The organism is Cobetia sp. cqz5-12 (assembly GCF_016495405.1).
In the GTDB taxonomy this organism is placed as follows: Bacteria; Pseudomonadota; Gammaproteobacteria; order Pseudomonadales; family Halomonadaceae; genus Cobetia.
Genome location: NZ_CP044522.1, coordinates 286324 through 343994, shown reverse-complemented (window position 1 = coordinate 343994; position 57671 = coordinate 286324). Strand labels below are relative to the sequence as shown.

Here is a 57671-nt window from a genome sequence, read left to right as displayed (position 1 = left end):
AGCGGCCCATGAAAGACAGCCAACCCCATTCCGCAGGCCGCTTCTCTCTCGCCTTTCTCTTGCCTCTACTTTGCCCTTCCCTTGACTATCCCCTGCCGACAATTGCCTCAGCCGCGACGCTGACGCACGGCCTCGAACAGGCAGATGCCCGCCGCAACCGAGACATTGAGACTGGAGACGCTGCCCGCCATCGGCAGCTTGATCAGGCTGTCGCAGTGCTCGCGGGTCAGGCGACGCATGCCCTTGCCCTCGGCACCCATCACGATGGCGACCGGGCCGGTAAAGTCGGCTTCGAAGGCCATGGATTCGGCTTCCCCCGCCGTGCCCAGCACCCAGACACCGGCTTCCTTCATGGCGTCCAGCGTGCGGACCAGGTTGGTGACCTGATAGACCGGCACCACTTCCGCAGCACCACAGGCCACCTTGCGCACGGTTGCGTTCAGTGAGGCCGACTTGTCCTTGGGCACGATGACGCCATGGGCGCCCGCGGCATCGGCACTGCGCAGGCAGGCGCCGAGGTTGTGCGGATCCGTGACCGAATCCAGCACCAGAAACAGCGGAGCTTCTTCGCGGGACCAGCCATCGAGACGCAGCTTGAGGCCGGTCTCGTTCTCGGTGGCCAGCGGTGCACACAGCGCGACCAGTCCCTGATGGGCACCACCGCCGACGGCCAGTGCATCCAGCTCCTCGCGTGCCTTCAAGGTGACGCGCGAGCCGGCGGCACGTGCCTGCTCGATGATCTCGCTCAGGCGCAGCTCGGCCTCGCCCGCCTGCACCCACAGCTCACTGGGCGCACGATCTCTTGCCAGCAAGGCTTCCACCGCGTGCACGCCATAGACGGCTTCCAGCCCACCAGGGATCTTCGGCGCGGTGGCGCGTGCGCCGCCCTTGCGTGCCCCGCCACGCTCGTGACGCTGAGCACCGCTGCGCTCACCTCGGGAATGCTCACTTCTGGCGTGGCTAGCACGCTCGCCGGCGGGCTTGCCGCGGCCGGGCTTGCGCCCCTTGTCCTGACTCATTGTGCCTTCCTGACTGATGACCCGATGGGCCCTGTCACATTGACGGAAACTGAGCTGCCGCCGAGGCGACAGCCTTGAAATCGTGCAGCCTGACGACTGCCCAACGCATCAGCCCCGACCGGAGCCGGGGCTGATGCAATGACGCGCGAGGAGCCGAGCAGAAATCAGCTACGGCCGTTACCGCGCCGCCCGCGCGAGCGCGAACCCCGCTTGCGCGACGGATCGTCCTTGCCAGCAGCGCCCATCGGCGCGACCGGCGCGAATGGGCTGTCGGCAGATTCCGGGCCACTCGGCACAGCTGGACGCGCTGCCGCCGGCGCTTCAGGCGCAGACTGACGCTCATTGCTGGCGGACGGTTTGCGCTCACCACGACCTGAACGATCATTGCGCTCGCCACGCTCACTGCGCGGCTTGCGCGGCGGACGCTCGCCTGCCGGCTTTTCCGCCGCAGCCGCGTTGCCATTGCCTTCCTGACTGACTTCCTCGGTCAGGGACTTGAGGCGTTCGCGCTCACGCTTGCCGGGACGCCCCTTGGCGGCGGACTCCTTGCTGGCGGAACCACCCTTGCCGGCTGCCGGCTTGTCGCCCTCGCTGCTGCGTGCCTTGCGCGGCTTGCGCTTGGGACGCGGCGTCGGATCGCTGAGCATGAAGTCGATCTTGCGCTCATCCATGTCGACACGGGCCACCTGGACGGTGACACCATCACCGAGACCATAGCTGACGCCGGCACGCTCACCCTTGAGGCGATGCTTCTCGGCCTCGTAGTGGTAGTAGTCGGACGGCAGCGAGGAGATGTGCAGCAGGCCTTCGACGTAGTAGGCATCCAGCCGCACGAACAGGCCGAACTGGGTGACCGCCGCGACGGTACCTTCCAGCACTTCCCCGACCTTGTCCTTCATGAACTCGCACTTGAGCCAGTCATTGACGTCACGCGTCGCCTCATCGGCGCGGCGCTCGGTCATCGAGCAGTGCTCACCCAGCTCGAGCATCTGCTCGAAGGTGTACGGGCACCACTTGGTCGGGCGCTCGGTCACGGCATCTTCGGCGCGCAGCACGGTGTCAGTCTTGCGCGGACCACGGATGACGGAACGAATTGCACGGTGTACCAGCAGATCCGGATAACGACGGATCGGCGAGGTGAAGTGCGCGTAGGCATCGTAGGCCAGACCGAAGTGACCTTCGTTCTGCGGCGAGTAGACCGCCTGGGTCATGCTGCGCAGCATCACGGTCTGGATGATGTCGAGGTCCGGACGTTCGGCGATCGAGGCACGCAGTGCCTGGAAGTCCTTGGGTGCCGGTTCGTCACCGCCTTCCAGCGTCAGGCCCAGCTCACCCAGGAAGGCGCGCAGGTTGTTCAGGCGCTCCGGTGCCGGCTGCTTGTGGACACGATAGAGGGCCGGGAGATCGTGCTCATCCAGGAAGCGTGCCGTCGCGACGTTGGCCGCCAGCATGCATTCCTCGATCAGCTTGTGCGCGTCATTGCGGGTACGCGGCACGATCTGCTCGATCTTGCGCTCATCGTTGAACAGGATCTGCGTTTCGGTGGTCTCGAAGTCGATGGCACCACGCTTGTCACGCGCCTTGCGCAGCACGCCGTACAGCGCGTGCAGGTTGTGCAGCGACGGCAGCAGTTCATTGTACTGCTGGCACAGTGCCTGACCTTCCTCACTTTCCGGGTCGGTCAGCATGGTGCCGACCTTCTCGTAGGTCAGGCGTGCATGCGAGCGAATCACGGCTTCGAAGAAGCGGTAGTCGAGCATCTCGCCACTGCTGGCAGAGATGGTCAGCTCACAGACCAGCGTCAGACGATCGACATGCGGGTTGAGCGAGCACAGACCGTTGGAGAGCAGCTCCGGCAGCATCGGCACGACCTGACCCGGGAAATACACCGAGTTGCCGCGCACGTAGGCTTCCTGATCCAGCGGACTGCCACCACGCACGTAGTGGGAGACGTCGGCGATGGCGACCAGCAGCTTCCAGTTGCCGTTGTCGTCCTGCCAGGCACAGACGGCGTCATCGAAGTCCTTCGCGTCTTCGCCATCGATGGTGACCAGCGGCGTCTCGCGCAGGTCGATGCGGCCCTTCTTGTCTTCTTCCAACACCTCGGCGGAGATGGTCGAGATCTGGTCTTCGACTTCCGGCGGGAATTCGCTGGGAATATCGTGGGAGCGGATCGCGATATCGATTTCCATGCCCGGGTCCATGCGCTCACCAAGCACCTCGACCACTTCACCCACTGGCTGTACGCGCGTGGCGGGCTGCTGAGTGATGCGCACGGACACCACCTGACCGTCCTTGGCACCATTGGCCACACGGTTGGGGATGATGACTTCCTGCGCGATGCGCGAGTTCTCGGGAATCAGCACACCGAAATCCGGCTCAGACTGACGATAGATGCCGACCAGGGTCTGGGTGTTGCGCGCCAGCACCTCGACGATGGTGATCTCGTCGCGGCCACGACGATCACGGCCGCTGACGCGAGCCAGCACCTGATCACCATGGAAGACACGACGCATCTGGCGCGGCGGCACGGCGAGGTCCGGCTTGACGCCATCTTCGCGCGCCAGGAAGCCGAAGCCATCGCGGTGACCGACGACGCGGCCACGGATCAGGTCCAGCTTGTCGATCAGGGCATAGGCACCGCGTCGATTGCGCAGCACCTGACCATCACGCTCCATGGCATTGAGACGACGGCGAACAGCTTCCTGTTGCTCCTCGTCCTCGAAACCAAGCATGCGGCTCATGTTCTCGTGGGTAATGGGCTTGCCATACTCTTCCAGCTTGTCGAGCAAGAACTCTCGGCTGGGGATGGGCTTGTCGTACTTATGGGCTTCGCGTTCCGCGTGCGGGTCGTCGCTGAGCGTCCATTGGGTCATTAATCAGGATTCCTTGACGATGAATTCGAGACGGGCAGCGATCGCGGCACGGAATGACAGGTTGTCTCTCATCCGCGCATTATAGCCTCTACCCTTGGGCCGACCCAACCATTCCCCGCCACTCATCACGGCGGAGGGGCCATTCAATGCTCTCAATGGCGCTTCGGAGCCAGACTCTCAAGCCTGAAGACTCGCCATTTGATGAGCTTCATCTGTCTATCTCTCTCTACCCTCTGTCTATCCTCATGAAGCGAGAGAGGCTTCCTGCGGCTCGCTCAACAGGACATGAAAGAAAAAGCTTGCATTCCCGCAGTACATCCGTATTATTCGGCACCACTTGCCCAGATGGCGGAATTGGTAGACGCGCTAGCTTCAGGTGCTAGTGTCCGTATGGACGTGGAGGTTCAAGTCCTCTTCTGGGCACCAATTTCAGGTTTCATGTTGGCGTGACACACGCTAAGATGGATACCAGAAAACGGGTAAAGCATTTAAGTTTCAACGACTTGACTGCTGATCCGGGTCTGCGGACCGAAACGAGTTCTGATGTCTGCCCAGGTGGCGGAATTGGTAGACGCGCTAGCTTCAGGTGCTAGTATCCGTAAGGATGTGGAGGTTCAAGTCCTCTCCTGGGCACCACGGACGTCAGACTCACAACGAACGACCCCTGTATCGCGCTTCGCCCAGATGGCGGAATTGGTAGACGCGCTAGCTTCAGGTGCTAGTATCCGTAAGGATGTGGAGGTTCAAGTCCTCTTCTGGGCACCACGATGCGCACTCGAACAGGGAACATGGCATCCACTACCAAGGATTTCATGCTCGTTCAGCTGCAAGACTCAGCTCTTGAGACTTCAGCACACAACTTGATGCCCAGATGGCGGAATTGGTAGACGCGCTAGCTTCAGGTGCTAGTGTCCGTATGGACGTGGAGGTTCAAGTCCTCTTCTGGGCACCATCAAGTTGATATCCGATGCATCCTCGCAGCGCCTGCTGCTCACATCGCGATACTCTCCCTCGCTATATCCTGACTGACTCACCCTCTTGTTTTGCTCAGACCCACAGCGCCCTGCGTTGTCTTTCGCATGTCGCGAAGAAAATACCGCCCTCCTCATGCGCAACTTGTCCACACCCATTACTACGGCTGGCGCTGTGGATAACTCTTTTCAGCTGCACCCCTTCAGTCGGCACCTGTCCGCCGAACTCCTTCAGTACGTTCCTGTCAGTCGGACCTTGGCAGCGCGCTCAGTAACGTGATGGCATACGACTGAAACTGTCGACCTGCCAGCCATCGCGCACGACTTGCGCCTCGAGGCGCTGCTCGACGTCATCGGGAAGCTCATGGAAGAAGTCCAACCCTGTCAGAGACTCGATGCGATCGATGCTGACCAGAAAACGGTCCAGCGGCTCATCGCCCCTGACCTGCTGTGGGAAGAGAAATGCCAGCGCACGCGGCGCCTGCCGACCCGTGCCGGGCGAGATGATGATCTTGTAGAAGGCATCGGGAATCTCGATCAGATTGGGCAGCCGCTCGATACTGCCGCTGAAGACCGGCCCTGCCGTGATCCACAATGCGCCTTCGCGCGGCAGGATGCTGTCCATGATGGCGGCTTCCAGACGCTGCCAGAGCTTGCGATTCAGCGCCGGTGTCTGTGGCGAGATATTCGTCATGCGGAAAGTCTGATGCTGCGCCTTGACGCCGTAGATCTTGCCGATGGCGTAATTGGGCGCCAGGTGTCCACGGTCGTAGCCACTGTTGCGGTAGCTATCCGGCGTAACGGGCCACAGTGAGCGCCAGTCGCGCTCGAACTCGTCAGGACGCTCTCCCAGCCGCGACCCTTGAATATTCTCGAGTCGCCATGTCACCCATAACGGGTTGGCGCGCAGATCAGACCAGCCCACCAGATAGGCATCGCTGCGCAAGCCGCGCGCCAGCGTCTTCCAATCCAGCGCACGCGCCTGCGGCACACCCTGCCAGACGTAGAACTGCTGGTAGTCGCGCTCCTGCCACCACCAGAGCCCACCCCCTACCAGCGCAAACACCACGCTGACCCCGAAGCCCCGCCACAGCTTGCGACCGGCCGAGCGTATATCATCCATCACATCCAGCATCCCGCCATTTCCTTCTTGTCGTTGCAGTTACCTCGGCAAGGCATGCATTCATCATTTCGCCATGGCTCGCGGGCCACAACGGCGCCATTCACGCCCCTAGATCGATTCCATCATGCCAGAGTTCTGCCAGCGAGGCTGACGGTTGCCCCAACTCAAGCCACAATAAGCAGGCAGCACCCGCTTGATGCACCATCGGCGAGCAGAGACCTCCTGACAAATCTGCCAGAACACTGATGGCGCAGAACCTGACCACATGTTCAGCATCTGGCATGCCACCTGCATTCATGAATGCCAGCAAGCGGTCAGCAACGCCACACAGAGCTCCCTCAAGGCGCCGGTGGCCCCCGCGACACTGCAACGACTGACATGCAAGCGCCTCCTGACAGGCGAGCCGTGACCGCAGCACATCCCGACGGTTGTGCTCCATTGATGAGAAGGAATCCGACCATGGCCAATCAGAGCCGCCGTAACTTCATGCGCAACAGCCTGCTGGGGCTCGCTGCCCTGCCACTGGGCGCTGCCATACTTTCACCCCGCGCCCTTGCTGCCGACCTGCCGCGACTGGACACCTCCAATCCACAAGCCAAGGCGCTCAACTACGTGGAAGTCGCCAGTGAAGCCAAGGACCACCCCGCCTTCAAGCCGGGTTCGGACTGCGCCAACTGCATGTTCTACAAGCCCGAGAACGAAGGTTGCCAACTTTTCCCCAGCAATAGCGTCGAGCCGAAGGGCTGGTGCCAGTCCTGGACCAAGCGTCCGGCCTGAGGCGCTAAATCGAAGCTCTCCGGCTGAGAGCACGAGAGCCGATTGAGACAAGAAAACCGCCGCGAGGATGCCCTCACGGCGGTTTTTTCATGCCTGCCTCTTGCCGATCGCGCGCAGGTCAGGTCAGGCATCCCTCGACATCACCTTGATCCACCATGAGCTTCACCTCAAGCCCTGTCAGCCGGGATTGGCGTCCTCCGGCAGTGGCCACTGGTAGCGCCTTGCCACCTCATCGTTCTCCATCGACTCCAGATGGACAGGGAAGCCCCACAGCTGATGCAGATAGCGCATCACGGGGTAGACGCTGCGGGCCAGCGGGCGCCGGTCATCCTGCACATGGCGCAGGGTCAGCGAGCGATCACCGCGAATATTGGCGGCCCACACCTGGATATTCGGCTCACGATGGCTCAGTGCGTACTGCACGCAAAGCGCCTCACGAATGCGCTTGTAGCCACGACTGTCATGAATGGCATCGATGACGAGATGCTCATCGCTGTCATCATCGACCAGCGAGAACAGCTTGAGATTCCGGATCACCTTGGGCGACAGGAATTGCTGGATGAAGGACTCATCCTTGAAGTTGCGCATCGCGAAGTGCACCGTTTCCAGCCAGTCGCTGCCGGCGATATCCGGGAACCACTCACGATCCTCATCGTCAGGATTCTCACAGATACGCTTGATATCGGTGAACATCGCGAAGCCCAGCGCATAGGGATTGATGCCGTTGTAATGCGGGTGATCGAAGCCGGGCTGCTGCACCACCGAGGTATGCGACTGCAGGAACTCGAGAATCACGCCCTCACTGATCAACCCCTCATCGTAGAGCTGATTCATGATGGTGTAGTGCCAGAAGCACGCCCAGCCCTCATTCATCACCTGCGTCTGGCGCTGCGGATAGAAATATTGTGCCAGCTTGCGCACGATGCGTACCAGCTCGCGCTGCCAGGGTTCCAGCAACGGGGCATTCTTCTCGATGAAATAGAGCAGGTTCTCCTGAGGCTCTGGCGGATAGCGGCCGCGACGATGCAGACCGAGAGGGTCATTCACCTCATCGACCACCTCATCCTCTTCGCCCGCCTGGGGAATCGTGGTCCACAGCGCATTCACCTGGGCCTGCAGGTAGGCCTCACGCTCCTGCTGACGCTGGACCTCCTCTTCCGGCGAGATGGCCGAAGGACGCTTGTAGCGATCCACGCCATAGTTCTGCAGTGCATGGCAGGCATCGAGCAGCTGCTCGACGGCGTCCACGCCATGACGCTCCTCGCACTCGGACACGTATTTCCGCGCGAAGACGAGGTAGTCGATGATCGCCGAGGCATCCGTCCAGGTGCGGAACAGATAATTGCCCTTGAAGAAGCTGTTGTGGCCATAGCAGGCATGCGCCATGACCAGAATCTGCATCATCAGGGTGTTCTCTTCCATCAGATAGGCGATGCACGGGTCGGAATTGATCACCAGTTCATAGGCCAGCCCCATCTGCCCTCGCCGATACGCCTGCTCCACCGACAGGAACTGCTTGCCGAACGACCAATGATGATAGCCGACCGGCATGCCGATGCTGGCGTAGGCATCCATCATCTGCTCGGATGTGATCACCTCGATCTGGTTGGGGTAGATATCCAGCTTGTACTGCGCGGCGATGCGCGCGATCTCGCCTTCGAAGTGCTCGAGCAGTTCGAAGGTCCAATCCGACCCGCTGGCCGGCTGGGTATCTTCCAGCCGGCTATCAATGCGCTTGTTCATTCGGTCATCAAGACCGCCATCAAGACCATGACTCATGAGGCCTCCTGACCCGGCGCGACTGCCGGGCACGTCGCATGATGTGATCAGGCGCTGATGCGGCGCTTGAACAGCTCGCGGAACACCGGGTAGATATCACCTGCCTCGACGATCTGCTGCATGGCAAAGCGTTCCGGAAATTCCGCCTCGACCCGCTCGTACTCCTCCCATAGCGCCTGATGGGCATGCGGCGTGATCTCCACATAGGCGTAGTACTGCAGGCGCGGCATCAGCTTCTTGATCATCAGTTCGCGACAGTTGGTGGAATCGTCGTCCCAGTTGTCGCCATCCGAGGCCTGTGCCACGTAGAGATTCCACTCACCGGCCGGATAGCGCGATTCAATCACCTCATCGAGCAGCGTGAGGGCACTGGACACGATGGTGCCGCCGGTCTCGCGGGAGTAGAAGAACTCCTCCTCGTCAACCTCCTTGGCAGCGGTGTGGTGACGGATGAAGACAAGCTCGACCTTCTCGTAGTTGCGCTCCAGAAACAGATACAGCAACAGGAAGAAGCGCTTGCCGATGTCCTTGTGCGCCTGGGTCATCGACCCCGAGACATCCATCACGCAGAACATCACTGCCTTGTTGGACGGCATCGGCTGATTGATGAGGTGGTTGTAGCGCAGATCATAGGTATCGAGGAACGGCACCGCCTTGAGGCGCGCCTCGAGCCGCTCGATTTCCGCCTTGAGCTCACTGATGCGCACCTTGTTGCGCAGCACCGGGTCCTTGCGCTCCTCCTGCTCCAGCGCTTCGACAGCCTCCTTCAGCGCCCGCTTGATCGGGGAACGCATCGCGATGCGCCGCGCCTGCGCCGAGCGCATCGAGCGCACGATGTTGATACGTGCCGGTGTGCCGTCACGCGCGATCCCCGCGCGCACCGGGCGCACCTCTTCCATGTCCGCGATCTGCTTGCGTTCCAGATGCGGCAGTTCCAGCCCGTCGAAGACGAACTCGAGAAATTCCTCACGCGACAGGGTGAAGGCAAAGTCATCTTCCCCCTCGCCCTGGTTGGAGGCCTGACCCTCGCCACTGCCGCCTCCTCCACCACCGCCGCCGGGACGGCGCATGCGGTCTCCTTCGACAAATTCCTTGTTGCCGGGATTGATCACACGCCGCTTGCCACCCTGACCGTGCTGGAAGACCGGCTCGGAAATGTCACGCGTCGGGATGGAGACTTCCTCGCCGCGCTCCATGTCGGTGATGGAGCGCCGATTGACGGCATCCTCCACTGCCCGCTTGATATGACTGCGATAGCGCCGAATGAAGCGCTGTCGATTCACTGCACTCTTGTTGCGTGCATTGCTGCGTCGATCAATGAAATAACTCATTCGCCCTCCTTGCCGGCCCCGCCCTCAGCGGATGACCGGATGGCAAGTGCCGGCGGCAATCTTGCCCGCCGGCAGGCCTGTCGTCAGTCGGCAGGGCTTACTGCGACTTGCGTACGCGCAGGTACCATTCGGACAACAGGCGCACCTGCTTCTCGGTGTAGCCACGATCCACCATGCGCGCCACGAAGTCCTCGTGCTTGCGCTGGTCGGATGCAGAGGCCTTGGCATTGAAGGAGATGACCGGCAGCAGCTCTTCGGTATTGGCGAACATCTTCTTCTCGATCACCGCACGCAGCTTCTCGTAGGACTGCCAGCTCGGGTTGGTACCGTTGTTCTGCGCCCGTGCGCGCAGCACGAAGTTGACCACCTCGTGACGGAAATCCTTCGGGTTGGAGATGCCCGCCGGCTTCTCGATCTTCTCCAGCTCCTCGTTGAGTGACTGACGGTCCAGCAGCTCGCCGGTCTCGGGATCACGATACTCCTGCTCCTGGATCCAGAAGTCGGCATAGGTCACATAGCGATCGAAGATGTTCTGCCCATACTCGGAGTAGGACTCGAGGTAGGCGGTCTGGATCTCCTTGCCGATGAAGTCGACGTAGCGGGGCGCCAGGTATTCCTTGATATAGCGCAGGTAGCGCTCGTGGGTTTCCTTGGGCAGCTGCTCCTGATCGAGGCGCTGCTCCAGCACGTAGAGCAGATGGACCGGGTTGGCCGCGACCTCACTGGCATCGAAGTTGAAGACCTTGGAGAGAATCTTGAAGGCGAAGCGCGTCGAGAGCCCATCCATCCCCTCGTCGACACCGGCGCTGTCGCGGTATTCCTGAATCGACTTGGCGCGCGGATCGGTATCCTTGAGGTTCTCGCCATCATAGATGCGCATCTTCGAGTAGACGCTGGAGTTCTCCGGCTCACGCAACCGCGACAGCACGATGAACTGGGACAGCATGCGCAGCGTATCCGGGGCACAGGGTGCCTGGTTCAGCGACGAATGCTCCAGCAGCTTGGCGTAGATCTTAACCTCCTCGGAGGCGCGCAGACAGTAAGGCACCTTGACGATATAGACGCGATCGAGGAAGGCCTCGTTGTTGCGATTGTTGCGAAAGGCCTGCCACTCGCTCTCGTTGGAGTGCGCCAGCACCACGCCATCGAAGGGAATCGCCCCCATGCCTTCCGTCGGGTTGTAATTGCCCTCCTGGGTCGCGGTCAGCAGCGGGTGCAGCACCTTGATCGGCGCCTTGAACATCTCGACGAATTCCATCAGCCCCTGGTTGGCCTTGCACAGCCCGCCGGAGAAGCTGTAGGCATCCGGGTCATCCTGGGCATAGAGCTCCAGCTGACGGATATCGACCTTGCCGACCAGCGCGGAAATGTCCTGGTTGTTGTCATCGCCCGGCTCGGTCTTGGAGATACCGATCTGATTGAGGCGCGAGGGGTAGAGTTTGACGACGCGGAACTTGCTGATATCACCGCCATACTCCTTGAGACGCTTGGCGGCCCACGGCGACATGGCACTGCGCATGCAGCGCTGGGGGATGCCGTACTCCTTCTCGATCAGCTCGCCATCTTCCTCCGGCGAGAACAGCCCCAGCGGAGACTCGAAGACAGGCGAGCCCTTGATGGCATAGAAGGGAATCTGCTCCATCAGCAGCTTGAGACGCTCCGCCAGAGACGACTTGCCGCCGCCCACGGGACCGAGCAGATACAGGATCTGCTTGCGCTCTTCCAATCCCTGCGCCGCATGCCGGAAGTAGGAAACGATCTGCTCGATAGCCTCTTCCATGCCATAGAACTCGGCAAAGCTTGGATAACGGCGGATCAGCTTGTTGGAAAAGATACGGGAAAGACTGGGGTCCTTGGCGGTATCGATGACCTCCGGTTCACCGATGGCCGCCAGCATGCGCTCGGCAGCGCTGGCGTAGGCAGTAGTGTCCTGCCGGCACAACTCCAGGTACTCCTGGAGACTCATCTCTTCTTGCTGAATCCGCTCATAGCGGCTCTGCACGTGATCGAAGATGCTCATGGAAGCCTCCTTGTCGCGACATCAATCGCTGGGACCATCGCCGGGCCCACTCAAATAAGACCGCAATATTCGCTCGCCCGCTCAGCCGGTATAGCGTACGCAGGACGACTGCCTCGGCGTGTTTATCAGCATAGGTCGATATAGGGTGCTGATGTCCAATACAGTGAATGAATGCATTCAACGAACTTTCCGCCAGCGGAGCCAGTTCTGCCAAGCACCACAGGATCTACGGCAGCCAGTGGGTCAGCAGGCACTACGATGGCGCCTGAACACCCCTGGCAACGCGTTGAAGAAAGCTTCAAAAGACGCGAAAACTCGACCAATGCTTCTGCTGTCGCGGATGATTCACTCATGCCATGTTGCACCGCAGCACACCTTGAGCATAGGAACAGACTGACGGTTGACGCCAGTCACTCTCACGCCCAAGCGACGCTGCACACCAGCCCGCCAAGCAATAATGGCCGCGCCCACACCTCGCATCCGACCACCTCCGTCACTCTTCATGCAGTCTCCTGACTCATCACAGAGGCCATGAAAACAACGACTGGCGACGGAGTGGCTACCAACCTGATCAGTCTCTTGCCTCAGTCACGCATGACGGTGATCAGACCGGACAGCAGGCCACAAAAAAATCCCCACCGCCGGGGCGATGGGGATCTCGAGGGAGGCGCTCACGCCTTCGGCACTGCCTGTATCAAGGAACTCACAGCACGTCGCGAATATCCTTGAGCAAGGCGTCGAGCAGCTCAGTGGTGGTATTCCAGGAGCACACGAAGCGCGCACCACCCGCACCGATGAAAGTATAGAAGGTCCAGCCACGCTCACGCAGTGCCGACAGCACGTGCTCCGGGAAGCTGGCGAACACGCTGTTGGCTTCACTGGGGAACAGCAACTCGATGCCCTCCAGCGCCTCGAGACGCTCAGCCAGATACTGCGCCATGCCATTCGCATGGCGGGCGTTGTTCAGCCAGACATCATTTTCCAGCAGCCCCATCCAGGGTGCCGCGATGAAGCGCATCTTGGAGGCCAGTTGTCCGGCCTGCTTGCAGCGATAATCGAAATCGCGTGCCAGCTTGCGATCGAAGAAGATCACCGCCTCCCCCATGGCCAGACCATTCTTGGTGCCGGAGAAGCACAGCACGTCCACACCCGCCTTCCAGGTCAGCTCTGCCGGCGAGACGCCCAGCGCGGCGCAGGCATTGGCGAAGCGAGCGCCATCCATATGGATCTGCAGATCATGACGGTCCGCCACCTCACGAATCGCCTGCAGTTCCTCCAGGCTGTAGACGGTGCCGACCTCGGTACACTGGGTCAGGGAGATCACGCGCGGACGCGGATAGTGGATATCACTGCGCTTGGTGACCAGCTGCTCGATGCCTTCGGGCGTCAGCTTGCCGTCGGGGCCCGGCGCATTGAGCAACTTGGAGCCGTTGGAGAAGAACTCCGGCCCACCGCATTCATCGGTCTCGATATGGGCCAGTTCGTGGCAGATGACACTGTGGTAGGACTGGCACAGATGGGCCAGCGACAGGGAGTTGGCGGCGGTGCCATTGAAGACGAAGAATACCTCGCACTCGGTCTCGAACAGCTGACGAAAGCTGTCGGTAACCTGCTGCGTCCAGCGGTCATTGCCGTAGGCGAGATCGTCATCACGATTGGCCTGCATCATGTACGCCATCGCCTCGGGACAGATACCGGACGTGTTGTCACTGGCCAGAAAGCGTGAAGTGCACGTTTCATCGGCAGCAGAGGTCGCAGCGGGGGTCGGGGCAATGGCGTCAGTCGTCATGGGGATTTCCAGAGCGAGACAGGGGATCACCCTGTCCGGTGAAACAGACACGGCTCCCGGATGGCAGGAGCCGCTGCAGAAACCCCATCATAACAGCGCTGCACGCCGTCGCCAGTGGCAGGTGAATGCTGCACGCAAGCCACCGGCTGGCGCCTCGCAGGATGAGACGCGCCAGATGACGCTCACCTAGCCAGCCCCCTCAGATGGCCTGCAACGCCGGATACCCTCGCCGCCCCTGCAAGCCCCCGCTATGCAGCACGCGAATGCGCGTACCGCGTGCGATCAGACCATTGGCAAGATGATGTGCCAGCGCCGCAAACAGCTTGGCGGTATAGACCGGCTCCACCGCAACGCCCGTCTCGGCCTCGAAGCGCTGAATGAACCGGATCAACCAATCGGGCGCCTTGGCAAAGCCGCCGGCCTGCGCTCCCAACCACAAGCCCCATTCCGGCGTCTTCTGCTGGCTGCCGCCACTCTCTGCCAGCAGGCGACGCACACGATGATAGAGCTGATCACCATGATTCATGGTTGGCACCCCAATGACTCTCAGCCCATCGCGCTCGCCCAGCGCACTCAGCACCCCGGCAAGCGTCGTGCCGCTGCCACAGGCCAGCAGCACCAGCTGAGGCGCGGATTCGCCCGCCACCGGTTCGGCCAGCGCCTGGGCCAACGGTGCAAGCCCAGCGACGCCCTCCACGCAACCGCCACCCTCGGGAATCCAGACCCCCTCGCCATGGCGGCTGGCAAAATCAGGCTGGTCGCGCTGCCGGTACTCGGCTCGCGAGACGAAACTCAAGCGCATGCCATTGTCGCGTGCATCGGCGAGCGTGGGCGTCAGCGGTGCTTCAGGGTGCCCGCGTACCAGGCCATGCGTCTCGATGCCCAGTCTGGCCCCCGCCGCCGCCAGCGCATGCAGATGGTTCGACCAACCACCCCCACAGCTGATGATGCCACGCCTCTCGCTCAACGCCCTGGCCAGCGGCAGGCGCAACTTCCAGGCCTTGTTGCCGGAAATCTCGCTGTCCAGCGTGTCGGCGCGCAGGCACTCGACGATCACACCGGCTTCGTCGGCCAGCGGCCACGTCAGGCGCTCGACCGCTGGCGGCGTGAACAGATCCAGCAGGCTGTCCAGTGTCTCGGCTACCGGCGGGGAGGCGGCCTGCGACGATGAAGCCCGAGCGTCCTCCCTGTGTGGCGGCAAAGGACTGTCCTCGGTGTCCGGCATCAGAGCCTCAGCGGTGGCATGGCGTGAGGCGGCAGCGTGCGGTGACATGAGCAGATCCCATCGTGGCGGCAAGGCAGAGACCAGAGCGCGTCGAGCCGCTGACGCGGCGTCCGAGACAAACTCTGAAGACGACAAAGCCACCACGGAGGCACATGCAGCAAAGGGCACGGCGTCCGCGGTGGCTTCCATCAGTCTAGCAGTGGTCAGGCTCAGCTCAACGCTGAATATCCCCATGCGTGATCGCGGTCAACTCAAAGGGCAGCGGCCGCCATGGTGCCCTGCGCGATCGCGCGCTTGGCATCCAGCTCTGCCGCCTTGTCGGCGCCCCCGATGATATGCAGCTCCACCCCCGCCGCCTCCAGAGGCGCCTTGAGTTCCAGCACCGAATCCTGCCCGGCGCACAGCACGATGCTGTCCAGCGCCAGATGCTGCTCTTCGCCATCGAGGCTCACGGTCAGGCCTTCGCTGTCGATCGAGCGATACTCACAGCCGGCAACCATCTTGACGCCACGCTGCTTGAGGGTCGCGCGATGCACCCAGCCAGTGGTCTTGCCCAGCCCCTTGCCGGGCTTGGAGGTCTTGCGCTGCAGCAGCCACACTTCACGCGGCGCCTGCGGCACCACGGGTGCCTTGAGGCCGCCGGGCGTGCTGACCGAGAGATCCACCCCCCACTCCTCGCACCACAGCTCACCATCCAGCGAGGGCGACGGCTCGACGTGAGTCATCAGCTCCGCGACATCGAAGCCGATCCCGCCAGCCCCGATCAACGCCACGCGCCGCCCGACCCGCTCCGGCGCACTGATCGCCTCGGCATAGCTGAGCACCTGCCCCCGCTCGATACCGGCTTCGACACCCTCGATATCCGGCGTCCGCGCCTTCACGCCCGAGGCCAGAATCACGGCATCGAATTCCGCCAGCATCTCGGCGGTGGCGCGGGTATTGAGTCGCACCTCGACCCCACAACGCACCAGCTTCTCGTTGAAGTAACGCAGTGTCTCGTCGAACTCTTCCTTGCCGGGAATACGACGCGCGAAATTGAACTGGCCACCCACCTCGGACTGCGCCTCGAACAGTACCACCTCGTGACCACGCTCGGCCGCCGTCACGGCAGCAGACAGTCCCGCCGGCCCTGCGCCCACCACTGCCACGCGACGCTCATGTCGCGCAGGCTCGATCACCATCTCAGTTTCATGACAGGCGCGCGGATTGACCAGGCACGAGGTCAATTTCATCTGGAAGGTGTGATCGAGACACGCCTGATTGCAGGCGATGCAGGTATTGATGATGGCAGCATCGTCCGCCCTGGCCTTGCTGACCCATTGCGGGTCCGCCAGGAACGGTCGCGCCATCGACACCATGTCAGCATGGCCCTCGGCCAGCACCGACTCGGCAACCTTGGGCATGTTGATGCGATTGGTGGTGATCAGCGGCAGGCTGAGTTCCTGCTTCATGCGCTGGGTCAGCCCCGTGAAGACAGCGCGCGGCACGCTGGTGACGATGGTCGGCACGCGCGCCTCATGCCAGCCGATGCCGGTATTGATCAGACTTGCCCCCGCCGCCTCGATGGCCTTGCCAAGCGCGACCACTTCCTCCCAGGTGCTGCCCTCATCGACCAGATCCAGCATCGAGAGGCGATAGATGATCAGGAAGTCCTCACCCAGTGCGGCGCGAATGCCCGCGACGATCTCCACCGCCAGGCGGATGCGATTCTCGAAGCTGCCACCATACTCATCCTCGCGCTGATTGGTGCGCCGACAGATGAACTGGTTGATGAAATAGCCTTCCGAGCCCATCACCTCGACGCCGTCATAGCCGGCCTCGCGTGCCAGGCTGGCGCAGCGCACGTAATCGGCGATCTGCTCCTTGACCTCTGACGTGCTCAGCGCATGTGGCGTGAAGGGGTTGATCGGCGCCTGAATCGCCGAGGGCGCGACCTGATCCGGTGAGTAGGCATAACGCCCTGCGTGCAGAATCTGCAGACAGATGCGTCCATCCTCGGCGTGCACCGCCTCGGTGACCTCGCGATGGTGCTCCGCCTCCTCCGGGGTGGTCAGCTTCGCGGCCCCCTGCATGACAGCCCCTTCCGCATTCGGCGCGATACCGCCCGTGACGATCAGCGCCACCCCGTGGCGCGCACGCTCACGATAGAACGCCGCCAGGCGCGCGAAGCCATTGGGAGTCTCCTCAAGCCCCGTGTGCATCGAGCCCATCAACACACGGTTCTTGAGCGTGATGTGGCCCAACGTCAGCGGACGGAAGATATTCGGATAGGCAGTCATTGCGGTCTCTCCTTGGCTGTCTCGAGCACCTCGGACAATCATTGTTATATCGCGCCGCCGCCACTCTCATCAGCAACACTCATGAGTCATGGTCATCAGTAACAGGTTGTCAGGACATCAATGACTGATGACAAGTGGCAAACGGTCGTATGAAACGGATGATCCCAGTGTAGAGCATCGCGCCATGGGCTCAATACTCCCAAAGGCCACATTGCGAATGACACCAGTGATGACATCAGCGAGATGAACAACCGCGCAGGACACCCAGCAACGGGGAAAGAGCGAAATGTCGTGTTGTGCCCAGGGAAGGCCGACGAGACCGGAACATGACCAGGTCAACGAAAAGGAGAGAGGAAAGGGGAAAGAGGCAAGAACAGGAGACAAGCAGGCCGGGCCTGTACTGAAGACATTCCGACAGCCAGAAACGCAAAAACCCGAGCTCGAAAGCTCGGGTTTCACGAATTCTTGTAGATCGAATGGCGGACCGGACGGGACTCGAACCCGCGACCTCCGGCGTGACAGGCCGGCATTCTAACCAACTGAACTACCGGTCCGCATTGGTGGGTGATACTGGATTCGAACCAGTGACCCCAAGCATGTGAAGCTTGTGCTCTAACCAACTGAGCTAATCACCCAACACAAACGATCTTTGCTGCAAGCAGCGGTGACATCTCGCGATTCTGATGGCGGACCGGACGGGACTCGAACCCGCGACCTCCGGCGTGACAGGCCGGCATTCTAACCAACTGAACTACCGGTCCACTTCAGAACAACTCAACATCGGGCGCATGACAAACGAGAATGGCGGACCGGACGGGACTCGAACCCGCGACCTCCGGCGTGACAGGCCGGCATTCTAACCAACTGAACTACCGGTCCACGACAATCGTTTGCTTCTGCTGACGAACCAGGCCATTTAATCAAGTAACGCTTTGAAAAGCAATGACTTTTTTCAAATGGTGGGTGGTACTGGGTTCGAACCAGTGACCCCCAGCTTGTAAGGCTGGTGCTCTACCAACTGAGCTAACCACCCCTGTCTCGTTGGCGCTGCATTCTACGGAATCCGGCCCATGAGTCAATACTTTTTTTACGCGCAATTTCAGCAATCGTCCGCGACAGAGTATTGATAAGACAGGACTTTCCCGCCGCATATCGCCTGCAGGCCAGTAAACATCAGCGTTGCGTCATCATTCTGACATGCCGCTGTCGCCGTCGAAGGCCAGGGTAATGCCCCTCGCATGGTGGCGATTCACTACCGTTTTCCGCCCAGAGCCGGGTGATTGGCCAAGGCCTGCGCCGCACGCGAAATCAGTCCTTCTCGAGTCTTACCACTCGCTTTTCGTGGCTTGAAATCATGTTCGCCATCATTCAGCCAAAGCAAAGTGAGGTTTTCCGGCAACGGATATGCCGTCACTTCCTCTCGAGTTCCGAAGGGATCGCGGCTGCCCTGACAGATCACGCCGGCCATCGGGATATCCGGCAGATGGTCGATGCGCAACTTGTCGGGCTTGCCCGTGGGATGAAACGGATAGCCCAGCGCGTACCACCCGACCGGCAACGGCGCATGCGCCGCCCGGGTCAACTCCACCAGCAGATGGGAGGCCACACGACTGCCCATCGACTTGCCGCCGACCAGCCAGGGCAGCGATCGCAAGGCGTCGACGGCCGCCACACACGCCATCAGCGCCTGACACCAGCGTGCCATCTCCTCGATCAGCCCGGGCAGCCGGGGCGGCGGCCTGCGGCGACGCTCGCAGCGCATCCTGACGAGATAGCCGAAATCGAATGCCAGCCACGCCATGTCCTGCATCAGGCAGGCAGCAGCGAACCGTTGATGGAAGTCGGTCTCACGCCCGGCGCCGGCACCATGCGCATGCAACAGCAGGGCACGCCCCGGTCGTCCATGGATCTCAAGCGGCCCTAGTTCCGCCAACCAGCCTCGCCACGGCCCTCGCGCGGCCAGCGCGTCGTGGGACATGGTCTGGCGAGCAGCAAGCTCCGAGGCGACATCAGCCAGGCTGGCGACACGAAAGCCTTCCTCGGCGTAAGGGCTGGGGACCTCAGCCGTATTGGACGCATTGGCATCTTCGTCCGATGATGAAGTGACGGCGGGCAAGCGAAACTCTCCTGTTGATCTCGTACGGCTCGCGCCAGACAACGCTGGAACCGATGAGGGTAAACGCTGCATTCCAGCGCGAGGGATGGCCTGTCAGTCGGTCATGGTCGCGCGTGATATCGGTCAGCGCCAGCCCTGCCGCCCTGAACAGTGGCGTCAGTGATATGGCCGCTCCCGCAGCGCCACTTCCAGCACCGTCACCATCAGCACTGCGCTTTCGCCCACTGCCGACGAGGTCGTGATATGCGTACAGCTCTTGAGGCTTCGGCCTGCCAACCCCGCGTGAACCATCACCACGTGAACCATGATTTTGCTCGCATGGCTGTCATCTGGGGCCTGCTCAGCCTCTGTCTGGCCGTATGGCTCAACCTCATCTGGCTATGGCCCTCGCTGGGGCCGGAAGTGGCCTGGCTGAGCTACGGCCGCCTCGCCCCCTTGCAGCACCACCTGCTGCTCTACGGTCTGGGCGGCTCGGCAGTGATCGCCGGCGGCTACTCCATCGCCATGCACAGTATCCGGCAACGCGAATCACGCACGGACGCCAAGACGGCGATACCGGATATCCCACCGCCCCCCTTCACGCTCAAGCTGATGCATTTCACCTTCCTCGGCTGGCAGGCCGTGGTCGCGCTCGGCGCACTGGCGATAGTCGCGGGCTACTCCTCGGGCCAGTACATGGCCGAAGCGCCCTGGCTCGTCGATCTCCTGATGACCCTCGTCTGGCTGGCCGTGGCGTGGGTCTTCTTCACGGTGCTGGAACAACGCACGCTACGTCGTCTGCCGGTGGCCTGCTGGTACTTCATCGCTGGCCTGATGCTGGTGTTGATGCAGCATGTTTTGATCTCGCTCAGCGTGCCGATCGGCCTGCTGGAATCGATACCGCTCTTCACGGGCAGCCTCGAGGCACTGATTCAGCGCTGGCAGGCAGGGCCACTCCCCGGCGGCATGTTCGCATTCGGCGTCATTGCCTTGCTCCATCACATGGTGACGAGCCGCTCGCGGCTGCCGCTCTACTCGCATCGGCTGGCCGCCACCAGCTTCTGGATGCTGGTGCTGCTGGTGACATGGGGAGGTGCTCCGCTACTGTTCGCGAGCGCCCTGCCGGCCTGGAGCCAGACGCTGGGCATGGCGATGGGCATCCTGCTGCTGGCGCCGGGGCTGGCACTCAGCCTCAATGGCCTGATGACACTCAAGGAGGATTGGCACTCACTGCGCCGGGATCCACTGATCGGCCTGCTGGCGGTAGCTCTGGTCAGCTTCGCCCTTGCGGTACTTGAATACAGCCTGCTGTCACTGCCGACACTCAATGCCCTGACCTTCAGTGCCGCCAACAGTCTGTCGCCGGCAGCAAGCCTGGGGGTGGTCGCGACAGTCGCCATCGTGATGGCCTATCACCTGCTGCCCCCGATGCGCTCCCTTGCGCTGCTCAAGACTCACGCCCTGCTGGCCATCATCGGCACCCTGCTGTGCCTTGCCGCCAGCTGGGCCACCACGCTGCTTCAAGGCAGCATGTGGCATGTGCTGGCAGATGACGGCAGGCCGCTATACACCTTGAGCGAGGTACTGGAAGCGGCCCGCATGCCGATGATGATCTCGCTGGGTGGGCTCGCCTGCTGGGCGCTCGGCATGCTACTGATGCTTCTCAACGTGACGCGCACCCTGGCTGATCACAAGAGCGAACGCCAAGCCGCTCATGAGCGCCGGCTCCCCAATTCCGGCTCGCGGAAGGCATCATCAGAACCTGCCACGCCCTCTGCGCCCCCCTCTACCACGCCCCCTGCCACATCCTCGGGAGGGCACTACGCATGAGACATGTCCTGCTCGAACGTCACGCCGGCCTGATGACGGCACTATGTCTGCTCACCATGAGCCTTGGCGCCCTCGCCCAGCTGGTACCGCTCGGGGCTCACCCCAGCCTCGCCAGCGCGCCTGAAGATCTCAGACCGCTGAGCGCCCTGGCGCTGGAGGGTCAGCGCATCTACCAACGCGAGGGCTGTCAGCAGTGCCATACACGCATGGTGCGCGATCTGACTGGCGACACGGCGCGCCACAGCGAGGCGACGACCGCACGGGAGCGCTACTACGGCCGCCCTTCGCTATGGGGCGCCGAGCGCCGGGGGACGGATTTGAGCCAGCTGCCTGCGCAGCATGACGATGCCTGGCAGCGCCTGCACCTGCATGACCCGCGCGGCCAGGTGCCGGGCTCAGCGATGCCTGCCTATCCGTGGCTGTTCGAGCGGGCGTTGAGCGGCGAAGGCATCGCGGCCCGCATGCGAGCCCTGCAAGGCTTGGGCGTGCCCTACGCGGAAGACGAGATTCTCGCCGCCCCCAATGACGTGCGTGGCACTGCCGAGATCACGGCGCTGCTCGCCTATCTGCAGCAGGCCGCCCCCGCGAACGGCATCGCCAGCCGTAGCCCATGACAGGACACCGCTCAGGAGACACGACATGAATCTACTGGAGGCAACTGGACTGCCCCTGTTCTGGAATCTCTGGGTGCTGGCCCTCACGCTGGGCAGCCTGGTGCTGTTCGCCATGCTGGCACTGGGCAGCCTTTCGCGCGCAGCCAGCGGTGACAACGACGAGCGCGAAGGCGATGGCCCCATGCAAGAACATCGCATCAATGGTGTACGTCAGCCTGACACACCAGCGCCACGCGTCTGGGGCATGCTGGCACTGGCGACGCTGGCCGCCGCGCTGATCCTGCTGCTCGGCGCTGCTGGCTAAGCACTGTTGGCCCAGTATTGCTGACTCACGCTTCCGGCTGAGGCAGGTCGTCGCGGTATGGCCACACTGGGCCAACCAGGCCTAAAGTTCACACACCTTGCAACGCCCACGGGTTGGGCAGGATAATGAATTAATAAAATCTAATATTATGGTGCCACGAAATTGCACTGCGCCAGCCGATGAGCGTTCAGACTCTGGCCGCTTGAGTCACTTCGGCTGAGCAGGGTAGCGGCGGGCGACAAGGCCCCGCCCCACCATTCGTCGTGCCCGATAGACCCCTCCCGCTGCCCTGCCCCAGGAGTAGCGGTGACATTCCTCAGGAGAGTCACCATGACGGCCAATGCACAGGCATCACACCGCTTGCGCGCCCATGAAGCACGCTGCCAGACCTGTTCGCTGAGTTCACTGTGCCTGCCACTGGCACTGAACATGGAAGATATCGACCAGTTTGACGCCATCATCCGCCGTCGCGCGCCACTCAGAAAAGGGGAAGTGCTCTTCACCCAGGGCGATGCCTTCGATTGCGTCTTCACGGTGCGCTCCGGAAGCCTCAAGCAGATCACCAATGAAAACAGCGGCATGGAGCAGCTGACCGGTTTCTACCTGCCCAGCGAGCTGGCAGGGCTCGATGCCATCGACAGCAATTGCTATCCCGGCACCGCCGTGGCGCTGGAGACCACCACCGTCTGCGAGATTCCCTTCGACCGCCTCAATGCGCTCTCGGAGCAGATGCCGGAGCTGAGAACCCAGCTGTTCAAGAGCCTGAGCAAGGAGTTGCACGAAGATCGCCGCATGATGATGCTGCTGTCGCGCAAGACAGCCGATGAGCGACTGGCGAGCTTCCTGGTCAACCTGTCACAGCGCTTCCGTCGCCGTGGCTATTCGCCGTACAGCTTCCGCCTCTCGATGGCACGTGCCGATATCGGCAACTATCTGGGGCTGGCCGTCGAAACCATCAGCCGCATCCTGACTCGCTTCCAGGCCCAGGGGCTGGTCGACATTCGTGCCCGCGAGGTGCATATCCTGCATCTGGATGGCCTGATCGAACTGGCCGAAGGCGAGTGTCAGGGCGGTCGCTGATGACGCCTGCTGGCAGCACACCACGCAGCGCGGCGCGGCGCTGATCGACTGCCAGTGCGCCATTTAGGCGCTACGCAAGGATAGAAGCCCGCCGCGCAATGTGCGTGGCGGGCTTCCAACTGACAGGCCAGCCGTCAGTCGTCGTGTCAGTCATGACAACCCTGACAGTTCTGACAGTTCTGACAAAAGGGTTTGTCTCGGCCGCTCAAGCTTCGCTGGTGATCAGCGGTTCTCGAGGCGGTTATAGTCCAGCAGGCCCGCTTCGACAGGGCGATCAGCATAGTTGGTGCGCAGTACGCTGTCGGAGAACTCCCAGAAGCGCGGATCAGTCCGGCGCACCCCGATATCGGCCTGCAGGGCGCGATAGTCCTCTTCGTTCTCGAGTGACGCCACCCGCTCTGCCAGCCCCGTCAGGGTCTCAGGCGTCAGGCGCCAGAAGGCATTCGGGTAATCGCCCGCCACCCCTCGCAAGACATCGAGAGTGTCCTCTTCAGGACGGCGATTTTCCTCCTCATCGAACAGACTGGTGATGTTGGCGTGGGCGGAATTGCGCAGCACGCTGTAAAGGCGTGGCGAGTCATCACTACCATCCTCCAGCGCGACGATCGTCACCTCCGGCATCAGGCTGGCCGAGACTCCCCGCACCGCAGCGAGGGCCTGCAGCTCATGTCGCACATGATCATCCTCGACATTGCTCAGACTGCGCTCATGACCGAGTTCCGGCGCGAGACGCTCTTGCATGCGCCGCATCAGGCCAAGGCGAGCCTGGTCCGGCGATGACAGCTCCTGCGGCGTCCAGACGATGCCACTTGGTGCATCGAACTGCGGCGGCTTCTTGAACAGCAGCCCCCCAAGACCCGGGCTCACGTCGCGATACCAGCTGTCATGCACCGCCTTGCGCTCGCCTGCTGGCAACAGCACCAGCAGGTTGTTCTCGCCCTCCATGCGCAGGAAGTCCATGTATAGGCGAGTGACCAGCTGATGCCCGAGATTGCCGTAGACATCGAAGCCGGCGACCAGCAGGTAGTGGATACGCTCCAGCATCGGGTAATCGATGATCCAGCCCGTCTTGGGCACGCCGCCGACCAGTCCCTTCATCACCGCGGCATTGTCGAAGTGACGATAGATGGTCAGGGCCGCGTTGGGGTTGCGCCCCTGGCCGGGGCCGTCGGCCCAGCCGCTACCGTCCCACATCACTCGCGTATCCAGCCGCAGGTCGCCATCGAGATAGGCCTGTGACATCAGCCGCTGCTTGGCCTTGAGATAGGCGGTCTGCTTGCTCTCGAACTTGACCCAGGAGCTGATCGGCAACGCATTGCTGCTCTGCTCGGCGGGCAGGCTGAGATTCTCCCCTTCCTCGGCCAGGGTGCGCTCCACTTCCGGGTGACTGAACATCTTCGGGTCAGTGAAGCCGACCCAGAAGTGATCATTGATCACATCCACCGCGACCTGCCCGCGACAGACCGGCCCCTTGATGAAGCCCATGATGGTGTTCTGCGACTCATCGAGCATGAAGCGATAGCGTGACTCGGCCGGAATGGCCTCGAAGGTCAGGAAAGGATTCGAGGCCGTCTTGAGGTCGTAATCCGGCAGGTCATCCACCGGGTAATCCGGCGTCAGAAACAGCGCCCGCCAGCGCTTGAAGCGAGCATCGTTGAGCGCATAGGGCAGATGATTCTTGGCCAGGATCGTCGCGCGCTCCTGCCACAGACGGTAATAGACCCGCGGGCGCCCGGCGTCATCATGGGGCATGCTCGCGCGCTCATCGGCGGTGTAGGAGGCGTAGGGGGCATCGTAGGGGCGACGCGTGGAGATGCGCTTGATCGGCTCGCCCGGCGGGGTACTGGAACGCACCAGCTTGAAGAAGATCGGCCGTCCATCCGCGCCCTTGATGCCCGGGAAATACACATGGCTCAGGAAGAGGTGCTCGTAGATATAGCGATTCATCAGGCGTTGCTTGAGGCTGTCGCCATTGAAGAAGCGCTCGGCCTGCTCGATGTGCGGAATCAGCCCCTGGGGCAGCGGCGCCGGGCCCGTCATCTCGCCACCCTTGGCCAGCCAGTTCACCAGCGTGCGATGCTCGTCATCGCTGACCTGTGGCAAGGCGTAGGGCATGCCCCAATCAGGATGGTCTTCGGCAAACTTGTCATAGCCCTCGACGGGGGCACACACCTGACTGCGATTGAGCGACAGGTCGAAGCGGTCTTCCGGCAGCAGGCCGTCTTCCGTCACCGGCAGCGGTGCCTTGCGTTTCTGACTGAGCGCACGGAACAGCACACTGCCCTCCAGATTGGCAGCCGGAGAGTCGAAGCGTTCATTGAGCACCGGTGAGAAGTCCATGCTGCGCCACTGCTCGGTGGTGTCTGCATCCTCGAACATGCGCGTCAGATTGGCCGCCAGCAAGCGCGTGCCATCGTAGACCGGCGCCGGATTCATGCCGCGATCGATCCCGGCGGCCGATGACATCTTGAGCTGACAGGGAGCGTCGTAGCAGCCATGGCAGACCACACAGCGCGTCTCGATCACCGGCTTGACCTCATCCTCCCACTGGCGCCCGGCAATACTGTCGTGTGAGACCACCCGCTCACGCGGTGACGCGGGACCGAAGCGCTCATCGAGCTGATGAATCGCGACGGCACTGCAGCCCCCCAACAGTAGAACGAGCGCGATGCTCCAGCGCCAGCGCGGTATGCGCCACAGGCGTCGAAGTAGGTCCGGCATGGGGAACTCCAGCAAGAGGATGGGGTATCGGCAATCCGACAGATGATTGCGAAAGCGTACCATAAGCAGGCTCACGAACTCGCCAGGACTGCCTTTCCAAGCATAGTGAACAATGATGTCAGATTTTTTCTGGCGCCTCCGCATCCAACCTTGTTTTGACGGCGTATGACTTCATGACCCGCCTGAACGAGCTGTCTGACGCTAGCGGGTACCACGATGTTCCTGATCCATAATTCAAAAAATACGGGCCCTGCCCGATAGGAAGCCATCATGACCATGAAGAAGACCGTTACAGCCGCTACCTTCGCTGCCGCTGCCGCCGCGCTGTTCTCCACTGCCGCTCTGACCTCGCTGCCGGTGCACGCCGGTGACAATGCCGTGAAGTGCTCCGGCATCAACTCCTGCAAGGGCACCTCCGAATGCGCGACTGCCAACAGCGCCTGCAAGGGCCACAACGCCTGCAAGGGCCAGGGCTGGTCGTACACTGCCAGCGCTGAATCCTGTGTCGGCGAAGGTGGTACTGTCGTCGAGGGCTGATCCTCAGGCGCCTCTGGCGAATTACCGACGGGAGGACGGCACACCGTCCTCCCGTTCCTGATTCTGGTACTGGTTCTGGCTCTGTTTCTGTCCGGAAACATTTGCGGATGTCTTTCAGCGCTCCTGACTCGCCATCTGGCTCGCCCTTTGCCGCACCCTCTGCCTTCGCTCAGAAGAGGACTCACGCATGACGACAGCTGTCACCGCTCGCCTGCCCACGCCCGCCAGCGCCGGCATCGGTCAGGGGCTGGGCCTGCGCCCCGAGTACTACCACGAGATTCTGACGACGTTGCCGGATATCGACTGGTTCGAGGCCATCAGCGAGAACTACATGGGCCACGGCGCCAGCGAATCCGGTGCCCTGAGCGGAGGTGGACTGAGCGCCGGCGGCAAACCACTTCATCATCTCGAGCGTGTCCGCGAGCACTATCCCATCGCCTTGCATGGCGTCTCGCTGTCCATCGGTGGCAGCCATCCCATCGACAGCCGTTACCTGCGCGAGTTGCGCGCCCTGTGTGAGCGCATCGAACCGCTATGGGTCTCCGATCACCTGTGCTGGACGCGTACCGGCGCGCATCAGTTCCATGACCTGCTGCCGCTGCCCTATACCGATGCCACCATCGACCATCTGGCCGAACGCATCGATCAGGTCCAGAACGCGCTCGGCCGCCAGTTATTGCTGGAAAATGTCTCCAGCTATCTGACCTGGCGCCCTGACGAGATGAACGAATGGGAGTTTCTGGCCGAGGTCAGCCGCCGCGCCGACTGCCTGATCCTGCTCGACCTGAACAATGTCATCGTCTCGAGCCACAATCATGGCTTCGACCCGCTGACCTATCTGGACGCCATGCCGGCAGAGCGGGTCTGGCAGCATCATCTGGCCGGGCATGTCCGGCAGGAAGTCTCCGGCGGCGAGCTATGCATCGACACCCATGACCAGCCCGTCCCGGACGCCGTGTGGACGCTGTATGACGCCGCGCGGGCACGCTTCGGCGATGTCGCCACCATGATCGAGCGTGACGACAACTTCCCGCCCTGGCCGGAGTTGATGCAGGAGTACGCCGAGCTGCGCCGCCGCAGTGGTCGTCCGCTGGTGGATGCCACGCGCGCGAATCAGACCGCAGACCACGGAGGGCTGCGCGCATGACGCAAGCGAGCCCCGCAGACGATGCTGATCGCAGCGCCTTGACGCAACTGCAGGAGACCACGGGCGCCTACCTCGCGACGCCGAGCCCTGACACCCGCAGCGCGGCGGCCAAGGCCGTCATCAGTGATCAGCTTGCCAGCGCCGAGGAGCGCCTCGACATCTACGCGATGGCCTATCGGCTGCGGCTTTTCGAGGTCTTCGGCGGGGATTTCGAGGCCGTTCACACCCTGATCGGCGATGACGCCTTCGGGCTGCTGTGTCGTGACTACCTCGCGGCCCACCCGCCGAGTCATTATTCGATTCGCTGGGCAGGCCAGCATTTCCCGGCCTTCGTCGCGGTGCGCGAACCCGAGCGCTCTCTGGTCACCGAGATGGCCGCCTTTGAATGGGCATTGGGGCTGGCACTGGATGTGGTGGACAGCACTCCGCTGAGTGTCGAGGCCCTGCAGACGCTGGCCCCCGAGGAGTGGCCGGAGCTGACCCTGGCAGCGCATCCGTCCCTCAAGCGCTTCCTGTTCCACTTCGATACGCCGGCCATCTGGAAGGCCATCGACGATGAAGAGCCTCCACGCGCGCCGGTAGAGTCCGACACGCCCACGCCCTGGATCGTCTGGCGCCAGCCCACCGCTGGCGCGCCCGAGGTGCACTATCGCTCTCTCGAGCCGCTGGAAGACCTGGCTCTCGGCGCCATCCTCGCGGCCGGAGACGAAGGCCTGAGCTTCGGCCGGCTCGGAGAGCTGCTGACGCCGCAGGTGGGGGCAGAGCAAGCCCCGGGCGTGGCGATCAACCTGCTGGTACAGTGGCTCGTCGCCGGACTGCTGATCAGGCCCTGACATCAGGTATCCGCGCGCTCGGCGCCACGCCGGACATGACAGCCAGCGGCGAAAGCCGGACAATACACGCCGACCTTCATTGCGATGGTCGGCTTTCGTCTTCCTGCTGCCGTGATGCCCATGCCCTCTTCTCCTGATGCTCCGCACTCCGACGCGCCGACGGCGCCTCAGACACCTGCGCCGATGGCGGACGCCACGCCCACGCCTCTCGAGGCCAAGTCTGCTGAGCTGACTGAGCCTGTTGAGCTGACTGAACCAGCCGAGCCACTCGACATCCTGTTCCAGGATGAAGTGCTGGTGGTGGTTCACAAGCCATCGGGCCTGCTGGTGCACCGCAGCCCCATCGACAAGCACGAGACCGAGTTTCTGCTTCAGCGCCTGCGCGACCAGATCGGCCAGCATGTCTTCCCCGTGCATCGCCTCGATCGCCCGACATCAGGGCTGATGGTGTTCGGCCTCTCGCCTCAGGCGGCGCGCAAGCTGAGCACCGCCTTCGAGGAGCAGCAGGTCAGCAAGCGCTATCTGGCAATCGTGCGCGGCGTCGCGCCCGAGCAGCAACGCCTCGATTACGGCCTGCGCAAGGAAGATGGAAAGCTGCCCAAGGCCGAGATGCCGGAGCAGGAAGCCATCACCGACACGCGCCGCCTGGCACAGGTCGAGCTGCCCATCGCCATCGATCGCTATCCGCAGTCGCGCTTCTCGCTGGTCGAGGCCCGTCCGTTGACCGGCCGCCGCCATCAGATTCGCCGCCACCTGTCACGCCGTGGCTACCCGATCATCGGCGACGCCAAGCATGGCAAGGGCAATTACAATCGCTACTTCGCCACGACACTGGAATGCCCCCGTCTGCTGCTGGCGGCTGTCGGGCTCGAGCTTCCCCATCCCGAGGGCGGCTGGCTGAGCCTGTCGTGTCCGCCAGAAGGTGCCTACGCGGCAGTGATGGAGCGCTTCGGCTGGCTGGGCCATCTGCCCGAACGCTACGCTGAACATCTGGCAGAGCGCCCGACCAGACACTGGCTCGATGCGACCGCCGGCGACCTGGCTGACTGAGCGCGCCCCTGCCGACTGCCACCCGTTCCCCCGAGATTCGCGAGCTGCGCATGACCACCTCTTCCGACACCCCGGAATCGACCGACATGAGCCCAGAACAGCAGAGCTCTGAAAATAAAAGTTCTGAAAGCAAAAGCCCTGAAGAACAGAGCCCTGAAGAACAGAGCCCAGACCGCAAGCCCTCAGGCGAGCCGTCGTCCCACGACAGCACGCCCTCCGCCAGCGAACGGATGCTGGAGAGCTTCTTTGCGTCCGGCGCTGCCAGCCAGGCCCCCGCAGAAGACGACTACGACTTCCGCTTCGGCGGCATTCGCCGCCTCTACGGTGCCAGCGCCTTCGCCCACTTCCGCCACGCGCATGTCGCGGTGATCGGGGTCGGCGGTGTCGGCAGCTGGAGCGCCGAGGCGCTGGCTCGCTCCGGCATCGGTGAGATGACGCTGATCGATCTCGATGATGTCTGCGTCTCCAACGTCAATCGGCAGCTGCATGCACTGGATGGCCAGATCGGTCGTCCCAAGGTCGAAGTGCTGGCCGAGCGCTGCCAGCTGATCGCGCCGCAGATGAAGATCCACGCCATCTCGGCCTTCGTCACGCCGGACAATCTCGCCGAGCTGATCCACGATGACCTCGATCACGTCATCGACGCCATTGACAGCGTGCCCGCCAAGACGGCGCTGATCGCCTGGTGCAAGCGTCGCAAGCTGGGCCTGACCGTGACGGGCGGCGCCGGCGGCCAGCTCGACCCGACGCGCATCCAGATCGGCGATCTCGCCCGCACCGAGCAGGACCCGCTGCTGGCGCGCGTTCGCTCACTGCTGCGTCGCGACTACAATTTCAGTCGCAACCTGAAGCGCCGATTCGATGTCGAGTGCGTCTATTCCGACGAGCAACTGACCTACCCCGGTGCCAATGGCGAGGTGTGTGCCACCAAGCCCGGCGACAGCGCCACGCGTCTGGATTGCGCTGGCGGCTTCGGCGCGGCCACCTTCGTCACCGGCAGCTTCGGCTTCACCGCCGCTGCGCGCGCGCTGGCGCGCATCGCACGCCGCGGTGCCAAGGCCACGCCTGTCGCTGATGACGTGTCCGTGACTGATGGCATTCAGGCGCCGAACGCCGCCGACTGATACGCCTGCTTCTCGCTGCTGGCTTCACCGCTTCTTGCTTATCGCTTTTGGCTTCACCCTCAAGGAAATCGCCATGACTGACCTGCCTGCCATGCCGCCGCTGCCGGAAAATCGTCCCGTGCCGGGCCTCTACCGCCACTACAAGGGCGCGCAGTACGAAGTGATCGGCACCAGTCGCCACAGCGAGACCGAAGAGCTGCTGGTGGTCTATCGTGCGCTTTATGGTGAATGCGGGCTGTGGGTGCGTCCGCTCAGCATGTTCATGGAGAACGTCGAGATCCAGGGCGAGCCGGTGCCACGCTTCGCACTGGTCTCGGCGTGGTCCTGCTGATCCGCGGCCTTGCCGCGCCCACATCCTGACCGACCAGACAGGTGCATGCCGCCTGTCGGTCGCGGTGCTATACTGCGCCGCTTGTTTTTCCAGACATACGCATTGAGCCGCTTGCGGGCATGATCTGCCCACGCGGCTCGGCCACGCCCACACAGCGCACTGCCCGGCACGTCTGGCAGGCACTGTGAGCTGGTTCATACCACGTCAAGAGCGGAGGAAGCATGAGCGCACTGGTTGGTGTCATCATGGGATCAAAATCGGATTGGGCGACCATGTGCCATACGGTCGAAACCCTGGACGCGCTGGGGATCGAACACGAGGTAAAGGTCGTCTCTGCCCATCGCACGCCCGACCTGCTGTTCGACTATGCCGATACCGCTGCCGAGCGTGGCCTTGAGGTCATCATCGCCGGCGCTGGCGGCGCGGCACACCTGCCGGGCATGTGTGCCGCCAAGACCTGGCTGCCGGTGCTGGGCGTGCCGGTGCAGTCCAGCATGCTGTCAGGGGTCGATTCCCTGCTCTCCATCGTGCAGATGCCCGCCGGCATCCCCACCGGCACGCTGGCCATCGGCCGCGCCGGTGCCGTGAATGCCGCGCTGCTGGCCGCCAGCCAGCTGGCCAACAAGTATCCGGCCATCCGCACCGCGCTGATCAACTTCCGTGCCGAGCAGACCGACCGTGTGCTCGACAATCCGGACCCGCGCCCCGACGCACCCAGCCTGTCCCACGGAGGCGAGTAAGCCATGAGCCAGCCGTTCCGCTTCGGTATCGTCGGTGGCGGTCAGCTGGGCCGCATGTTGGCTCAGGCCGGCGCCGCCCTGAATGCCCGCTTCACCTTCCTTGATCCTTCGGATTCGCCCTGCGGTCGCGTCCACGGTCATCATCTCTGCGCCGATTGGCAGGATGATGCTGCCCTGACGCAGCTGGTGGCGGCGTCTGACGCCATCACCTTCGAGTTCGAGAACGTGCCGGCAGACGCCGTCGCGCGTCTGGCAGCCGAGCGCCCGACCTTCCCGCCGGCTGGCGCCCTGGATACCGCGCGTGACCGCTGGAGCGAGAAGTCGCTGTTCATGCGTCTGGGCATCGAGGTGCCGCCGCTGGCGCTGGTCGACAGCCAGGCGGATCTTGAAGCGGGCGTCGCGACCATCGGTCTGCCCGCCGTGCTCAAGACACGCACGCTGGGCTATGACGGCAAGGGCCAGAAGGTACTGCGCGAGATGGCAGACGTCGCCGACACCTTCGCTGAACTCGGCAGCGTGCCGCTGATCCTGGAAGGCTTCATCGCCTTCGATCACGAAGTCTCGGTGATCGCGGTACGTGGTCGTGATGGCGAGACACGCGCCTGGCCGCTGTCGCGCAATGAACATCGCAGCGGCATCCTGCACTGCTCCACCCCACTCGAGTCCCACGGCCTGCAGGCCGAAGCCGAGGCGGCTGCCTTCAAGGTGATGCACGAGCTCGACTATGTCGGCGTGATGGCCTTCGAATTCTTCGTCGTCAAGGACGCCGATGGCAGCGAGCGCCTGCTGGCCAACGAGATCGCACCGCGTGTGCACAACTCGGGCCACTGGAGCATCGAAGGCGCCGTCACCAGCCAGTTCGAGAATCACCTGCGTGCCGTGGCCGGCATGCCGCTGGGCGAGACCGCACTGCTCACGCCCTGCGCGATGCTCAACATCATCGGCCGCATGCCGGAACGTGACGCCGTGCTCGCCATCCCGGGCGCCCGTCTGCACGACTACGGCAAGGCGCCGCGTGCGGGCCGCAAGATCGGCCATATCACGGTGCTGGCCGCCGACAAGGCGAGCCTCGACGCACGCATCGCGGCTGTCGAAGCACTGCTGGTCAACGAACTGGGCAAGTAAGCCGGTTCTGCGCCACTGGAGACAAAACGCCCTCGCTGCCATCGGCAGCGGGGGCGTTTTCGTTTCTGTACGGCTCAGCGAGCCGCCACGGAATCAGTCGATCTCGTGGTGGATCTGCTTCTGCAGGTAGAGCTCGATACCGACCTTCTCGATCAGACCCAGCTCGGTCTCCAGGTGATCGATATGCTCTTCCTCGTCGTCGAGGATCTTGCGGAACAGATCACGTGAAGTGTAATCGCGGACCTGCTCGGCATAGGCGATCGCTTCCTTCAGATCACCATGTGCCTGGTGCTCCAGCGCCAGATCGCACTCGAGCATTTCCTTGGTGTTCTCGCCGATGCGCAGCTTGCCGAGGTCCTGCAGGTTGGGCAGACCTTCCATGAACAGGATGCGCTCGATCAGGGTGTCAGCGTGACGCATCTCTTCGATGGACTCGTCGTATTCCCACTTGGCCAGGCGCTTGAGGCCCCAGTCCTTGTACATGCGCGCATGCAGGAAGTACTGATTGATGGCGACCAGTTCGTTGGCCAGTATGGTGTTGAGATGCTCGATGATCTTGGGATCGCCTTTCATGTCGCCATTCCTCTCTTGTCAGGGTTGCTGCTGCGTCAGGTTGTCTGCTGCGCCTGATGACGGCATGCATCAGCCACAGCGCGGGCGCGTCAGGCACGCCCTATCGATCAGGTGCGGCAAGTATGGCGCAAAAACATGAATTTTTCGAGACATACCAACAAGTTATCGACTTTTAGGCGCAAATGGGAAAGATTGGTATCCGCGTTGTCATGTAGCGACCGACACCGGATTGCCTGGCGCGCACACGAAAACGCCCGCCACCCGGTCTTGAGACCGGGTGGCGGGCGTCAGGCAAGCGAGCACTTGCCGGGATTCGGCGAGAAAGGATCACGCAGCAGGGCAGCGCGGCGACTGAAGTGTCAGTCGCCGGCAGGCGAGCCTCGGCTCGAGCCTGCGTTACACCGCGTAGGCGAGATCCTCTGCCGGCATCATTTCACGCGCGACCGCTTCGCGAGTGATGGTCTTGGCCATGCAGGCACATTTGCCGCACTGGGTCGCGCATCCGGTCTGCTCACGGACTTCGCGGAAGCTGCGCGCTCCCTGTTCCACGACTTCGCGGATCTTGTGGTCTGACACACCTTTGCACAGGCAGACGTACATGGCTCACCTCGCTCACTCCAAGTGAGACAAATGTAAATGATTCGCAGAAACATGCGCAACACCTGACTGCAAAAAATTCTCATTCACACCTTATATCAACTACTTAGCGAGGCGATTTCTGGCCGGTTTCCGATTGCGGAACACACGATGTCTCAAGCAGGCCACATCAGCCTCACAAAGCGATTGCCGTGGGCAAAGCCAGCGCCGTATAAAGAATGATGGCCCGTGGATGACAGAAAGGTAGGGTTGCGATTTCACACGAGGCCGCTAGTATGTATAACGATTTTTTATGCAATTCGAAAAACAATCGCACCAAAACATAATGAGTCTTCGCTAGCCGATCACTCAGGCGGGTCACTCGAACGCAGCCCAGCTCCTCGCTCACGAGAAGCACCGCGTCACGATCAAGGCAAATGACTGCCACGCCCCGCCAGGCAATCAGGAAAGAACATGAACAGGACACTGCAAGAGATTCCGTCGCTCCGCCTCCTCATGGCCATGACCCGCATCGGCATGCCGATGATGGGCGCCATGCTGAAGCCGTGACCGGCCTGAATCCGTCTGCTGTTGCCCTATCTGCCGATTTCCGAACGCCAATCCGCAAGGAGCCCGATATCATGTCAGTACAACTCGCCACCGCCGATCATCACGCCACGTCCCACCTGCCACTTGATCTGGATGCCGTCCGCGACGCCGGCAGCTGCTTCGGTGACCATCACCGCCTGCCGCTGACCCCGCTGTTGCGCAATCTCTATCGTGAAGCCCGCCGTGAAGGCCTGGTGGATGAGCATTGCAACGCGCGTGAACTGATGAGCCATATCGCTCTGCCCCACGATCACGTGGTCACCCAGGAAATTTCCGATCGTGTCTGGCGCTACAACGTCGGTTACTCCAACACCGGCGAGAGCGCGGAACAGGGCGACCTGAGCGCGGCGCTGGACTCCCTGAACGAGCGCACCCTGGATGAGCCGCTGCCGGGCGCCCTGCAGCGCCTGACCGAATCCTGGCTGTACCTGCCGGGCGAGCTGGAAAGCCCGCGTCAGGCCAGCGCCGACGTGCTTTGGCTCGACAAGCAGGGCCGCGCTCGCTACCGCCTGGATCAGGCGCGCCACTGGTTCGCCACCCTGCGCGACGAAGCCGTCGACATCGATGGCTGGCTGGCATGGCGCCTGACGCACCTGCCGCTGACCAGCGCGCCGGTGCTCGATACCGTCAGCGCCTTCACGCGTCTGGCGCGCCTCGATCACGATGGCCAGCGTCCGATCGGTCAGCTGTCCTTCGTGCGCTACCGTGAAGGCGTGCGCCTGGAAGGCATGGGCACCGCGGTGATCGACCTGCCGCGCGAGCTGCCCGAGACGGCGGCGCAGGAAGACAGCCTGGTGGTGTCACGCGCCAGCGTGGAGCGCATCATCACGCGTCTGGATGGCCTGCTGGGGGTCTGATCACCCCCTGCACTCGCGGAAAACACAACGCCCCGCCAGTCGATGACTGGCGGGGCGTTTTTTAACTGGTTGAGATCACGTCTGGTTGAGGTCACTGCTGGGTGAGATCAGGTCTGGCTGAGATGACTTCTGGAGGGGCTCACTGCGTTCAGGCACGGCGCACGCGCCAGAGGCTCTCTATTGGTGCCTCACTCGCGCCGCGGCTTGGGCACCACCACCACGCGGGTGCCGGAGGCGATGTCCTGCCAGCTGCGCTGCTCAGGGTCCCACAGCTGCCAGACGTACCCCAGCCCGCAGGCGCCCAGTGACAGCCCGGCAACCACGAAGCGTATCAGGCACTGCTGCAGCGTCGGGACATGACCCTGCGGTGTCTCGATGCGCAGTCGCCAAGCCTGCATGCCCAGTGTCATGCCACTGCGGCTCCAGCAGCCGCCGAAGAAGGCGAACATCGCCACCAGCAACAGACTGCGGAACAGCGGTGACTGGTTGGCCTCACCGCCATTGACGGCAACCCCGATGAAGCCCAGCACGATCAACAACGCCATCACGAGGAAGGCGTCATAGACCACGCCGCCCAGACGCCGCATCAGGCCCGCAGGGCGTGCTCCCTGCGAGTCGAGATGGCGGCGAGAGTGCAGAGCGCCCTTAGCCACTGCGCCGGATCAGCAGCAGGCCAATCACGTAACAGGCCAGCATCGGTGCCAGCACCGCCCAGATGGGCGCGAAGCCGAACACCACCGAGGCCGGGGCAAGCAGGTCCTGCAGATACTTGAACAGCAGGCCGACCACGATGCCGTAGAAGACCCGTGTCCCCGCCGCCACCGTGCGCAATGGCCCGAACACGAAGGAGGCGGCCACCAGCACCAGCGCTGCTAGTGTCAGCGGCTGCAGAATCTTCTGCCAGAAGTAGAGCAGCGGCTGATTGGCCGACAGGCCCTGGTCCTGCAGGTAGCGGGAATAGCGCCACAGGTCGGAGGCTGACTGCTGCTTGGGGTCGCTGATGACCAGCTTGAGCAGGTCCGGCGTCAGCTGGGTGTCCCACTCGCGGGTCTCCTGCTGAGCCACCGTGGTGGCGCTCGGCTCACCATCCTGAGACTCGAAGGTGGTGGTCTGCACTGCTTCCAGCGTCCAGCCATCGTCCTGCCAGACGGCGCGCCTGGCGTAGAGCGCCTGGGTCAGATGGCGCTCGTCATCGAAGCGATAGCGGGTCACGTTGAGCACTACATCATCGCTGCGAATCGAGCCGAAGCGGTAGTAGTCGTTGCCCTCGCGCTGCCAGCCGCCACCCTCGGCATAGACGGCGCCTGCGCCCTGCTGCTTCTCGGCGCGCCAGGCGTCGGCCTGCAGTTCGGTGACGGGGGCGACGTATTCACCGACCGCCATGGTGATGGCGATGACCAGCCCCAGCGGCTTCATCACGCCCCACAGAATGCGCGTCAGTGAACGACCGGCGGCGCGCATGATGGTCAGCTCATTGCTCGAGGCCATGCTGCCCAGCCCGATCAGAGCCCCCAGCAGTACGCCGACCGGCACGAATTCATAGAAGCGCGACGGCAGACGCATCAACAGATAGAGGAGCACTTCAAAGGCGCCGTAGTCGCCTTTCACATCCCCCAGATCATTGATGTAGGTGATCATCAGGTCGAGCCCGAGAATCAGTACCTGCACCACCAGCATGGCCACCAGCACATTGCGGGCGATGTAACGGTCGAGACGATCAAGCAGCATCAGCGGCCACCTCCGCGGTTGTCGCGCCAGCTCAGCCAGATGCCGAGCGCCAGATAGACGCCGTGAATGGGCCACAGGCCGATGGCGGCCGGGTACTTCTCGGATGCGACGGCATTCTGCGCCGCGATCAACAGACTGAGATAGGTGATGTGCACGAAGATGGCCGGCAGCAGACGTGCAAAACGCCCCTGACGCGGATTGACGCGTGCCAGCGGCAGGCCGATCAGCATCAGGATCGGCACCATCAACGGCAGCGAGATGCGCCACTGCAGCTGGGCCTCGGCCTCCGGGAGATCGGAAGCCAAGAGCTGCGCCGTGGTCGCAAGCTCGATGTCCTCCTTGAGGGCCGCGGCGTCCTGGCCCTCGGTGATGCGCACGCCGTAGCGATCAAAGCCCAGCCGCTGGGCGATCGCCTTGCCCGGTTCCACCCCGTAGCGCGTGCCGTCGCTCAACACCAGATAGCGACTGCCGGTCTCGGGACTGACTTCCTGGAAGGCACGCTCGGCGCGTACCACCGATTGGCTCGGCTCGCTGTCGGGCGTGCTGGTAGCATTGCTGTCACCTGCCTCGGCGATGAAGACGTTTTCCAGCTCGCTGTTGTCATCGCTCATGCTCTCGGCATAGACGGTGCGATTGCCGATTTCCTGGAAGCGTCCCGAGCCCAGAATCGAGAAGTCGGTCTTCTGTTTCTGCTGCTCGAGCAACAGCTCATTCTTGAGCGCGCCGGCAGGCGTCAGATAGAGACTGCAGGCCGCGACCAGCGCCGTGATCAACAGCGCCGGCAGCAGGGTGACACGCAGCAGGCGCTCCGGGCCGACGCCACAGGCGACCAGCACGGTGATCTCGCTGTTCATGTACAGCTGACCGAAGGCCAGCAACACGGCGAGGAAGAAGGACAGCGGCAGCAGCAGTTCGAAGAACCCCGGCAGGTGATAGAGCATCAGGCTGCCGAGAATCGACGCCGGGAAATCCCCCTCCGCCGCATCACTGAAATAGCGGATGAATCGGCTGCCCATGATGACAAGCATCAGCACCCCGGCCACGGCGGCCATGGTGGTGAGTATCTCGCGTGTCAGGTAGCGGAAGATGATCAAGTGGAACTCCTGTTTCCCGCTCGCAAGCGAGCGTGTTGACCAGATCGATGATAGCCGGTGGAGGAATGGTCGTGATCACATGAAGGCATCATCCCCCTCATGCATGGCGCGCAGCCTTTGCGTACACTGGCGGCACGGGTCTGAAGACTGGACGGGAGCGGCTCCCCCTCATGCAGCAGCATTATCCAGAAAGGATGCTGCCTTGTCGCGGCTCCAGGCATTGCACGTGGACAGCCTGACATGATGGACTGCCCTCACTCGTGCATGCCAGCTCAGCTTGTCATGAGCGGTCTGCGCCCCCATCCAGACCATGACCCCGATGTCGCCGCGAGCCGGGCACGCCTGGCCTGACGACATCCTTCATCCTTGTACTGTTCATCTTCGTACCCTCACTCGCGCGCGTGGAGTTGCCATGGAATTTCCTGTAGTCACTGCCAATCCGGCCCAGCTTGAAACCGCCTGCATCGTGGTACCTGTCATCGAGGGCGACCTCACCGGTGCTGCGGCACGACTCGACGATGCCAGCGAGAAGCTGATTTCCCAGCTGATCGAGCGCGGCGACTTCAAGCCCGAGCTCGGCAATACCCTGCTGGTGCCCTTCGCTCCGGGCCTCGGCGCTCAGCGCCTGCTGCTGGCCGGTTTCGGCAGTGAGGAAAAGCTCGACGAAAGCCGTTACAAGCGTGGTCTCGACGCCGCCATGACCGCCCTGCTCAAGCTGCCCATCGAAGATGCGGCCTTCGCTGGCCTCGAACTGAATCTCGAGCTGCGTGAGGCTGACTGGATGGCGCGCATGATCGCCGAGAGCGCGCTGCGTACCGCCTATCGCTTCACCGAGATGAAGAGCAAGCCAGGCGAGCCCGTCTCTCTGACCCGCCTGAGCGTGGTTAGTGCCGACAAGCAGCGCCAGGCCGAACTGGAAGCCGGCCTGCGCGTCGGTGCTGCCATCGGCATGGGCGTCAATGAAGCGCGCACGCTGGGCAATCTGCCGGGCAACATCTGCACGCCGCGCTACCTGGGCGAGCGTGCCGAGCAACTGGGTGCCGCCTCGGATGGCGCCCTGAAAGTGACCGTGCTCGGCGAGGAAGAGCTCGAGGAGCTCGGCGCCCTGTCCCTGCTGTCGGTCGGCCGCGGCAGTGAAGAGCCGAGCCGCCTGATCGTGATGGAATACCGCGGCGCGGAAGACGAGAACGAAGCTCCGCACGTGCTGGTCGGCAAGGGCATCACCTTCGATACCGGCGGCATCTCGCTCAAGCCGGGCGCCGGCATGGACGAGATGAAGTACGACATGGGCGGCGCGGCCAGCGTGTTCGGTACCATGCGCACCGTGCTGGAACTCAAGCCGAAGCTCAACGTGGTGGCCATCGTAGCCAGCGCCGAGAACATGCCGGACGGCCGCGCCACCAAGCCGGGCGACATCATCAAGACCCTGAAGGGCCTTACCGTCGAAGTCCTCAATACCGACGCCGAAGGCCGTCTGGTGCTGTGTGATGCGCTGACCTACGCCGAGCGCTTCGAGCCGGCCAGCGTCGTCGACATCGCCACCCTGACCGGCGCCTGCGTCATCGCGCTGGGCAATCACGCCACCGGCCTGATCTCCAACGACGATGACCTGGCACTCGACCTGCTCGACGCCGGCGAAGAAGCCTGGGACCGCGCCTGGCACATGCCGCTGTGGGACGAGTATCAGGCACAGCTGGATTCCAACTTCGCCGACATCGCCAACATCGGCGGCCGGGAAGCCGGCATGATCACCGCAGGTTGCTTCCTGTCCCGCTTCGCGGACACCTTCCCGTGGGCACATCTGGACATCGCCGGCACCGCCTGGATGTCCGGCAAGCAGAAAGGCGCCAGCGGCCGCCCGGTGGGCCTGCTGACCCAATACCTGCTGGATCGCGAAGCGGAACTCAGCGCCCCACAGGAAGAGACCGTCTGAGGCTTCGCATGCTCTCGATGGCGTGCTAGCGTTGAGACACGCGGGTCGGCACGCCACTCGGCACCGCTGACCCGAGAGGTCCTATAAAAATGATTCGACCCCCGGCGTTCCGCGTCGGGGGTCTCGCTGCTACGGAGACACCCACGTGACCAAAGGCTTCGACGTCCGCGCGTCCACGCAACCGGCGGATGCTGCCGTTCGTGACACCATTCTGGCCAATCCCGGCTTCGGCCGTCACTTCAGCGATCACATGGCCCATGTACGCTGGACCGCCGACGGCGGCTGGCACGGCCATGAAGTCCGCCCCTACGGCCCGCTGAGCCTCGACCCCGCCGCCTCGGTACTGCACTACGCCCAGGAAATCTTCGAAGGCATCAAGGCCTATCGTCATGAAGACGGCTCGGTGTGGACCTTCCGCCCCGAGAAGAACGCCGCACGTTTCCGCAACTCCGCCCGTCGTCTGGCACTGCCGGAGCTGTCCGACGAGGACTTCGTCGGCTCGCTCAAGGCCCTGCTCGCACAGGACAGCGCCTGGGTACCGACCCCGGCCAGCGTCAGTGACGAATGCAGTCTCTATCTGCGTCCGTTCATGATCGCCAGCGAAGCCTTCCTCGGCGTGCGTCCGTCGCGTGAAGTCGATTACTACGTGATCGCCTCACCGGTGGCGGCCTACTTCAAGGGCGGCATCAAGCCGGTATCCATCTGGCTATCCTCGCACTACAACCGTGCGGCCGCCGGCGGTACCGGTTTCGCCAAGTGCGGCGGCAACTACGCGGGCTCGCTGGCGGCACAGAGCGAAGCCTCCGCCAATAGCTGTGACCAGGTCGTGTTCCTGGACGCCGCCGAGAACAAGTGGGTCGAGGAACTGGGCGGCATGAACCTGTTCTTCGTCTTCAAGGACGGCCGTCTGGTCACGCCGCGCCTGACCGGCACCATTCTGGAAGGTGTCACCCGTGACTCCATCCTGACCATGGCGACCGATCTGGGCCTGACGCCGGAAGAGCGCCCGATCAGCATCGATGAGTGGCGTGAAGGCATCGCCTCCGGCGAGATCACCGAGGTGTTCGCCTGTGGCACCGCCGCCGTCATCACCCCGGTGGGCGAGCTGGTCAGCGAAGACGGTCGCCTCGACCTGACCGCCAATGCCGGCGATGTCGCCATGCGTCTGCGCAGCCAGCTGCTGGACCTGCAATACGGTCGCGCCGAAGACACGCGTGGCTGGATGACGCGTCTGGCATGAGTGCACTGACATGAGTGCTTTGACATAAGTGCTTTGACATGAGTGCTCTGACATAAGTGCTCTGAAACACGCCCTCGAGCCTGCCCCCGGGGCTCGAGGGCTGATCGAAAACCCAAAGGCCCGCCTCTCTTGAGGCGGGCCTTTGGGTTTCTGGCGCGCGGATATCTGACTGCGGAAAGATGTCACGGGAGGCAGGCTGCATCGAAGCCACGCGGCGAGTGCGGTATCCTGAGCGCTCGAGAATTCCTTGCCCGAGCGGTGCCCATGACCCAGATCGACTTCTACATCCTGCCCGACACCACGCTGGAAGCCCGGCTGGAATTCGCCTGCCGCCTGGCCGAGACCATCCACGCCAAGGGCTTTCGCCTGCATGTGCATGTCGAGGACGAGGCGATGGCGCGTCAGTTCGATGAGCATCTGTGGCAGTTCCGCCCGGAAAGCTTCGTGCCCCATGCGCTGGATATCGATCTCGACATGGCCGCCCGCGAGGCCGAACACGCCGATGACGTGCCGCGCCCGCCGGTCACCATCGGCTGGCAGGACGCCCCGGCACCGGGCATCGAGGCGCTGCTCAACCTGCACCCCGAGATTCCCGAATGGTTCTCGCGCTTCGAGCGCGTCGCCGAGATCATCAATCAGCATCAGGATGTGCTGGTGACCAAACGTGAATGCTGGCGCACCTACAAGTCGCGCGGCTATGCCGTGCGCTCGCATCAGCTCAAGGGCGTCAGCTGAGCGATACGCCCTGCGTCACTGGTCCGTATCGCAGGCACGCTGGAAGTTGACCATCAGATGCGTCATCCAGCGCTCGATATCGGCCATGCAGGGCGGACTCTCGCCGCTGTCGAAGAAGGCCTCGGGCAAGCCGCCTGCGGTCTCGCTGGCGTCACGCTCACCGAGTCGCACTGCCCATAACGGCAGTTCACGTGGCATGCGCTGGATCTCGGCAAACAGTGCCGCCACGTTCATGTCCGGCACATCACCGAAGATGACCAGGCACGGGCTGACATCACGCACCAGACGCAATGCCTGGGCGGCACTGCTGGCGATGATGATCTCCAGATTGGCGACATGACTGCCGATCACCTCGAGGCGCAGACGGTCCTGCGCCCGCGTGCTGATCACCAGCCAGCGACAGGGCACCGGCAGCACCTTGTCCGCCGACCACGCCGCCTGGACGACGCGCTCATGGGCGCTGACATCCGCCAGCGGCAACCAGACCCGGAAGCTGGCGCCCTCGCCCAGCTCGCCCCGTGCCGTGATGTCCCCTCCCATCCGGCGGGCGAGTTCCCGCGACAGCGCCAGCCCGAGCCCGGTGCCCTCGATGCCTGAATCTTCACGCCCCAGACGCGAGAACGGCTGGAACAGCTGGACCGCCTGCGCGGAATCAAAGCCGAAGCCGCCGTCGGTGATTTCCACCCAGCCCATCTCCACTCCGCTGGCATTGTGCTCCTGGCCGATGGCCAGACGAATCCAGCCCCCCTCGCGGTTGTACTTGATGGCATTGCCCATCAGGTTGCCGAGAATCTGATCCAGGCGACGCTGGTCGGCATTCAGCCACAGTGACGCGCCTTCCAGTGACAGCGATAACGTCAGGTTGGCGCTCTCCAGTCGCGGCTGATATTGCCCGGCCAAGCGGATCAGCTTCTGGCCCACCGAAAGGGGCTGGCAATCCAGTGGCAGGTCACCGGCCTCCAGACTCGACATCTGCAGCACGTCCTCGATCAATGCCGACAGCTGCGCCGCCGCATGACTGGCCTCGTCCACGTAGCGGCGCTGCTCGCGGGTCAGGTCGGCTTCCTCGCAGAGCAGATCCGTGAAGCCCATGATGGCGTTGAGCGGGGTGCGAATCTCGTGACTGAAACTCGAGAAGAAACGCGACTTGGACTGGCTGGCCTCGGTGGCACTGTCGCGGGCCGCCTCCAGCAGCTTGAGTGACTGCTTGTGGCGCTGGATATCCAGCGCAAGCCCGGTGGCGCGCTGTGGCCGCCCCTCATGATCACGCCGGGTGATCTGGCCGCGAATCTGCACCCAGACCCAATGACCGCGCGCATGCCGATAACGCACGTCGCGCGCCTCGGCCCAGCTCTCACCATGCATGACCCGCCAGCGCGCCTCGAGCAGACCGACGAGGTCTTCCGGGTGCGTCATGGCGTCAAGGTCCGCCAGATGCATGCTGGCGCGGACCGGCAGCCCCAGCATCAGGAAGAAATTCTCGTGCAGGTAGAGATCGTCCTGATCGAAGTCATAGCGCCAGGTGGCATCGCCGGAGGCCGCCATCACCATCTCGACGTGCCGCGCACCTTCGGCGCGTTCAAGCTCGATCTGGTCACGGCGCTGAGCCGCTTCGCGCAGCGCCTCACCGGCCTGGTCCAGCTCCTGCAGCTGGAAGCGCTCGCGTACCACGGGCTGGCCGCGACCGATGCGCAGCGCCATGTCGCTGAGGCGTGCCAGTGATTCGGACAGGGTGGCCGCCATGGCCTCGGCCCGCCAACGCATCACCACCAGCAGGGTGAAGAAGAACAGGATCAGCCCCACCAGCATCACGTAGCCCAACTGATTGAAGCGCTCATTCCAGATATCGATGCCGCTGCTCACCTGCTGCGCATCCACCACCGCCAGCAACCGCCAGTCGGTGCCCGGCACCGATTGCCAGCCGACCAGACGCTCACCGGCGAGCAAGGAAACGCTGCGCACGCCCTGCGCCTCATCCGAGATACTGCGCAGCAGATGCGCCATGGCAGGGGAGTTCTCGATATCATGCGCCGTATCGAGGAAGCGATCGTGCAGCAGCGGCATCGGCACGACCTCAGGGTCGGGCTGGGGGCCGAAATCCTGCTCGCCGACACTCGGCATGGCCATGACGACATCGTCACTCACCAGAATCAGGTAGGCGCCCCAGGGTAGCTCGGCATTCTCGAGCCGCTCGACCAGGGCATCGAGGGTGACGTCGATCCCGACCACGCCTTCGAGGAAGTCGCCGCGATGGACCGGCATCAGCGTCGAGACCAGCCAGCCGCTGCCGACCGGGTCCTGGTAGGGCGGCGTGATGACAGCGCCACGGCTCGGGTTGTTGCGGTCATCCGCCAGGTAGTAGAAGCCGTAGCTGGTGAGGTCGACGCCGGGCGTGAAGATGTTGCGGGTATCGGTCCATGGCAGCATGCGGAAATAGCCGTCGTAGCCGGAGAACCAGATCTGACGCAGCTCGGGTTGCGTGGCGAGCATGTCCGACATCTGGGCATCCATGGCCGAGAGACGTACCACCTTGTCGTGGTCCTGCAGATAGCTGGGCACCAGCGAGGAGTAATAGGAGCCGGCGCCACCATCGTCCTCGGCGACGTACAGGGTGCCGTCGCCCGCACTCATGTGACGCTTCAGCTCCTGCTCGCGTTGGCGGGCCGTCACGGGGGTGTCCATGTGACGCAGCGTGCTGCGCGCCAGCTGGCGGGCATCGCTGCGCCAGTCGTCCGCCAGCAGGCTGATGTGCTCTGCCTCGTAATGGGTCAGCTGCTCAAGCTGGGTATTCACCAGCTCACTGCGCGTGGAGTCCTGCTGCCCGGAGACCAGCCAATGCAACACCAGATAGCAGCCCAGCAGCGCCACCTCGAGCACCAGCAATGGCACCAGCGCATGACGCAACAGTTCATGCCAGACCCAACGACGAGTCGGACGAGGGGCGCTGTCCGTGGGGCGAGGCTGGGACATTGCGGCTCCGCGAGCGTGAAGGAATGGAAAGTATGCGAGGCGACGAGCCTCGGCGTCTTGTGGTTGCGACAGGATACGGCATCAATGCGTGGATGTTGCCTGCTTTGTGTCTCTCCTCTCACCAGCACCTCACTGATCGACACTGGCAAGACCGAATGACGCCCGTCATCAGCAGCGCTATAATCGAGCCCATTTTCTGCCTGCGCTGCCCCGCTCACTGAGCCGGCGCGGGACGTCCCGCCCAACCGGATCATTTGCAGACCCATGGACAAGACCTACCAACCGAACGCCATCGAGACGCGCTGGTACGAGCGCTGGGAATCCGAGAATCGCTTTGCGCCGTCAGGCCAGGGCGAGAGCTTCTCACTGGTCATCCCGCCGCCCAACGTCACCGGCTCCCTGCACATGGGCCACGCCTTCCAGGATTCCATCATGGACACCCTGGTACGCTGGCGCCGCATGCAGGGTCGCAATACCCTGTGGCAGGTAGGCACCGACCACGCCGGTATCGCCACCCAGATGCTGGTCGAGCGCAAGGTCGCCGCCGAAGAAGGCAAGACCCGCCATGATCTCGGCCGCGAAGCCTTCACCGACAAGATCTGGGAGTGGAAGGAAGAGTCCGGCGGCAACATCACCCGCCAGCTGCGTCGCATGGGTACTAGCATCGACTGGAAGCGCGAGCGCTTCACCATGGATGACGGTTTCTACAAGGCCGTTCAGGAAGTCTTCGTGCGTCTGCACAAGGAAGACCTCATCTATCGCGGCAAGCGTCTGGTCAACTGGGACCCGACCCTGCACACCGCGATCTCCGATCTTGAAGTCGAGAACCGCGAGCAGCAAGGCAGCTTCTGGCACTTCCGTTATCCGCTGGCCGATGGCGTCAAGACCGCCGATGGCAAGGACTACGTCGTCGTCGCCACCACGCGCCCGGAAACCCTGCTGGGTGACACCGGCGTGGCCGTCAATCCCAAGGATGAGCGCTACGCAAGCCTGGTCGGCAAGTTCATCGAACTGCCGCTGGTCGGCCGTCGCATCCCCATCGTCGCCGATGAACACGCCGACATGGAAAAGGGCTCCGGTTGCGTCAAGATCACCCCGGCCCACGACTTCAATGACTACGAAGTCGGCAAGCGTCAGGGCCATCTGCTGATCAACGTGATGAGCCAGGATGCCACCATTCTGGAGCGCGCCGAGATCTATGATCTGCAGGGCCGTCCGCAGCCCGAGGAAGATGCCAGCCTGCCGGCCGCCTACGCCGGTCTGGATCGCTTCGTCGCGCGCGAGAAGCTGGTCGCCGACATGGACGCGCTGGGCCTGCTGGAGCAGGTCGAGGCCGTCAACAATACCCTGCCGCACGGTGACCGCTCCGGCGATGTCATCGAGCCGCTGCTGACGGACCAGTGGTTCGTGGCCGTCGAGGAGCTGGCGCGGCCGGCCATCGAAGCGGTCGAGAACGGCGACATCGAGTTCGTGCCCAAGAACTACGAGAACATGTACTTCGCGTGGATGCGTGACCTGCAGGACTGGTGCATCTCGCGTCAGCTGTGGTGGGGCCACCGCATTCCGGCCTGGTATGACAACGACGGCAACGTCTATGTCGGCCGCAACGAGGAAGAAGTCCGCGCCGAGAACCACCTGGGTGCCGACGTCGAACTGCGTCAGGACGAAGACGTCCTCGACACCTGGTTCAGCTCCGCGCTGTGGACCTTCGGCACCCTCGGCTGGCCGGCGGACACGGAAGAGCTCAAGACCTTCCACTCCACCGACGTGCTGGTTACCGGCTTCGACATCATCTTCTTCTGGGTGGCGCGGATGATCATGTTCACCCTGAAGTTCAAGGGTGAAGTGCCGTTCCGCAAGGTCTACGTGCATGGTCTGGTGCGCGACAGCCTCGGCCAGAAGATGTCCAAGTCCAAGGGCAACGTGCTCGATCCCATCGACCTGATCGATGGCATCGGTCTGGATGAGCTGGTCGAGAAGCGTACCGGCAACATGATGCAGCCCAAGAAGGCCAAGGCCATCGCCAAGGCTACGCGCAACGAGTTCCCGGAGGGCATCGAGCCGCACGGTACCGATGCGCTGCGCTACACCCTGCTGTCACTGGCTTCCACCGGGCGTGACGTGAAGTTCGACATGGGCCGTCTTGATGGCTATCGCAACTTCTGCAACAAGCTGTGGAATGCGGCGCGCTACGTGCTGATGAATGCCGAAGACCAGGATTGCGGCGTCAACGGCGAAGCCGTCGAACTGTCGCTGGCCGATCGCTGGATCATCGCGCGCCTGCAGCAGACCGAGCAGCAGGTCACCCGCGCGCTGGAAGAGTTCCGCTTCGACCACGCCTCCCAGGCGCTCTACGAGTTCATCTGGAACGAGTACTGCGACTGGTATCTGGAGCTGTCCAAGCCGGTTCTGTGGGACGACAACGCCAGCATCGAAGCCAAGCGCGGCACGCGTCGCACCCTGGTGCGCGCCCTCGAGACCATCCTGCGCCTGATTCACCCGATGATGCCGTTCATCTCCGAGGAGATCTGGCAGCGCATCGCGCCTCACGCCGGCAAGCCGGTGGAAGGCGAGAGCATCATGAGCCAGGCGTGGCCGCAGGCCGATGCCGAGCGTATCGATGAGCAGGCCATCCGTGACATCGAGTGGCTCAAGGGCATCATCATCGCGGTGCGCAATATCCGCAACGAGCTCAACCTGTCCCCGGGCAAGCCGCTGGAAGTCTTCCTGCAGCATGGCGCGGCTGGCGATGCCGAGCGTCTGGAAGCCAACCGTCTGTTCCTCTCCAAGCTGGCACGTCTGGAAAGCATCACCTTCCTGGCGGCGGGCGATGAAGCACCGATGTCCGCCATCCAGCGCGTCGGTGAGCTGGAAGTGCTGGTGCCGATGGCAGGCCTGATCGACAAGGATGCCGAGCTCAAGCGCATCGACAAGGAACACGAGAAGCAGCAGAAGGTCATCACCGGTCTCGAGAACAAGCTCGGCAACGAGAAGTTCGTCGGTCGCGCACCGGCCGATGTGGTCGAGAAGGAGCGCGCCAAGCTGGCCGATGCCCAGGCGGAGCTTGCACTGCTGGAAAGTCAGCGCGCCAAGATCGAAGCGCTGTAAGTCACGCTCGCTCTCTACGCAAGCAAAAGCCCTCTGCACCGAACGGTGCAGGGGGCTTTCTCGTTTCTGGCAGCCCGCTCGCGGATCACCTCTACCAGCGTATCGAACGCGTTACTCGGCGACGTCTTCCAACGGCAGGAAGGTGGCCAGCAGATAGCCGGTGTCATCCATTACGCGCAGCCGAGCACTCTCGCCACTGCCGACGACCTGATAGCTGGCCACCTCTTCCAGCATGCGGTTGAAGGCGTTGGACTGCTCGGGGTTGGGACACATCTTCATGGTCGAGGCCAGCGGACCGATATCCAGCGACTGGCGAGATTCATCCAGCACCACCGGCCCCATCAGACGATTGCAGCCGTTGCTGCCCACCAGGCGCAGACGGTCATCCTCCTCGTCCGCCAGCTGCTCGGGGGTCGGGGCCTGCAACAGGAAATTGGGGGCCTCGCCGTCCTCGGTCTTCGAGAAGCTCCAGGTGGTACCGACCAGCGCCGGAGCAGCTGCCATGCCGTCATTCCCGCCCCGGGTGCCGGACGTACTCATGCCGGGATGGCTGGCGGCACATCCGGCCAATAGAGAAGCGGCAATCGCCAGCGAAGTGGCAAGTGATGGACGACGCAAGTTGATGCTCATGAAGAGCCCCCTCGTGGTGAGCCTGTCCCGATGCCAGGCCATGATGGAACGATACGGATGGATAACGCCTGTCGCGACCCCCACGCGCATGCATCGTTCTCTGTCGCGCAGAGCGGCTGTGCAGCGGGTGTTGTAGTCATGACAGAAGCGCTTGTCAGATCGCGTCTGACGCAACGATGCATCTCTGGAAGGAGAGTTCAAAAACAGTGTTTCTGAAAGATCTGACAAATTACCATACGTCGTCCAGCAAGCGATATGGCTGGATTGCTGATTCTTGATGACACCTCGCACCATCTGCACCGGGAGGGACAGAGATGCTGTCCAGACGACTACTGACTCTCAATGCCGCAGGATTTGCCTTGCTGATCAGCTGGTGGGTACCTGCACTGGATTTCTGGCCCGATCTGGACGGCCGGGTATTCTGGGCCTTCAACCACCTCATCTCTCCGCTCAATCCGCATTGGGATACCCTGCTGGGGCTGCTCAATACCCGCTTTTTCGATGCGGCGGCATTCGGGCTGATGGGAGCCCTGTTCTGCTGGGCGATGCTTGAGGATCCTCGTCCCGATCGTTACCGACACTGGACCAGCCTTGGCATCACCATGCTGCTGACCGCAGGGATCATTTCGCTGTTCGTACTGCGTGCCATCAGCTACGGCCATGCCAGTCCGACTCGTGTCTTCCAGCACGCTCAGCATCTCTCCGAACTGGTGTCCTTCAAGACCAAGGATTCGGCCTCGAACAGCTTCCCGGGGGATCATGGCTTGATGCTGATGGTCTTCGCCAGTTTCATGCTGGCCTTCGCACCACGACGCATCGCGCTGTGGAGTCTGGCATTCGTGGTACTGCTGAGCGCACCACGCATCATGGTCGGTGCCCACTGGTTCAGCGACGTCTATCTGGGCTCGCTCAGCATTGCACTGATCGCGTTGCCCTGGGTGCTGTGCACGCCCCTGGCGACAACCGTTGCCCGTGGCATGGAAAACGCGCTGACTCGATTCAAGCCGCACGCCTGAAGCAGCTTTCGTGAACCTGCACTCAAGATTCTGAACTCAAGAACCTGAACTCATGTCAGCCGACGAGGGGCGTCCGTGAGAAAGGGGGGGAGTCCTTGTGATGCCGCTTTTCCTGGCGGTCATCCTCCTTGTCACGAGTGCCCTCCTCCACGGCCTCTGGCTTGCCAAGTCCGCCGCCGTCATTGCCGGGGGGCGGAGGGCTGATATCGGCCGTAGCGAAGCCTGTCATCTCGTGTTCCCCACCGGCCACCACCTGATCACGCCCATTGTGCTTGGCGTGATACAGCCGCCTGTCGGCCAGCTGCATCAGCTGATCCAGCGAATCGACCTCATGACTGATGGCAATGCCGATGGAAACCGTGACCGGCACTGGCGTGCCGGCGAATACCGGAGGAGACTTGGCCAGCAGGGAGCGCATGCGTCCTGCCACGGAGATGGCCTCGGTACGCCCGATACGCGGCAGCAGCACCAGGAACTCCTCGCCACCGACACGTCCGGCGCGATCGCCCTGACGCAGCGTAGCCGTCAGCAGACGGCCCAGATGGCGCAGCACTTCATCCCCGACGGCATGGCCATGCAGGTCATTGACGCGCTTGAAGTTGTCCGCATCCAGCATCAAGACCGCACAGGGCACTCCGTCACGCCACCAGTCCTCGGCGTGGCGCAATATCTGACGGCGATTGAGCAATTCGGTCAACTCATCACGACTGGCATCCTTCAGGTACTGACGCTCGAAGTGTTCGGTCAGCGCCAGCATGCGCCACAGGAAGGTGACCATCATCAGGAAGACCGCGAAGAGGTTGGCAGACTGCAGCACCCAGGCCGACAGGACGCCACCCTCATGCAGGACTGGCGAGACCATCAGTGCCGAGACAGCCGCCATGAACAGCATCAGTGTCGTCACCACTCGAACTCGCGCCGCCAGCGGGGCCAGGTGGATACCGGCCATCACGATGAAGAAATAGTACTCATAGCCCGCCGAGAGCCCGAAACAGAAAACCGAGAGCCAGGCCAGCAGCGTCAAGGCGCTCATCATCAGGGCCAGGCCCAGCGTCAACTGGTGCGCCCGGTGCAGCATTACGCCCAGCACGGACACGAGCGCCATGATGCCGCTGACGAATGCCAGCCGCGGCTCGTTGAAGAGAGTGAAGAAGGGAACCCACACCACGAAGAGGCCCATCAGCATCAGATAGACCCAAAGATAGGCATGGTAGAAACGACGATGCTCAACGGCGAGCAATCGTGGTTCATGACGTAGCCAGGCGCTTACGACTCTCGGCATCAGGCAGTCCTTGCCAGCTAGGCAGTGTCCGCGTGGCGATCCCTCACGCGACTCCAGGAGGTGCAACATCGCGGCAGGCGGGCAGCGAGAGAAAGGTAGAAGGTATACCTGCCTGCCGCGATGACACCTCACAAAGGCCGAGCACGACATGTCGCACATCATGCTACGGGGCTTATGAACTTCATTACATCATAAGCCCTGCTGGGCGATGCACCAGTCATAATTCGGCTATTGCGTTGCCTGGATGCGACGCTTACGGGCACGTCAACATGCGGCGTTGCTTGCTTACCAGCTGCCCGTGTTGCTCATGGAGGCCCAGGGTTCCTGCGGCGCAAGGGCGTCACCGGCCTGCAGCAGCTCCAGCGAGATCCCATCCGGGCTCTTCACGAACGCCATGTGGCCGTCACGCGGCGGACGGTTGATGGTCACGCCGTTGTCCATCAGATGCTGACAGGTGGCGTAGATATCCTCGACGCGATAGGCCAGATGACCGAAGTTGCGCCCACCCTCGTATTCTTCCGGGTCCCAGTTATGGGTCAGTTCCAGCATCGGCGCCTGCATCTCACGGGCACGTTCGGCATCCTGCGGCGCTGCCAGGAAGATCAGCGTGAAGCGACCCTTCTCGGAATCCTTGCGCGAGATCTCGACCATGCAGAGCAGGTCACGGAAGAAATGCAGTGAAGCGTCGACATCACGGATACGCAGCATGGTGTGCAGATATTGCATGGATCACTCTCTTGAACGGTGGTTGAGGCAGCACTGAGGACGGAAAAGACGTGCGCCGAGCGAAGCGGGCTCGGCACACGGGAATATTCTAGACACACGACTGCCGCGCGACGAGTCTCCTCGCCCCGCGGCAGTGAGGTGATGCATGCACCCTGCTGCTGGCATCTCGCGCCGTCAGGCGATGCGTGAACTGCGCTCCAGACGCACGGGCACCGACTTGGAGGATGGCGTGCCGGTATCAGCGCCGTGGCTTTCCAATGCGACCAGCACGTTGGTTTCCGGATAGTAGGCCCCGATGCAACCGGCCGGGATGTCGTACTCGACCAGACGGAACTGCGGCGCACGCCGCTCGCTGCCGTCCGGGCGCGGCTCACCGAGCATGTCGACCCAATCACCGTCAGCCAGCCCCAGCCGCGCCAGGTCTTCGCCATTGATGAAGATCACCCGCCGCTGACCGGACACGCCACGATAGCGGTCGTTGTAGCCGTAGACGGTGGTGTTGTACTGATCGTGACTGCGCATGGTCTGCAGCGTCAGCCAGCCGTCACGCCGTGCCAACTGTTGATGCATCACCGACTCCGGCAGTGGCATGTGCGAGAACTCGGCCAGGCCGCTGGAGGTCGGGAAGGCAAGCTCGCGCACCGGATTGGCGAGGTGGAAGCCGCGCTTGTGTGCCAGCCGCGCATTGAAGTCCGCGAAGCCGGGAATGACCGCCGCGATCTCGTCACGGATCAGATCATAGTTCTCACTCAGGGCCTGCCAATCGACCGGATCACTGCCCCCTCGCGCCGGCAGCACGCGCGCCAGAGTGGCACGCGCGATCGCCGCGATGATGCCGGGCTCGGAGCGCAACTCAGGGCTGGCCGGCACCTTGATGCCGGCGCTGGAGTGCACCATCGACATCGAGTCCTCGACGCTGATGTGCTGGGAAGCCACCTGCGAGGAGCGATCGATCTCGCTGCGACCGAGACACGGCAGAATCAGCGCATCGGTCTGCTTGCCCATCACCAGATGACTGCGATTGAGCTTGGTGCTGATCTGGACGTTGAGCTCGAGGTTGCGCATCGCGGCCTCGGTCCGCTCGCTGTCCGGCGTGGCACGCGTGAAGTTGCCGCCCAGCGCGATGAAGGTCTTCGCCTTGCCCTGCTCCAGCGCCGCCAGACTCTCCACGGTGTTGTAGCCCGGCGTACGCGGCATGCTGACGCCGTAGCGCGCTTCCAGCGCATCGATCAGCCAGGCGGGCGCCTTCTCGTCGATGCCCATGGTGCGATCGCCCTGGACATTGGAATGGCCACGCACCGGACAGGCCCCGGCACCGGGACGGCCGAAGTGCCCGCCGAGCAACAGCAGATTGACGATCTCACGCACACTCTCGACGGCATGCAGATGCTGGGTGATGCCCATCGCCCAGGTGCAAATGACATTGTCGGCGCCCGCGAAGATGGTCGCCACCTCCTCGAGCTGAGCGCGTGTCAGGCCGGACTGGTCCTCGAGGGTTGCCCACTCGGTCGCCTCGACCAGCGCCTGCCAGGCCTCGACGCCCCGGGTATGCGCCTCGATGAAGCTGGCGGCGCGCGTGAATTCGCCGCGTGCCTCCATCGCGAACAGCGCCTTGGCCATGCCACGCACCGCCGCCATGTCGCCGCCCATGCGCGGCTGGTAATAGCGATGACTGATGGGCTGGCTGGACAGGGTCATCATCTCCAGCGGCGACTGCGGGTCGGCGAAGCGCTCCAGCCCCCGCTCACGCAGCGGATTGAAGCTGACGATGCGCGCGCCACGCCGTGAGGCACGCCGCAGATCGCCCAGCATGCGCGGGTGATTGGTGCCGGGGTTCTGACCGAACACGAAGATGGCATCGGCGTGCTCGAAGTCCTCCAGCAGCACCGTGCCCTTGCCGACGCCGAGACTCGCCTTCATGCCGACGCCGCTGGCCTCGTGACACATGTTGGAGCAGTCGGGGAAGTTGTTGGTGCCGAACAGACGCACGAACAGCTGGTAGAGATAGGCCGCCTCGTTGCTGGCACGCCCCGAGGTATAGAACAGCGCCTCATCCGGCGACGTCAGCGCGCTGAGATGCTCGGCGACAAGCTCGAAGGCCGCGTCCCAGCTGATCGGCGTATAGCGATCACTGGCCGCGTCGTAGCGCATCGGCTCGGTCAGACGGCCCTGATCCTCGAGCATGAAGTCGTCCCAGCCCAGCAGCTCCGTGACGGTGTGCTGAGCGAAGAAGCGTGGCGTGACACGCTTGGCGGTCACTTCCCAGGCTACTGCCTTGGCGCCGTTCTCGCAGAATTCGAAGGAGGAGCCGTGTTCCGGGTCTCCCCAGGCACAGCCGGGGCAGTCGAAGCCCTTGTCCTGATTGGCCTTGAGCAGAGAGCGCACGCTCTTCCACGGCGCCCTGGAGTGACTGACATGCTGACCGACACTCTTGAGCGCGCCCCAGCCGCCTGCCGGCCCGGAATAGGCGGCAATGCGCGGATGACGCGTCTGTTGCGCATCCTCGCGGGGCAGATGGGCAGACGCAGGCGTCTCGATCTCGGGGGCAGCAATGTCGGTCATGTCAGGATCCAGTGGCCAGGAGAAACAGGAGCTAGGATAAACGGGGGCGATCAGCGCGACCGCTGAGCAGTTCGAGTCGACGCCCGCGGTGGGCACAGATCAGATTGAGGTCGCAGGCACGCGCGATCTCGACGGCGAGTCGCGAGGGCACCGCGAGGGTGATCAGGGTCGGAATGCGCGCACGGATGGTCTTCTGCACCAGCTCCAGGCTGCAGCGGCTCGACACCAGCAACGCCTCGGGCCACACACCGCTGTCGAGGCTCATGCCGATCACCCGATCCAGCGCATTGTGGCGACCGATGTCGGCGCCCTGCGAGATCAGACCGCCTTCGCCGTCCAGCCCCAGCGCCAGATGCATGCCGCGGCGCGTGGCGCGCTCCAGGCGCTCCAATCCACGCATCAGTGCATCGGGCGCCAGCGCTGCCCGTGGCGGCAGACGCATGAGTCCCGCCATCAGCTCCGCTTCGTCCTGCACGCCACAGGCGCCACAACTCGAGACACTGCTCTCACGCCGCTGATGGCGCTCGGCCTTGCGCGCCAGCGAGTCACTGACCTCAAGACGCACCGCCAGTCCATGACGCAGCCGCGAGAGATGGATCGCCGAGACCTCGTCACGCCGCGTGATCCAGCCTGCCGTGAAGGCATGCCCCAGCGCCAGCGGCTCAAGGGCCTCTGGACTGGCCAGCAAGGTGCCCATCGCGGTGTCATTGAGCGCAAGGCTCACCGGTAGCTCCGATGGGCCATCCAGCTCGCGCAGCGGCACATCGCGGGCATCCGTGTAGCTTGCAGCGCCTGGCGCTTGTTGATAGAGCGAATCTTTCATTACGGCTCTCCGTGGCGCAGGTGCGTGGCGAGAATGGTGCGCGCACTCCTCACCCGACGTCTGCGCAATATGGGAACATCCTACCGCCATGCCATGAGGGCGACCAATTGAGCCGAGCCGCCAATTGATAGACACCATCAATGAAGGTGACGTCCTGCCGGTGACAGCCATGCGGGCCATCGCGGCGGGCGAGAAATTCGCGCGCGAGTCGCGTAAAATGCGTCGCCGACCCTTGAGGGTGCCCCTGCTGTCGCGATATCCGCCGGCCACTCTCATCTCTCGATCATCCTGCTCCGGATTTACGTTCCGGCCCGCATGAGGACCTTCGCATGACCGACACTCCCGACCTGACCGCCGCGCCTGATCAGGCCAGCGCCCCGCAGCTGACCAGCACGTCTGCCTCCGCCCGCCCCAGCCCGCTGGCCCCGCAGCATGTGGTCTGCGCGCTCTACAAGTTCGTCACCCTCGAAGACTTCGAGGCGCTGCGCGACCCGCTGCTGGCGGTGATGAACGAGCACGCCATCCGCGGCACCCTGCTGCTGGCCCGCGAAGGCATCAACGGCACCGTGTCCGGCTCACGCGCCGGCATCGATGCGCTGCTCGCCTGGCTGACCAGCGACCCGCGTCTGGCCGAGCTCGACACCAAGCAGTCACTGGCCGAGCAGGCGCCCTTCCTGCGCGCCAAGGTCAAGCTCAAGCGCGAGATCGTCACCATGGGCGTCGAGGGCATCGACCCGCGTCACACCGTCGGGACCTATGTGGAGCCGAAGGACTGGAATGCGCTGATCTCCGATCCTGAGGTGCTGCTGATCGACACGCGCAATGACTATGAAGTGGAAGTGGGGACCTTCGCCGGTGCCGTCAACCCGAACACCACTGCCTTCCGTGATTTCCCGGACTACGTCTCGCGTGAGCTGGACCCGACACAGCACCGCAAGGTGGCGATGTTCTGCACCGGTGGCATCCGCTGCGAGAAGTCCACGGCCTATCTCAAGGAGCAGGGCTTCGATGAGGTCTATCACCTCAAGGGCGGCATCCTGAAGTATCTGGAAGAGGTGCCCGAGGAAGAGACGCTGTGGCAGGGCGAGTGCTTCGTGTTCGATGAGCGCGTCACCGTCGACCACCAGCTGCGTCCCGGCCAGTACGACCAGTGCCATGCCTGCCGCCTGCCGATCACCGAGGAAGACAAGCAGAGCGAGCGCTACCAGAAAGGCGTCAGCTGCCCGCGTTGCTACGACAAGCTGAGCGACGCCCAGAAGGCGCGTTTCGCCGAGCGCGAGAACCAGATTCGCCTCGCCAGAGAACGTGGCGAAGCTCACCTAGGCATGGATGCCGTCGCCCAGATGCAGGCACGGCGCGATGCCAAGCAGCAGCAGCGTGAAGCCGCCCGTCGTGCCGCGCTGGAGGCCAGCAAGAAGCCCAGCAAGAAGAGCTGATAGCAGCCAACGTCGCTTTCGCTACCCGAACACCCCGTCTCGACGGGGTGTTCTGCGTTGCAGGCTCGCTCAATCGGCCACACCCGCCGAGTGAGGCAGCGAACGCAGCAGCTCCAGCACGGCATTCAGGCGTCGGCTGCGCTGCTGGCCACTGCGCCACAACAGCCCGACCGTTTCGCCCTCGCCGGGCAGTCGACGCGCGACCAGCCCCTCACCAAGTCGCGAATCGGCCAGGTTCTCCGCCAGCACGCTGACCCCCAGACCAGCCTCCAGCATCACGCCGAGGCCGGAAATCGAATTGGCTTCCAACAAGGGCGAAGGCTGCAGGCCCAGCAGCTCGAACTGCTGATTGAGGCGTCGCCGCTGCTGCATCTCCGGCGTCAGCAACACCAGCGGATAGTCACGCAGGCACTCCCACTGCGGCGCGTCGGGCAGTGAGAAATGCGCCTCACTGGCAATCAGTGCCGAATGCTCCTGATAGAGCGGCCGACAGGCGAAGCCGCTCATGGCCGGCGCCGCAGGGTAGCCGACCGCGAGATCCAGCTCGCCATCCTCGAGCCCCTGGGCCAGCGATGAGGTCGACAGCTCGCGCAGGCGTAGCGAGAGCTGCGGAAAGGCCTCGCGCAGCCGCGGCAGAAACTCGCCGACCGCCGCCAGCGCCGACGGCACCACGCCCAGTGACAGTCGCCCGGTCAGCACCGCGTCCGGCGACAGGTCGCCCTTCAGCTCATCCAGCTCGGCGAGAATGCGCCGTGCGTGGGTCAGCACGCGCTCCCCTTCCGGCGTGAAGCCCTCGAAGCGATGACCGCGCAGTATCAGCGCCGTGCCCAGCTCCTCCTCGAGCTGCTTGAGGCGCGCCGACAGCGTCGGCTGGGTGACATGACAGACCCGTGCGGCGCGACCGAAATGGCGCTCACTGGCCAGCGCGACCAGAAAACTCAACTGTCGATGATCCATGTCGGGTCCTTGGCTCGCGGTGGCAGGAGTGACGAGTGACGCACGCTGGGGGCGCATGCCGTCAGCCGCATGATGACGCAAGGCGGCCCGTCAGTC

At 63.1% G+C, this 57671-nt stretch carries 43 protein-coding genes and 9 tRNA genes; 24 read left to right on the top strand and 28 right to left on the bottom strand.

Features of this window, described 5'->3' with window-relative positions; all coding sequences use genetic code 11:
• Window positions 1-107: 107 nt before the first annotated feature.
• Both rlmB and rnr read right to left on the bottom strand, forming a co-directional pair.
• On the bottom strand, window positions 108-1019 hold the full coding sequence (gene rlmB, locus F8A90_RS01585) for a 23S rRNA (guanosine(2251)-2'-O)-methyltransferase RlmB (protein ID WP_200018609.1): 912 nt from the start codon (window positions 1017-1019) through the stop codon (window positions 108-110).
• A gap of 164 nt (window positions 1020-1183) precedes the next feature.
• A complete protein-coding gene (rnr, locus tag F8A90_RS01580) occupies window positions 1184-3895 on the bottom strand; it encodes a ribonuclease R (protein WP_233593397.1) in 2712 nt (903 codons plus the stop codon).
• A 339-nt stretch (window positions 3896-4234) separates the two neighbouring features.
• On the opposite strand from rnr, the gene F8A90_RS01575 reads away from it, so the two are divergent.
• From F8A90_RS01575 to F8A90_RS01560, 4 genes are all read left to right on the top strand, one after another.
• Window positions 4235-4321: transfer RNA gene (locus F8A90_RS01575), tRNA-Leu, on the top strand.
• A 123-nt stretch (window positions 4322-4444) separates the two neighbouring features.
• A tRNA-Leu gene (locus F8A90_RS01570) sits at window positions 4445-4531 on the top strand.
• A gap of 42 nt (window positions 4532-4573) precedes the next feature.
• Window positions 4574-4660, top strand: a tRNA-Leu gene (locus F8A90_RS01565).
• A gap of 100 nt (window positions 4661-4760) precedes the next feature.
• Window positions 4761-4847, top strand: a tRNA-Leu gene (locus F8A90_RS01560).
• A gap of 287 nt (window positions 4848-5134) precedes the next feature.
• On the opposite strand, the gene F8A90_RS01555 is transcribed toward F8A90_RS01560, so the two are convergent.
• The gene (locus tag F8A90_RS01555; protein ID WP_200018607.1) at window positions 5135-5989 is read right to left on the bottom strand and encodes a DNA/RNA non-specific endonuclease; all 855 of its coding nucleotides are present in this window, start codon (window positions 5987-5989) and stop codon (window positions 5135-5137) included.
• Window positions 5990-6448: 459 nt separating this feature from the next.
• Here F8A90_RS01555 and F8A90_RS01550 point away from each other — a divergent pair, with 459 nt between their 5' ends.
• The gene (locus tag F8A90_RS01550) at window positions 6449-6766 is read left to right on the top strand and encodes a high-potential iron-sulfur protein (protein WP_200018605.1); all 318 of its coding nucleotides are present in this window, start codon (window positions 6449-6451) and stop codon (window positions 6764-6766) included.
• Window positions 6767-6943: 177 nt separating this feature from the next.
• On the opposite strand, the gene F8A90_RS01545 is transcribed toward F8A90_RS01550, so the two are convergent.
• The 12 genes from F8A90_RS01545 to F8A90_RS01490 all read right to left on the bottom strand — a co-directional run bounded on the left by F8A90_RS01545 (window position 6944) and on the right by F8A90_RS01490 (window position 19377).
• Entirely contained in the window at window positions 6944-8509 is a 1566-nt protein-coding gene (locus tag F8A90_RS01545) for a SpoVR family protein (RefSeq protein ID WP_200019830.1), read from the bottom strand.
• An 83-nt stretch (window positions 8510-8592) separates the two neighbouring features.
• Entirely contained in the window at window positions 8593-9876 is a 1284-nt protein-coding gene (locus tag F8A90_RS01540; RefSeq protein ID WP_107335619.1) for a YeaH/YhbH family protein, read from the bottom strand.
• A 97-nt stretch (window positions 9877-9973) separates the two neighbouring features.
• Window positions 9974-11896, bottom strand: coding sequence for a PrkA family serine protein kinase (locus F8A90_RS01535; protein ID WP_043334761.1), 1923 nt, complete (start codon window positions 11894-11896; stop codon window positions 9974-9976).
• 703 nt (window positions 11897-12599) lie between these two features.
• The gene (locus tag F8A90_RS01530) at window positions 12600-13685 is read right to left on the bottom strand and encodes a threonine aldolase family protein (RefSeq protein ID WP_200018602.1); all 1086 of its coding nucleotides are present in this window, start codon (window positions 13683-13685) and stop codon (window positions 12600-12602) included.
• Between the two features lie 199 nt (window positions 13686-13884).
• Window positions 13885-14958 (bottom strand): 1-aminocyclopropane-1-carboxylate deaminase/D-cysteine desulfhydrase, encoded by a 1074-nt coding sequence (locus F8A90_RS01525; RefSeq protein ID WP_200018600.1) that lies wholly within the window; start codon window positions 14956-14958, stop codon window positions 13885-13887.
• A gap of 203 nt (window positions 14959-15161) precedes the next feature.
• Window positions 15162-17189: an NADPH-dependent 2,4-dienoyl-CoA reductase gene (locus F8A90_RS01520; protein ID WP_200018594.1), complete on the bottom strand. Its 2028-nt coding sequence runs from the start codon at window positions 17187-17189 to the stop codon at window positions 15162-15164.
• Window positions 17190-17666: 477 nt separating this feature from the next.
• Window positions 17667-17743: transfer RNA gene (locus F8A90_RS01515), tRNA-Asp, on the bottom strand.
• Window positions 17744-17747: 4 nt separating this feature from the next.
• A tRNA-Val gene (locus F8A90_RS01510) sits at window positions 17748-17824 on the bottom strand.
• Window positions 17825-17873: 49 nt separating this feature from the next.
• A tRNA-Asp gene (locus F8A90_RS01505) sits at window positions 17874-17950 on the bottom strand.
• A gap of 41 nt (window positions 17951-17991) precedes the next feature.
• Window positions 17992-18068 (bottom strand) — tRNA-Asp (locus tag F8A90_RS01500).
• A gap of 78 nt (window positions 18069-18146) precedes the next feature.
• Window positions 18147-18222, bottom strand: a tRNA-Val gene (locus F8A90_RS01495).
• A gap of 219 nt (window positions 18223-18441) precedes the next feature.
• Window positions 18442-19377 (bottom strand): alpha/beta family hydrolase, encoded by a 936-nt coding sequence (locus F8A90_RS01490; protein ID WP_200018592.1) that lies wholly within the window; start codon window positions 19375-19377, stop codon window positions 18442-18444.
• 246 nt (window positions 19378-19623) lie between these two features.
• Between F8A90_RS01490 and F8A90_RS01485 the strand changes: the two genes are divergently transcribed.
• The 4 genes from F8A90_RS01485 (at window position 19624) to fnr (ending at window position 23112) form a co-directional block, all read left to right on the top strand.
• Window positions 19624-21114 carry a cbb3-type cytochrome c oxidase subunit I gene (locus tag F8A90_RS01485; protein WP_200018591.1) on the top strand — a complete coding sequence of 497 codons (1491 nt, stop codon included), beginning with the start codon at window positions 19624-19626 and terminating at the stop codon, window positions 21112-21114.
• A complete protein-coding gene (locus F8A90_RS01480) occupies window positions 21111-21728 on the top strand; it encodes a cbb3-type cytochrome c oxidase subunit II (protein ID WP_200018590.1) in 618 nt (205 codons plus the stop codon). Before F8A90_RS01485 ends, F8A90_RS01480 begins: the two co-directional genes overlap by 4 nt.
• Window positions 21729-21753: 25 nt before the next feature.
• Window positions 21754-22032 carry a hypothetical protein gene (locus F8A90_RS01475; RefSeq protein WP_200018589.1) on the top strand — a complete coding sequence of 93 codons (279 nt, stop codon included), beginning with the start codon at window positions 21754-21756 and terminating at the stop codon, window positions 22030-22032.
• Window positions 22033-22362: 330 nt separating this feature from the next.
• On the top strand, window positions 22363-23112 hold the full coding sequence (gene fnr, locus F8A90_RS01470) for a fumarate/nitrate reduction transcriptional regulator Fnr (RefSeq protein WP_166019687.1): 750 nt from the start codon (window positions 22363-22365) through the stop codon (window positions 23110-23112).
• A 222-nt stretch (window positions 23113-23334) separates the two neighbouring features.
• Here fnr and F8A90_RS01465 read toward each other — a convergent pair whose 3' ends face one another.
• Window positions 23335-25833, bottom strand: coding sequence for a fatty acid cis/trans isomerase (locus F8A90_RS01465; protein ID WP_200018588.1), 2499 nt, complete (start codon window positions 25831-25833; stop codon window positions 23335-23337).
• A 270-nt stretch (window positions 25834-26103) separates the two neighbouring features.
• Here F8A90_RS01465 and bufA2 point away from each other — a divergent pair, with 270 nt between their 5' ends.
• The 8 genes from bufA2 (at window position 26104) to F8A90_RS01425 (ending at window position 32720) form a co-directional block, all read left to right on the top strand.
• Window positions 26104-26370, top strand: a complete 267-nt coding sequence (gene bufA2 / locus F8A90_RS01460; protein ID WP_197738697.1) for a BufA2 family periplasmic bufferin-type metallophore — start codon at window positions 26104-26106, stop codon at window positions 26368-26370.
• A 187-nt stretch (window positions 26371-26557) separates the two neighbouring features.
• A complete protein-coding gene (gene bufB / locus F8A90_RS01455) occupies window positions 26558-27517 on the top strand; it encodes an MNIO family bufferin maturase (protein ID WP_200018587.1) in 960 nt (319 codons plus the stop codon).
• Window positions 27514-28350 (top strand): HvfC/BufC N-terminal domain-containing protein, encoded by an 837-nt coding sequence (locus F8A90_RS01450; RefSeq protein WP_200018586.1) that lies wholly within the window; start codon window positions 27514-27516, stop codon window positions 28348-28350. Before bufB ends, F8A90_RS01450 begins: the two co-directional genes overlap by 4 nt.
• Before the next feature lie 120 nt (window positions 28351-28470).
• On the top strand, window positions 28471-29400 hold the full coding sequence (locus F8A90_RS01445) for a pseudouridine synthase (protein WP_233593396.1): 930 nt from the start codon (window positions 28471-28473) through the stop codon (window positions 29398-29400).
• 230 nt (window positions 29401-29630) lie between these two features.
• Complete coding sequence (tcdA, locus tag F8A90_RS01440; RefSeq protein ID WP_200019828.1) at window positions 29631-30524, top strand: tRNA cyclic N6-threonylcarbamoyladenosine(37) synthase TcdA; 894 nt, start codon at window positions 29631-29633, stop codon at window positions 30522-30524.
• Window positions 30525-30597: 73 nt separating this feature from the next.
• Window positions 30598-30855 carry a DUF1653 domain-containing protein gene (locus F8A90_RS01435; protein WP_225996526.1) on the top strand — a complete coding sequence of 86 codons (258 nt, stop codon included), beginning with the start codon at window positions 30598-30600 and terminating at the stop codon, window positions 30853-30855.
• Window positions 30856-31076: 221 nt separating this feature from the next.
• The gene (gene purE / locus F8A90_RS01430; RefSeq protein ID WP_166019682.1) at window positions 31077-31595 is read left to right on the top strand and encodes a 5-(carboxyamino)imidazole ribonucleotide mutase; all 519 of its coding nucleotides are present in this window, start codon (window positions 31077-31079) and stop codon (window positions 31593-31595) included.
• 3 nt (window positions 31596-31598) lie between these two features.
• Window positions 31599-32720: a 5-(carboxyamino)imidazole ribonucleotide synthase gene (locus tag F8A90_RS01425; protein ID WP_200018584.1), complete on the top strand. Its 1122-nt coding sequence runs from the start codon at window positions 31599-31601 to the stop codon at window positions 32718-32720.
• A gap of 93 nt (window positions 32721-32813) precedes the next feature.
• Here the strand turns inward: F8A90_RS01425 and bfr are convergent, their stop codons facing one another.
• Entirely contained in the window at window positions 32814-33293 is a 480-nt protein-coding gene (bfr, locus tag F8A90_RS01420) for a bacterioferritin (RefSeq protein WP_166019681.1), read from the bottom strand.
• Between the two features lie 396 nt (window positions 33294-33689).
• Entirely contained in the window at window positions 33690-33893 is a 204-nt protein-coding gene (locus F8A90_RS01415; protein WP_043333196.1) for a bacterioferritin-associated ferredoxin, read from the bottom strand.
• A 617-nt stretch (window positions 33894-34510) separates the two neighbouring features.
• Here F8A90_RS01415 and F8A90_RS01410 point away from each other — a divergent pair.
• Window positions 34511-35335 (top strand): hypothetical protein, encoded by an 825-nt coding sequence (locus F8A90_RS01410; protein ID WP_107335632.1) that lies wholly within the window; start codon window positions 34511-34513, stop codon window positions 35333-35335.
• Between the two features lie 188 nt (window positions 35336-35523).
• On the opposite strand, the gene F8A90_RS01405 is transcribed toward F8A90_RS01410, so the two are convergent.
• Genes F8A90_RS01405 through lptF form a run of 3 tightly spaced genes read right to left on the bottom strand, consistent with a single transcriptional unit; the run spans window position 35524 to window position 38157 of the window.
• Entirely contained in the window at window positions 35524-35988 is a 465-nt protein-coding gene (locus tag F8A90_RS01405) for an RDD family protein (protein WP_233593395.1), read from the bottom strand.
• Window positions 35981-37063 carry an LPS export ABC transporter permease LptG gene (gene lptG, locus F8A90_RS01400; protein WP_107335633.1) on the bottom strand — a complete coding sequence of 361 codons (1083 nt, stop codon included), beginning with the start codon at window positions 37061-37063 and terminating at the stop codon, window positions 35981-35983. Before lptG ends, F8A90_RS01405 begins: the two co-directional genes overlap by 8 nt.
• Window positions 37063-38157, bottom strand: a complete 1095-nt coding sequence (gene lptF / locus F8A90_RS01395; RefSeq protein ID WP_200018582.1) for an LPS export ABC transporter permease LptF — start codon at window positions 38155-38157, stop codon at window positions 37063-37065. Before lptF ends, lptG begins: the two co-directional genes overlap by 1 nt.
• A 412-nt stretch (window positions 38158-38569) precedes the next feature.
• On the opposite strand from lptF, the gene F8A90_RS01390 reads away from it, so the two are divergent.
• The 3 genes from F8A90_RS01390 to F8A90_RS01380 all read left to right on the top strand — a co-directional run bounded on the left by F8A90_RS01390 (window position 38570) and on the right by F8A90_RS01380 (window position 42065).
• On the top strand, window positions 38570-40090 hold the full coding sequence (locus tag F8A90_RS01390; protein WP_200018580.1) for a leucyl aminopeptidase: 1521 nt from the start codon (window positions 38570-38572) through the stop codon (window positions 40088-40090).
• Between the two features lie 145 nt (window positions 40091-40235).
• A complete protein-coding gene (locus F8A90_RS01385; RefSeq protein ID WP_200018577.1) occupies window positions 40236-41330 on the top strand; it encodes a branched-chain amino acid aminotransferase in 1095 nt (364 codons plus the stop codon).
• Between the two features lie 264 nt (window positions 41331-41594).
• Window positions 41595-42065, top strand: coding sequence for a DNA polymerase III subunit chi (locus F8A90_RS01380; protein WP_043333207.1), 471 nt, complete (start codon window positions 41595-41597; stop codon window positions 42063-42065).
• A 15-nt stretch (window positions 42066-42080) separates the two neighbouring features.
• Here F8A90_RS01380 and F8A90_RS01375 read toward each other — a convergent pair whose 3' ends face one another.
• Entirely contained in the window at window positions 42081-45035 is a 2955-nt protein-coding gene (locus F8A90_RS01375; RefSeq protein WP_200018575.1) for an ATP-binding protein, read from the bottom strand.
• A gap of 264 nt (window positions 45036-45299) precedes the next feature.
• Here F8A90_RS01375 and F8A90_RS01370 point away from each other — a divergent pair, with 264 nt between their 5' ends.
• A complete protein-coding gene (locus tag F8A90_RS01370) occupies window positions 45300-48143 on the top strand; it encodes a valine--tRNA ligase (RefSeq protein WP_200018570.1) in 2844 nt (947 codons plus the stop codon).
• Window positions 48144-48254: 111 nt separating this feature from the next.
• Here F8A90_RS01370 and F8A90_RS01365 read toward each other — a convergent pair whose 3' ends face one another.
• Window positions 48255-48773, bottom strand: a complete 519-nt coding sequence (locus F8A90_RS01365) for an META domain-containing protein (RefSeq protein ID WP_200018567.1) — start codon at window positions 48771-48773, stop codon at window positions 48255-48257.
• 314 nt (window positions 48774-49087) lie between these two features.
• Between F8A90_RS01365 and F8A90_RS01360 the strand changes: the two genes are divergently transcribed.
• Complete coding sequence (locus F8A90_RS01360; protein ID WP_200018565.1) at window positions 49088-49789, top strand: phosphatase PAP2 family protein; 702 nt, start codon at window positions 49088-49090, stop codon at window positions 49787-49789.
• 55 nt (window positions 49790-49844) lie between these two features.
• Here the strand turns inward: F8A90_RS01360 and F8A90_RS01355 are convergent, their stop codons facing one another.
• The 4 genes from F8A90_RS01355 to F8A90_RS01340 form a co-directional block, all read right to left on the bottom strand.
• A complete protein-coding gene (locus F8A90_RS01355; RefSeq protein ID WP_200018560.1) occupies window positions 49845-51071 on the bottom strand; it encodes a GGDEF domain-containing protein in 1227 nt (408 codons plus the stop codon).
• Window positions 51072-51356: 285 nt separating this feature from the next.
• Window positions 51357-51797 (bottom strand): VOC family protein, encoded by a 441-nt coding sequence (locus F8A90_RS01350; protein WP_200018558.1) that lies wholly within the window; start codon window positions 51795-51797, stop codon window positions 51357-51359.
• A 174-nt stretch (window positions 51798-51971) separates the two neighbouring features.
• Complete coding sequence (locus F8A90_RS01345; RefSeq protein ID WP_200018555.1) at window positions 51972-54359, bottom strand: FdhF/YdeP family oxidoreductase; 2388 nt, start codon at window positions 54357-54359, stop codon at window positions 51972-51974.
• 31 nt (window positions 54360-54390) lie between these two features.
• On the bottom strand, window positions 54391-55182 hold the full coding sequence (locus F8A90_RS01340) for a formate dehydrogenase accessory sulfurtransferase FdhD (RefSeq protein ID WP_200018554.1): 792 nt from the start codon (window positions 55180-55182) through the stop codon (window positions 54391-54393).
• A gap of 329 nt (window positions 55183-55511) precedes the next feature.
• Between F8A90_RS01340 and trhO the strand changes: the two genes are divergently transcribed.
• On the top strand, window positions 55512-56618 hold the full coding sequence (gene trhO / locus F8A90_RS01335) for an oxygen-dependent tRNA uridine(34) hydroxylase TrhO (protein WP_200018552.1): 1107 nt from the start codon (window positions 55512-55514) through the stop codon (window positions 56616-56618).
• A 69-nt stretch (window positions 56619-56687) separates the two neighbouring features.
• On the opposite strand, the gene F8A90_RS01330 is transcribed toward trhO, so the two are convergent.
• Window positions 56688-57575 carry a LysR family transcriptional regulator gene (locus tag F8A90_RS01330; protein ID WP_200018551.1) on the bottom strand — a complete coding sequence of 296 codons (888 nt, stop codon included), beginning with the start codon at window positions 57573-57575 and terminating at the stop codon, window positions 56688-56690.
• Between the last annotated feature and the right edge of the window lie 96 nt (window positions 57576-57671).

Coding starts and splice junctions, on each gene's coding strand:
- F8A90_RS01425 (WP_200018584.1), top strand. CDS start 31,599: ATGAGCCAGCCGTTCCGCTTCGGTATCGTCGGTGGCGGTCAGCTGGGC.
- F8A90_RS01345 (WP_200018555.1), bottom strand. CDS start 54,359: ATGACCGACATTGCTGCCCCCGAGATCGAGACGCCTGCGTCTGCCCAT.
- lptG (WP_107335633.1), bottom strand. CDS start 37,063: ATGCTGCTTGATCGTCTCGACCGTTACATCGCCCGCAATGTGCTGGTG.
- F8A90_RS01355 (WP_200018560.1), bottom strand. CDS start 51,071: ATGCCGAGAGTCGTAAGCGCCTGGCTACGTCATGAACCACGATTGCTC.
- F8A90_RS01390 (WP_200018580.1), top strand. CDS start 38,570: ATGGAATTTCCTGTAGTCACTGCCAATCCGGCCCAGCTTGAAACCGCC.
- bufB (WP_200018587.1), top strand. CDS start 26,558: ATGACGACAGCTGTCACCGCTCGCCTGCCCACGCCCGCCAGCGCCGGC.
- F8A90_RS01540 (WP_107335619.1), bottom strand. CDS start 9,876: ATGAGTTATTTCATTGATCGACGCAGCAATGCACGCAACAAGAGTGCA.
- F8A90_RS01450 (WP_200018586.1), top strand. CDS start 27,514: ATGACGCAAGCGAGCCCCGCAGACGATGCTGATCGCAGCGCCTTGACG.
- F8A90_RS01380 (WP_043333207.1), top strand. CDS start 41,595: ATGACCCAGATCGACTTCTACATCCTGCCCGACACCACGCTGGAAGCC.
- F8A90_RS01520 (WP_200018594.1), bottom strand. CDS start 17,189: ATGACTGCCTATCCGAATATCTTCCGTCCGCTGACGTTGGGCCACATC.
- bfr (WP_166019681.1), bottom strand. CDS start 33,293: ATGAAAGGCGATCCCAAGATCATCGAGCATCTCAACACCATACTGGCC.
- F8A90_RS01475 (WP_200018589.1), top strand. CDS start 21,754: ATGAATCTACTGGAGGCAACTGGACTGCCCCTGTTCTGGAATCTCTGG.
- F8A90_RS01435 (WP_225996526.1), top strand. CDS start 30,598: ATGACTGACCTGCCTGCCATGCCGCCGCTGCCGGAAAATCGTCCCGTG.
- fnr (WP_166019687.1), top strand. CDS start 22,363: ATGACGGCCAATGCACAGGCATCACACCGCTTGCGCGCCCATGAAGCA.
- rnr (WP_233593397.1), bottom strand. CDS start 3,895: ATGACCCAATGGACGCTCAGCGACGACCCGCACGCGGAACGCGAAGCC.
- F8A90_RS01350 (WP_200018558.1), bottom strand. CDS start 51,797: ATGCAATATCTGCACACCATGCTGCGTATCCGTGATGTCGACGCTTCA.
- bufA2 (WP_197738697.1), top strand. CDS start 26,104: ATGACCATGAAGAAGACCGTTACAGCCGCTACCTTCGCTGCCGCTGCC.
- purE (WP_166019682.1), top strand. CDS start 31,077: ATGAGCGCACTGGTTGGTGTCATCATGGGATCAAAATCGGATTGGGCG.
- F8A90_RS01555 (WP_200018607.1), bottom strand. CDS start 5,989: ATGGATGATATACGCTCGGCCGGTCGCAAGCTGTGGCGGGGCTTCGGG.
- F8A90_RS01360 (WP_200018565.1), top strand. CDS start 49,088: ATGCTGTCCAGACGACTACTGACTCTCAATGCCGCAGGATTTGCCTTG.
- F8A90_RS01535 (WP_043334761.1), bottom strand. CDS start 11,896: ATGAGCATCTTCGATCACGTGCAGAGCCGCTATGAGCGGATTCAGCAA.
- F8A90_RS01485 (WP_200018591.1), top strand. CDS start 19,624: ATGGCTGTCATCTGGGGCCTGCTCAGCCTCTGTCTGGCCGTATGGCTC.
- F8A90_RS01370 (WP_200018570.1), top strand. CDS start 45,300: ATGGACAAGACCTACCAACCGAACGCCATCGAGACGCGCTGGTACGAG.
- rlmB (WP_200018609.1), bottom strand. CDS start 1,019: ATGAGTCAGGACAAGGGGCGCAAGCCCGGCCGCGGCAAGCCCGCCGGC.
- F8A90_RS01525 (WP_200018600.1), bottom strand. CDS start 14,958: ATGTCACCGCACGCTGCCGCCTCACGCCATGCCACCGCTGAGGCTCTG.
- F8A90_RS01545 (WP_200019830.1), bottom strand. CDS start 8,509: ATGAACAAGCGCATTGATAGCCGGCTGGAAGATACCCAGCCGGCCAGC.
- F8A90_RS01410 (WP_107335632.1), top strand. CDS start 34,511: ATGTCAGTACAACTCGCCACCGCCGATCATCACGCCACGTCCCACCTG.
- F8A90_RS01330 (WP_200018551.1), bottom strand. CDS start 57,575: ATGGATCATCGACAGTTGAGTTTTCTGGTCGCGCTGGCCAGTGAGCGC.
- F8A90_RS01340 (WP_200018554.1), bottom strand. CDS start 55,182: ATGAAAGATTCGCTCTATCAACAAGCGCCAGGCGCTGCAAGCTACACG.
- F8A90_RS01530 (WP_200018602.1), bottom strand. CDS start 13,685: ATGACGACTGACGCCATTGCCCCGACCCCCGCTGCGACCTCTGCTGCC.
- trhO (WP_200018552.1), top strand. CDS start 55,512: ATGACCGACACTCCCGACCTGACCGCCGCGCCTGATCAGGCCAGCGCC.
- F8A90_RS01465 (WP_200018588.1), bottom strand. CDS start 25,833: ATGCCGGACCTACTTCGACGCCTGTGGCGCATACCGCGCTGGCGCTGG.
- F8A90_RS01415 (WP_043333196.1), bottom strand. CDS start 33,893: ATGTACGTCTGCCTGTGCAAAGGTGTGTCAGACCACAAGATCCGCGAA.
- F8A90_RS01550 (WP_200018605.1), top strand. CDS start 6,449: ATGGCCAATCAGAGCCGCCGTAACTTCATGCGCAACAGCCTGCTGGGG.
- F8A90_RS01445 (WP_233593396.1), top strand. CDS start 28,471: ATGCCCTCTTCTCCTGATGCTCCGCACTCCGACGCGCCGACGGCGCCT.
- F8A90_RS01490 (WP_200018592.1), bottom strand. CDS start 19,377: ATGCAGCGTTTACCCTCATCGGTTCCAGCGTTGTCTGGCGCGAGCCGT.
- F8A90_RS01365 (WP_200018567.1), bottom strand. CDS start 48,773: ATGAGCATCAACTTGCGTCGTCCATCACTTGCCACTTCGCTGGCGATT.
- F8A90_RS01375 (WP_200018575.1), bottom strand. CDS start 45,035: ATGTCCCAGCCTCGCCCCACGGACAGCGCCCCTCGTCCGACTCGTCGT.
- tcdA (WP_200019828.1), top strand. CDS start 29,631: ATGCTGGAGAGCTTCTTTGCGTCCGGCGCTGCCAGCCAGGCCCCCGCA.
- F8A90_RS01480 (WP_200018590.1), top strand. CDS start 21,111: ATGAGACATGTCCTGCTCGAACGTCACGCCGGCCTGATGACGGCACTA.